Source organism: Natronocalculus amylovorans (assembly GCF_023638035.1).
Classification (GTDB): Archaea; Halobacteriota; Halobacteria; order Halobacteriales; family Haloferacaceae; genus Natronocalculus; species Natronocalculus amylovorans.
The window spans coordinates 167,474-221,790 of the sequence record NZ_JAKRVX010000003.1; the positions used below are offsets into that span (position 1 = coordinate 167,474).

Here is a 54,317-nt window from a genome sequence, read left to right on the forward strand (position 1 = left end):
AGCCCCACCGCTCGGCAGAGGTTCGGATTTTGGTACGCTGTAAAGATCAGTCGAAGCAAAAGAACGAAAATCTTGTTTGCTTGGCGCTCACGATTGAGTGCTCGTTGTGCAAGGTCTGGGTTGTTATGAGCGATTGCTTTCACTGCTTCACCACGCATTGTGCTGCCGGTGTTCTCCAGCCGCTCAAGTAGATTATCGAGTGTAAAATCTTCAGGATCAACTGAACACCGAATTGCAATATCTTCCGGTGTCTCTTCGATCACACCAAGTCCCATTAGCTGTGTTTCTGCACGGTAGACGGCATTGATGTGTTCACTCTCGAGCGCGCCTTCGAGTTTTTGAACATGGATCACGCGACGACCAAGCACGTATTGTGCAACGATCGCTCGCTCAAGCGCCCCTGCATCAAGATTATCTGCATGAATGATCGCCTCTGACTCCTCTGTGTGCGCTGATTTTGGAAGGACAGTCAGTGTCCCTTTCCCACCGAGTCGGATCGACACCTCGTCACCCTTGTTTACACCATGATCCCGTGCCCACTCAGCTGGAAGTGTCATCGCAAGCGTTGACGGACCGAGCCGTTGGACCTTCCGTGTTTCCATGTGATCCAGTATCGCACCAATATCCTTAATCTTGTCTATACACATGGTTATGTAGACATAGATCTACAAGGAACAATTATGATCTAGCTGCTCAGACAACCTGTATCATCCGCTTTTCAAACCGTCCAACACGAACTTTTGTCCACCCCGAGAGCGTTTCATCCAACTCTGGATCATCTGTATCAACACGGAGGGTTCGAAGACCGTCGAGTTTCGATCGTGATCCAATAATTTCGATCTCACAACGCCGAATAACCGCCGGTGAGAGCTGTGGATTCCCACGACCGAACACAAATCCTTGTCCACCAATCGGAGACACAATAATCACATTTCGATCACCAAGATTTTCGAGAATCTCCGCTTCCGTTGCATCCTTGCAGAGCACCTTTCCGGTCCACCCACGATCGGCGTTTGCATCCGGAACTGCTCGCCAAATATCAACGCCGATCGGCGATCCCTCAAATCCCAATTCAGTTTTCACCGTTCCAACTGTCGAACCAGGGGCGAGAATGTACGTCGTCCCTGGTTTGATATCATCAACAACGCCTGCGGCAAGCGCTTCGACAGTTCCTCCACCAAGCTGTTTTGATGATTGTAGGTCATCGGCAACAGGGACCGTTGCAACCGCTCGAAGTTCAGGATGAACCTCTCCTTGCCTGTACTCATCCTCATTAATATCAAGCACTTCTCGCCGCTCCGTTCGATCGAACGTCGACGCAATTATGCCAGCATCTTCCGGTGACACTGCAAACACTGAAGAGTACACTTTCACACCAGCTGGAACGCCAAGCATCGGTGTCGTCGTATCCCCGATCGATTCAAGCAGCTCTGCGACGTCGGTCGCGGTGCCGTCGCCACCAACAAAAAGGATCAACGCGACATCCTCATCGGAAAATATCTTGACTGCATTCTGCGTGTCTTTTGCGGTTGTGTCTCCCTTTGGTGTGTAGACAACAGTTGGCTCAAACCCGGCGTCACGGATGATCGACGCACCCATTGGATCATCAATAGCGAGAATCTCGGCATCTGGTCGACGTTGCTGGAGGATGTCCAGCGCTCGCGCTGCGCGCTGTGGTGCCCGTGGCTCTGCACCCAACTGCTTTGCCTCTTCGACTTTTCCGTCAGTTCCTTTTAATCCTACTCGGCCACCCATCCCCGCGATCGGATTAACAAGGACCCCAACTTTCATACTGTAACACAATTTTGCAGTAATAAAAACCGTCGTGGGTTGCGTGACCGACACGTTCGCCGGAACTCGAATGATTTTAACAGGTGGTTGTGTAACAGACTTTTATGATTCCACTTACCGCGGATGCGCCAATGGGGCCACTTCCTGTTGAGGCAACCGGCATTGCTGTACTGTTGATCAGCGTACTCTTTGCTGTTGCGTGGCTTGCATACCTATACCGATAGAACCCTCTCATTCAGTCTGTTCGTCAGGTACAACGTTTGACTGTGCTTCGAGCCACGCTTTTGCGTCACGAACAACTGCAGGATCTTCACCGGTGAGTTTCACTCGCACGTAGTGTCCAGGGTAGCTTCCAACAGACACGTCGAACTTCGATTGGACGTCATTTAGTCGATCGACTAGCGTGCTTTCGGGTTCATCAATCGTGACGGTCTCTGTTACCGTCTCCGTTCCAACAAACGCATCGGAAATCTGCTCAAACATCGCTTTCATTTCGGTAGGAACACCCGGAAGGACGTAGATTCGATCGACGATTGCACCAGGGGCTACGCCAACCTCATTTTTGAGCAGCTGGGCGCCTGCAGGCAACTGTGCTGCTTGCTCATTCCGCTTAGACGCTTTGTATCCACCTGATTTTTCAAGCCATGCTAGCGCGTCTGTGTGTGGCTCGATCGACCGACCAACGGCTGCACCAACGCCTTCCATCGTGACATCATCGTGGGTGGGGCCTAATCCACCAGTGACAATCACTGCATCGTACGCTGCTTGGTATTCGTTGACAACACGGGCGATATCTGCGATGCGATCGGGGACGGTCGTAATTCGCGCAACCTGTACACCGTTATCGTGAAGCTGCTCACAAATCCACGATGCATTCGTATTCACTGTCGAACCTGCCAAGATCTCATCACCAACGGTAACAATTGCAGCCTGCATGTCTGTGTAAACCCTCGCCATAAAATAAGCCCTTCCGCCCCACGATGCTCAATAAATACCATACGGAAGCGATCGCTCCTGCTCTGTTATAACATATACCATGGTGTACATAGTAATAAATTTCCTAAAATATCCTTCAAATATTGTATCTGGCTGCGCCTACACGACACATGTTTGCACAAAAATACAGAATAATTCGTATTCGTCCAGTAATATTTGCCAGTGATTGATGAGTAGCAACATTTAAATCGGCAATTCCATTGTAGACACATGGTATGGAAAGACGTACCTTTCTGAAAACGACTGGCGCAATGAGCACAGTGGGTATTGCTGGGCTTGCAGGATGTACCGGAGACGACGACAACGGTGAGTTCCCAAGCGAAAATCTAACGTGGATGATTCCATGGTCAGAAGGTGGAGGAACTGACGCATACGCTCGACAGCTTGCTCCGCTTATGGAGGACCCGCTTGGACAATCTGTCCAAATCGACAATCGCCCTGGTGCAGGCAGTTTGCAGGGATCTGAGTGGCTACACGGTCAAGACCCAGATGGCTACACGTTTGGGACTGTAAACACACCAGGATGGGACTTCACGTGGCGTGCACAAGAGGTTGAGGGCTGGGACGTTGAAGACTTCGAGCCAGTCAGCTATGCTGGTATCTTCGGATACACACTGATTGTCAACAATCAGCACGACATCTCGGACTTCGGTGAACTTCGAGATGCGTACGCAGATGACGAAATCAGCGGTTTCGGATTCCAGGGCGTCGGTAGTGACAGCCACTTGGGTACGCTTCTGCTTCGCGAGAACTACGACCTTGCATACGATACCGCCGTCGCGTATGATGGTGGTGGCCCAACTCAAGAAGCAGTTATTTCGAACGAGGTCGCTGCAGGATTCGCAACAAACACCTCTGCAGTCGCTGCCGAAGAGTCAGGAGAAGCAACAGCCATCGTTAATTTGATGGACGTTGACATCACTGATACGTTCCCAGAGATTGACTCCATTACGAACTACGGAGATAGCCTCGCATGGATTACTGAGTTCTTGCAGGCACAGATTGCACCTCCTGGAACACCTGAAGAAGAACGACAGATCATCTCTGAAGCCGTCAGAGAGGCCTGTGAGTCTGAAGACTCCCAACAGTGGGTGGAAGAAACAGGAAACATTATTGAGTACGGTACGATGGAAGAAACTGCAGAACGACTGGACGGAGTTGTTGACACGATCGAATCGGAAGTCGATGCTGCAATCGGTGGCTTCGACGAGTTCCTCCGCATCGTCGAAGAGGAATCATAAGACGCGCAAAACCGTTTTTTGTACATACACTAATACCAGAGACCTACGACGAATATCACTATGGACCAAATAAAAGGGGCAGCGGTTTCCGTCCAGCAGTCTGTTGCTGACGTCGGAGAAATTGTCCTGCGAGAGCGGCCAACGATGGAACACGTGTTACTCGTGCTCTTTCTTGCTGCAGCGACGTATATGTACCTTGGTGCATCAGAGTTCGCTGCGGCTGCAGCAGTCTTCCCGCGAGTAACTGCAGGGGTAACGATCGTTCTCTCAATCCTTCTTCTCTTCAGAAACTACCTTCCAGGGCCGATCCGATCGTTTGTTGCTGAACCGATGCAGCTTGGCAGCAAAGAGGCGATTATGGGTGAAGATGAAGACGACGATGGAGATGACGAACCAGCTGAAGAGTCGACACAACAAGCAGGAGCATATACATATGATATTGACGATCCACGTGGACCAGCAGTAACTGGTTTCCTCTGTGTGTTGTATATGGTTCTCACATTTACGATCGGAATGTTGTATGCAACACCAATCTTTGTCGCGTTGTACGCATACTGGGCAAAGATGGAAAAATTCCGCGCGATTTCGCTCACAATATTGAGTTTTGTCATCGCATATGCGTTTTATTCACTCATTACGAGCGATATCGCAATCGGCTTCTACACTGAATGGAGGCTCCCAGTTCCATGAGCTTTGCAGTCTTCCTTGGTGCGGTTGAAGCCTTATTAAATCCAGTTACACTGGGTTGGATATTTGTCGGTATCATGATTGGCATCATTGTTGGTGCCCTTCCTGGTTTGGGGCCACCACTCGGCATGGCGATCATCCTTCCACTTACACTCCCACTGCAGCCTGCTGATGCAATTATCTTGTTAATTGGTGTCTACAGCGGGTCGATGTACGGCGGGTCGATCGCTGCGGTATTAATCAATACACCCGGGGTATCCTCATCAGCAGCGACAATGTTTGATGGCTATCCCATGTCCAAACAGGGGAAAGCGGCGGAGGCACTCTCAATCTCTGCAACTGCCTCCGCGATTTCAGGATTATTCACAATAACGGCGCTTATTCTCTTCTCACCACTGCTTATTACGATGGTACTTGCAGTTGGAACGCCTGAGCGATTCCTTATTGCAGTGCTCGGGCTTGCAATGATTACCGTCGTAACGCGTGGGTCGGTTGCAAAAGGAATCCTTGCGGGTGTGACTGGCCTGTTAGTCACAACTGTTGGGTCTGCACCGATGACGCTCGATCGACGCTACGCTGACTCACTGCTCCTGTTTGATGGCATTGATTTCGTTGCGGTGTTGATCGGCCTGTTTGCGATCGCAGAGATGATGAAACTCGCAGGACAGGAAGGTGGCATTGCAGAGGGCGATGTCGTGATCGGTGGAAGCGTGTTAGAGGGTGTAAAAACAACAGTCAGACATCCCGTTACGATCGTCAAATCCGGGATGATCGGAATGATTGTTGGTGCAATTCCAGGTGCGGGTGCAACGGTCTCGAACTTCGTTGCATACTCGGAAGCGGTCCGCAGCTCCGATGACCCTGATTCATTCGGAACCGGAAATGAAATGGGTGTGCTTGCATCTGAAGCATCCAACAACGGAACTGTCGCTGGATCGCTTGTCCCAGCACTCTCGTTCGGTATTCCGGGGAGTTCCTCAACGGCAGTCCTCATTGGTGGATTGCTAATGCATAACCTTCGTCCAGGCCCAAGCATGTTCCAAGCGGATGGAAACCTGCTTTTGACCTACACCATGTTGCTTGCACTCCTTGCAGGAAACGTGTTGATCCTCGCATTTGGATTGACGATGGTGACAAAACTCGGATATCTTACAAAGATCGACACCGACTACATCATACCGATGGTTGTGGTGCTGTCGTTCCTTGGAACGTATGCACTTCGTGTGAACCCGATCGACATTGTTACGATCATCTTCTTCGGTGTCATCGGCTTCTACATGGTGCGGTACAACTACTCGGTGATCGCATTCGTGTTAGGGGTGGTGTTAGGTGATATTGCAGAAGACAACCTGTATCGATCGCTTCAGCTTTCGGACGGATCGTGGATGATCTTCATCAACCCATTCGAGTACGGCCGGTGGATCTCACCATTCATCGTGCTTGCGATCGTTGCACTGCTCTTTGGGCCGTTCATCAAGCGAGCTATTAGCCGCTAACCTCGCGTTCGGCTCAATTCCGATACGATTTTGAACTGTTGTGCATCAAAACTACATATACATATGAACGATAACATACTCTGGGGCGGAATCGGCGTCCTCCTCGCAGTCGGTGGCGCAGCAGTAATCGGTCTTGAAATGACACAGGCAGATCCACTAACACAGATTTACGGCGTCGGTGTCATACTCGCTGCACTCCTCACCGTGCTTATTGTCGCTCCGTCGTTCAGAGCAAACTAAGTTGCCGCTTATCGGGGTGTTTTTTATCCCCTCTACCTTAGGGTAAATCGTGTTAACTGTCGAGCTACATACCCATTCGGAGCTTTCACATGACGGGAGAGATCCTGTTGAACTGTTGCTTGAACAGGCAGCAGCGGTTGGGCTCGACGCAATTGCGATCACGGACCACGACGAAATTGACGCGAGTTTACATGCCACCTCAATTGCACCAGAGTACGGTCTTGTAGGGATACCGGGCATTGAAATCACTTCTGCGGCCGGACATATTCTTGGGTTAGGTGTTACAGAAAAAATTCCTGCAGGGCTTTCGTATGATGAAACGCTTGACCAGATTAGAGAACAGGGAGGGATTGCAATCATACCGCATCCGTTCCAGAAATCTAGACATGGCGTCGCACCACACATTTCAACCGACCAGCTTGCAAGTGCAGATGCGATCGAAGTGTATAATTCACGCCTTCTTACTGGCCTCGCCAACCGAAAAGCAGAGCAGTTTGCAATCGAGCATGGACTTCCAATGACCGCAGGGAGTGATGCACATATCTCGGAGATGGTTGGACAAGCCATAACAGAGGTTGGAGCCGAAGAGCAGTCCGCGGCTGCAATCCTTGATGCAATTCGAACTGGGCGAACAAGCGTCATTGGGCAACGGACACCATGGCACATTAGCTTTCGGCAGGCAGCGGGCGGGGCAAGACGACGGGTTGCACGAGGTATTTCGGAGCTATTTAGATGACTGAACACACTGCAGTTGACGGTGCAGAGCCGGGATTTATTCATGATGCGATCGACCGTAGCGACCCGCTTCCCGGATCCGGTGGCTTTGCAGGCCGGATTGAACATGGCAAACGAGGCCCAGTTCTGGCACGTGATGTGTTGGGTCGTCGCCCATTATTTTCTGAACGTGACTCAATTGACCCGACAGCAAAAACAGCGTATGCATTCTCTCCGACAGAACTTGATGAGCCGATTGCAGTCCCTGCGGGAGTGCTCAGATCGATCGATGGAGATATCCAACATTGGACGCTCCCGCAACTTCCAGCGCACTCCGAACCGGTAGCCATGGATCGAATCACAGATGCGGTGGGTGAATCAATCAGCGCAGTTGCTGAGCGCGACCTTGCAGTTGCATTCTCCGGTGGTGTTGACTCAGCACTCGTCGCTTCAGCCGTCCAAGACGCCCCATGTTATGTGGTCGGATTTGAAGGCTCACACGATGTTGAAAAAGCCAAGCAGGCTGCAGATTCGATGGGACGGTCGCTTACTGTTGTCGAAATCACCCATGATGATCTGATCCGTGCAATTCCACGCATTGCGACCGCAATAAACCGGACGAACCCGATGGATATCGCCATTGCACTGCCACTGTATCTCGTTGCAAAAAAAGCACACAGTGATGGCTACAATCGGCTTGCACTCGGACAAGGAGCTGATGAATTATTTGGTGGCTATTCAAAACACGTTTCTCCGGCAGATGACCACCGTGTCAACGCAGATACGGTCCGAGGTGCAATCAGAGAGAGTATTGGCACGCTTCCTGCGCAACTTGAACGGGATGTGTTGACACTCCGGTCGGTTGGTGTTGAACCGGTGACACCATACCTACACGACAGAGTCATTGTCGCAGCACTTGGCCTTCCCGCGTCACTGCTTGCGACACCGAGCGAGCGAAAAATCGCGCTTCGACGGATTGCTGCTGACCATCTTCCAGAACCAGTATATACTGCAGACAAGAAGGCGGTTCAGTACGGAACATACGTGAGTCGAGAACTCGATCGGCTTGCCCGCCAAGCCGGATTCAAACGCCGAATGGACGACCATGTTGGGCAGTACATTCGATCGTTATTGTAACCCGATGTATTAGTTCGAGGACAGTGCCTCATCAACGACACTAATTGCCTCACAGCCGATTGTAGCTGTATCTGTGTCAATGTCACGTTCTCGTAGCTCTGTTGGCGTATACCACTCCCACACGTCTGCGGCTGCTTCGCCTGCAGGTGGGTCAATATCTCGACTTTCAACCACCGCAAAATAGATGTGATCGATATGTTGATGACCGACAGTACCATTCGAGTGCACATTAATATCGTATAGCATCATATGCCGTGGTTCAGGAAGCGTCTCTCCTGCCGGTGCAGGGATCGTTGTGGTATCGTCGATTAGTGTCGGATTGAGGCCCGTTTCTTCACGGACTTCTCGAAGCGCAGCTTCGTGTGGGAGCTCGTCGCGGTCGACATGGCCCCCAGGTGGAATTGTTATTCCAAGCCGGTCATGAAGGTGCAGTGCAGTCGCACCATCGTTTACAATGTATGTTGTTGCAGTAAAATGGCGTGTTGTTTCCATACCTAACGCTACTGGAGTAGTGATTTACCGGTTTCGAGATAATATAGGGAGGACCGATCGGGCGACAAGGCTGCTCCGATCAGCATCGATAGTATGGGATGAGCAGGCGCAAAAACTCGCCCTTCAGGGCGGGGAAGATGTCAAACGCGTACGTTTTCTTCGGCTTCGAGCAACTCGTGGTACCGGTTTCTGATTGTTACTTCGCTAATGTTTGCAACATCGCTCACTTCGCTCTGTGTTACCTTCTCGTTTGTCAGAAGGGATGCCGCATACACTGCTGCAGCCGCGAGACCAACAGGGGATTTACCACTGTGAATCCCCTCTTGTTTGGCCGTCTCAAGAAGGTCGCGTGCTCGTCGTTCGGACTCATCCGAGAGCCCGAGATCGGACGCAAACCGAGGGACATATTGCCCAGGATCTGCTGGTTTAATCTCAAGTTTTAGCTCACGAGCAACGTATCGGTATGTCCGCGCAATCTCGTCTTTTTCAACTCGAGAGACGCCGGCAATCTCATCTAAACTCCGTGGTGTTCCTGCTTGTCGGGCCGCGGCATAGAGTGCGGCTGTTGCGACACCCTCAATCGATCGGCCAGGCAGCAGATCGTCGTTGAGTGCTCGTCGGTAGATTACCGATGCAGTCTCCCTTACGTTGTCTGGAAGGCCAAGCGCAGATGCCATCCGATCGACCTCACCAAGGGCCTGTTTGAGATTGCGCTCTTTGGAATCACGAGTCCGGAAGCGCTCGTTCCATGTTCGGAGTCGTTGCATCTTTTGTCGCTGTCGTGATGAGAGCGACTTTCCGTAGGCGTCTTTGTTCTGCCAGCCGATGTTGGTTGACAGTCCTTTATCGTGCATCATTTGGGTTGTGGGGGCACCAACCCGGCTTTTTTGATCTTTTTCGCTCGAATCAAACGCACGCCACTCTGGACCGTGGTCAATCTCGTCCTCCTGAACAACTAAGCCACAGTCTCGACAGACTGTTTCGCCATGTTCTGTATCTGTCGCAAGCTGTCCGCTACATTCAGGACATCGAACGTCCTCTTTCTTTGACCGTTCGGTTGTGTCTTTCTTACGAGTTGCAGTGCGCTGATCGGTGAAACGTCGAACGTTCTCACTCATATATTGGGTGGGGTGGAACCTTCAGGTAGATATATCTCGTACCTTGTTCCATGTACTTCTATTAAGGGGCTGAAACCACTTAATAGTATGTTATATATTCACTGGAATAAGTGCTGAAAATTGCAAGACGGGAGCGGGGTGAAAATCATGATAAACAAGGTCGTCGCCTGCTTGCACTTTTTGACGCTCAACATCCGCCAATAAATTAGTATCTTTGGATTACCTCATATACTGATAACAATCGATCCGAAACCCTTACTCGCCATGCACGGTTGAGTGAATAATATGAGCGATTCGCCTGTCGATGCTGATGCAGTTCGACACGTCGCCGATCTTGCTCGCGTGAATCTCGATGAAGAGGATGTCGAAACATTCACAGAGCAGTTCGGTGACATTCTATCGTACTTTGATGCACTTGACGAGGTTCCTTCCATCGATCGTGAAGCGGAACTTGTCAACGTAATGCGCCCCGATGAAGTAACGGATGGCCTCTCACAAGACGAGGCACTCCAAAACGCAACCGAGACTGAAGATGGATTCTTCAAGGGGCCAAACGTCTCATGAGCTACAATATCTTTCTCAACGAGGAACAGATCGACGGTGCAGCTGATGGCCCCCTCTCGGAGATGACAATCGCGATCAAAGATAACATCTCAACAGAAGGCGTTGCAACCACCTGTGGGTCAAACATGCTTGCGTCATACGTCCCTCCCTATGACGCCACCGTCGTCTCAAAAATCAAAGACGCCGGTGCAACGATCGTCGGCAAAGTAAATATGGATGAGTTCGGTATGGGTGGCACCACCGAAACCTCGGCGTTCGGTCCAACAAAGAACCCTGTCGATCCAGAGCGCGTCCCTGGCGGGTCCTCCGGTGGATCGGCCGCTGCAGTCGCTGCTGGAAAAGCAGACCTCGCAATTGGGTCTGACACTGGTGGCTCTGTTCGAAACCCTGCCGCATTCTGTGGCGTTGTAGGCATTAAGCCAACGTACGGGCTTGTCTCCAGATATGGCCTAATCGCCTATGCGAATAGCCTTGAACAGATTGGCCCGCTCGCAAACTCCGTCGAAGACGCCGCACGCTTACTCGACGTCATTAGCGGGCAAGACCCACACGATGGAACCACACGATCACAGGGTGACAACTCCGCGTATGCTGATGCAGCAGATGGAGACGTTTCAGGGATGACGATCGGTGTCATTCGCGAGCTGTTTGATGGTGCTGATAAACGTGTCGTTGAGACGGTTGAGCAATCAATCGAAGCGCTTGAGTCACAAGGTGCAGAGACGATCGATGTCTCGCTTGCGTCGCTTGAGCACGCCGTCCAAGCGTACTACGTCATTGCAATGTCGGAAGCATCCTCGAACCTCGCTCGATTTGATGGCGTTCGCTATGGACTCTCTGGTGGCTATGATGGCAATTGGAACGAAACGTTTGCGGACGCCCGAGAGGAAGGATTTGGTGACGAGGTAAAGCGTCGGATCCTGCTTGGAACATATGCGCTTTCAGCTGGCTATCACGACAAATACTACAAGAAGGCCCAGGATGCCCGTGCATGGGTCAGACAGGACTTTGACAACGCATTTTCGGATGTCGATGTCCTTGCATCCCCAACGATGCCCGTTCTCCCACCGAAACTCGGTGAAAGCCTCTCGGATCCGCTCCAGTTGTATCTGATGGATGCAAACACCGTACCTGTTAATCTCGCAAATCTACCGGCAATTTCAGTCCCTGCAGGTGAGGCAGATGGGCTTCCAGTTGGACTTCAGCTCATTGGCCCACAGTTCGGTGAAGAGTCGATTATTCGCGCAGCCAGTGCCGTAGAGAACTAACTTCTCGTCCAGTCAGCGTTTGAGATGGTCGGAGTTCGTCGTCACATCAAGTGAGACCGATCGGCGCTCGCCCTCGATATCTTCGACTGCGCTGGTGAACACACGCTCTGCCTCTTTTCTGATAAGCGGAACTGCTTTTTTAATTACCCAGCCGATCGACACCAGCCGCGGAAGATTCAACGCATCTGACTCCGCAGAGTGCGGATCAAACGTTACGTCAAGAATCACTGTACAAGCATGCTCTGCACCTGCTGGTGCATCTGCAGGGAGTTCATCAAGCGGTTCAATTCGCCAACAACCATGTGCATCAATATCCTTGATTATTTTCCAGTCAATCACCGTTGGCGGTGTTACATTGGTCACTTCAGAGTGGGCAGTGTACGTCAGCTTCCACCATGAGAATCGGAGCGCATAGCGCGTTCCTGGACCGCCATCACCTTGGAGTGTCCGGACCGCTTGGAGATGCTCGGAGTACTGTGCATAGCCGGGGAAATCTCGAAGAAACTCATAGATCGTCTCCGGTGACTCGTACACAACGGTACTAACAGTGAGTTCGTCCACGCCTCACGTTTGGACGAGACTGTCTTAATTGTTCACTGCCCGTCCTGCCGACTCCGTCGCTTACTACTATCCTGAGTGTGGAACACAGACAATGAGTAGTGACCGTCGCGACGACAACGTTTTTGACGCCTATCGTGAACGGGTCGATCGGCCACTGTTACGGCTCTTTCAGGAATACGGCCTCAAAGAGATTGAGTGGTTTACCGTCGGAATGGTTGCAAACGTGATCGCTCGGGTCGCCAGTCTGCTCCCACCGCTTGTTCTTGGTGTCGCGATCGATGCCATATTCAATGAGACAAGTCCGTTCACACTCCCATTTGTTCCACAGGCATGGATTCCTGCGACCCAAGCAGGCCAGTTTCAGTTTGCTGTTGCGTTAATTGTTGGCTCATTTGTTGTGACTGGCATCTTCACTTGGATCTACGGCGTGGCAGCAAACAACTTCGCCCACCGTGTGATGCATGACGTTCGTACCGATAGCTTCGAGAAGATGCAACAGCTCGATATGACATTTTTTGACGACAAGCAGACGGGTGAAGTGCTCTCGGTGCTCAACAACGACGCATCAAATCTTGAGGTGTTTTTGGATAACGCACTGCAGAACTCCGCACGTCTTGGTGTGATGGTACTCGGGATTGCTGGAATCTTGTTCTATCTCAACTGGCAACTTGCACTTATTACGCTGGTGTTTATCCCTGCGATCGTCCTATTCACACTCTGGTTCATGCACGTTGTCGAGCCACGGTACGTCGAACAACGTGCCAGTGTTGGTGATCTAAACACTCGACTTGAGAATGCCCTTTCGGGGGTGGAGCTTGTAAAAACCTCAAATACGGCGCAGTATGAGGCTGAGCGTGTTGAATCCGCATCGATGTCATATTTTGAAAAGACGATGACCATTCTCAAACTCAACTACATCTATCGCCCAGGGATGGAACTCCTTGCAGGATTATCGTTCGCCGTGACGTTCATCGTCGGCGGTGTCTGGATATTCCAAGGGCCACCCGGACCGCTCACCGGTGAGCTCACTGTTGGTGTCTTTGTAACGTTTATCCTCATGACACAGCGGTTTGTCACGCCGTTAGCTGAGGTGTCAAATATCATCGACCAGTACGAGAATGCAAAAGCATCGAGCGAACGGGTATTTGGGCTCATGGATATTCCGGTTCGGATCACTGACGATGAAGATGCGATCGACCTACCAAACCCTCGTGGCGAGGTAACGTATCAAAACGTCTCATTTCGGTATGCATCTGCAGCCGAAGCGTTCGATCTCAACACGAATGGATCGACCCAGCAGAACGGCGAGTACGTCATCCAAAACGCATCATTCACTGTTGACCCTGGCTCAACAACGGCATTTGTTGGGCCGACAGGTGCAGGCAAGTCTACACTTTTGAAACTCCTGCTGCGGTTGTATGATGTCACAGATGGAGAGATACGTGTTGATGGCCACGATATCCGATCGCTGACTGTACAGAGCCTTCGAGAGTCGATCGGCTATGTGAGCCAAGAGACGTATCTCTTTGATGGAACGATCCGAGAAAATATTGAGTACGGCCGATTCGACAGCGAGTTTGCTGACGTGGTGGCTGCTGCAACGGCCGCGGAGGCCCACGAATTTATTGAACGGCTTCCAAAAGGGTATGACACTCGGATTGGAGAGCGCGGTGTCAAACTCTCCGGCGGCCAGAAACAACGGCTCTCGATTGCCCGCACCGTACTCCAAGATCCGGAGATACTCATCTTGGATGAGGCGACCTCCGCAGTCGACACCGAAACGGAGATGCTCATCCAACGAAGCCTCGATCGACTCGCAACCGATCGGACGACCTTCATCATTGCACATCGGCTGTCGACGATTAAGAATGCGGAGACGATCTGTGTGCTGGATAACGGTGAAATCGTTGAGCGCGGCGGCCATGATGAACTGCTTGCACACGATGGCATCTATGCGAAATTATGGCGCGTCCAGGCAGGCGAAATTGATTCGCTCCCAGAGTCGTTTCTTGCCAATCTCAAAGAGCGGCAAAATGAATATACACAATTCTGACTGCTTGATTAATAAGATATTTCCACAACTCCTTACGTCTTGAATCCGACCCTGACATATGGTTGATACCGAAACATACACCGTCGAAGGACCGAACGGAGACAGCGACACAGTTGACCTTCCAGCAGGACTTGTTGACACCCTCGCAGAGCAGGGTGAGGAACCATCGAAAGTCATCAGTGACATCGTGCTCCAAGCGCTTGCACAGCACGCCCATGCACTCGCCCATCACTCCCAAGGAGACACACCAGAAGACCTCGTTGAGATGAATGAAAAAGCTGAGGAGCTCTTTGAAGCACGTTTCGGTGTGTCGCTCGCCGAAGCGACCGGTCACCACCACTAACGATCGGTCTGACGCGAACGCTTTTCTTTTCCCGCAGTGAGTTCCGCAGTAGTAGCGATGACCACTGACACACTAACTGTCGAGACCACCGAGGCTGGCGTGACAACCATCACAATCGATCGTCCGGACAAACTCAATGCGTTAAACGTTGAGACGCTTGAGGCGCTTGCCGAGACACTTGCGTCCGTACAAGAAGATACTCGGGCACTGGTTCTTACTGGTGCTGGTGAGAAGGCATTTATCGCTGGTGCGGACATCAGCTACATGCAATCGCTTTCGGTTGCGGAGGCTCAATCATACGCAGCGCTTGGTCACCGAGTAGCCGATGCACTTGAGACCTTTCCTGCCCCTACGATCGCCGCCGTAAACGGCTATGCATTCGGCGGTGGTTGTGAACTTGCACTCGCTTGCGGCATGCGTGTTGCGAGCGAACGTGCCGTTTTGGGGCAGACCGAAATTGATCTCGGAATTATTCCTGGCTGGGGCGGCAGCCAGCGACTCCCACGGCTTGTTGGTGATGAGACTGCCCGTCGACTCATCTTCTTTGGCGATCGGATTGACGCAACGGACGCATACGAACATGGTATTGTCGGTGAGGTTGTTGCACATGATGAACTCGATTCGCATGTGACGGAGATGGCGGAGACGCTCGCAGCAAAACCACGGTTTGCGCTTGCTGCAGCCAAAGAGACGTTAAATATGGCACACGAGGCAACATTGGATGCCGGACTCACCTACGAGAAACGAGTATGGAGCGGCTTGTTTGGAACGCATGATCAGCGCGAAGGGATGGAGGCGTTCGTTGAGAAACGTGATCCGGAGTTCGAGTAAGCGGTGCTACAGCTGCTCGGCAAACCGATCGAGACTGAACAGGCCAATGTCGTGTGTTGTCTCGCCACTGGTTGAGAGATCCGCCAGAATCTCGCCAATGACGCTTGCAAACTTGAATCCATGACCCGAGAATCCAGCGCCAATCGTGATCTGTGGGAACTCAGGGTGGCGATCGAGAATGAAATGCTGATCAGGTGTATTGGTAAACATACAGGTTGCTAACTGCATTGTGGGGCCTGCACCTGATGGGAAATACGTCTTAGCGTACGATCGGAGCAGTTCTTCATCCGTCGTTGTTGGCTCAGTAAGTGACTGTGTTGGATCAACGACTTCGTTTCGATGGTTGAATTTTCCGAATTTGAATCCTGGGACATCATACACAGGGAAGCCATAGAAGTGTTCACCCTCGACCTCATGGACGAATATTGGGAACGATGACTGATCGAACAGCGCAGGCTCGTTCGGCTGCAGCCATGCAAGCACCTGTCGCTCAGGTACAGCAACCGATGCGATTTCAGGAATCAGTTTAGGAACCCAGGCACCTGCGGTCACAACCAACCGATCGGCTTCATACGTTTCTTTTGTTGTTTCTACCCTCACGCTCTCATCCTCAGTCGCTTCGAATGCAGTCACCGGTTCGCGAGCGCTGATCGTTGCACCGTGTTCGATCGCAGATTCAACATGTGCAATGATACACTGCTCAGGAACGACAAATCCACCCTCGGGCTGGTAGATTGCATATTGGTCTTCGGGAACAGCATACCCAGGGAAGCGAGTATTGACCGTATCCGCATCCAACACGTCGTATGCAATGTCATGCTCCTCACAGGATCGGCGGGCTTCGGAGAACACCTTGCTTTCTTTGGTTCCAATATCAAGCCCGCCTGTAATGTGAAGCAGGTCACGGCCGGAATCCGACTCCAGCGATCGCCACAGTTCATATGCACGCTCGACGAGCGGCACGTATGCTGGGTCTTCATACTGTGGCTTTCGAATAATTCGGGTGACCCCATGTGAGGAGCCGTGAGTATGTGGGATGTCATACTGTTCAAGCCCTAAGACGTTTTGGCCCCTGGCTGCAAGGTGTGCGACTGTTGCACTCCCCATACCACCAATGCCAATCACAATAACGTCATACCGATCGGTCATATGCCATCTTCGAGAATGTGCTTCAAATAGCTACGTGCTAGCAATTAGTCTTGTGTCGCTGTGGCTCTTCGTTCCTTTGCAGCCTCTACATCTAAGGTCTCCTCCACCTGTGTGTACACCGCAATAAATCCTAACAGGGCCAAAAACGCCCCGACCGCAAATGGTGCAATGAGTCCAAAGGTCACAAGGAAGCCGGATGCAAGCGGGCCGATCGCAATGCCAAGACCAAAGCCCATTGTCAGGATCGAAAGCGTGGAACCAGACTGACCTGCTTTTGCAAGATCACCGGCAAGCGCGAGCGATGGGGCGAACACAAGGGCCACAGCAACACCCTGTGCTAGCCGAACGAGGACCATCACTCCGGAAGAGGTTACAATTCCTTGCAGCAGCGTTGCTGGAATCAGGATTATAAACCCGACAACAAGGAATGGTCGGCGACCATACCGGTCACATGCTCTGCCGATCGGAACCTGCAGTAGAACGTTCGCAATTGTAACTGCACCAAACTGTGCTGCGAACAGGACGGGACCCTGATTAAGAAGTTCATTTATCTCGTTTTGGAGCGTTGCAAACAGCGCAATACAGATTCCCATTGAGATTGTGGCCAGCCCAAGCGTAAACACCGGATCAAGGAGCCGATCTTCACCACGGATCCGAATAGAGATATCATCGGATGCTGGTTCTTCGACATCATCCGCGTCGTTGACAAATATATAAACAAGAATAAAACTCGTGAATGCACCCACGAATGCCCCAACAAAGGCCGCGTTGAACCCCGACAGTACGAAATCCGTCCCCGGAATTGCGTATGGGCCTAACTCGATGATGATCCCGGCTAAAATTGGTCCAAACCCAAATCCAATTAGCCGAAACGTATTGTAGACGCCGAAGTTTCCTCCACGATCGGACGCTGACGCTGCGTACTCGTTAACAAGCGCAACCGTTGCAGGAACGATGAATGCAGCACCAAGCCCCTGCATCGCGCGCAACAATACGATCGAAATATAATCCGAGGCAAACGCGAACCCCAAACTTCCGGTTCCTAACAGCGCAATCCCAAAGAGAATGAAGGGTTTCCGTTGTGCTCTCCGATCGGACCATCTGCCGGTAAACGGCTGTGAGAAACTGTTTAAAAAGCCGAACAGCGAGAGCACAACCCCGATGAGGATTGGCTCAGTCATGGTCACAGTTGTGTTTCCGACCGTTACCGACGTATTAAGGAGTGTGCCAATATCAACCGCATCACTTACAATAAAAAGCGGGAGGACAACAATAAGAAACGAATTCCCGATCGCACCGACCATTCGAGCCAGTGCGAGAATAACGACCCGACGATCGGTGCCAAACAAAAGCGCACCAGCCACTAAACGACCACCATTATTAGCTAGTTAGAAATGAATCAGTATGGGTGTTGTGAATCCGGGGATGTGCGCCGACAAAAAAGCGGTGAGTAATCGGCCGCTTAGTTGATTAGCTTGGACGCAGATGTAACATACATGGAAGATAATGTTAAATTGAGCAGGCTACAAAACGTATTGACAGAGATTTCCTACCCAGTGAGCCATCAGACGGCTGTTGAAGCGTTTGATGATGTAACTGTACTTCTCGCAGATGGTGAACAGAATCTTGGAGACCTCGTTGAACAGATTCCTGCCGACCAGTTTAGAAGCCCTGGTGATCTATACACAGAACTTAATAATGTGATGCCGATCGAGGCACTCGGCGAGCCAGGACAGTCTGACGGTGACGCATAACCCAGTCGAAATCCCCGCTCTTAAGTATCGTTGCGGACGTGAAACCTGCTATGGAATTCTGCGACGAATGCGGTTCGATGATGCAGACAGATGGTGATGTTTGGGTTTGCGGGAGCTGTAGCTTCGAGAAGCCACGAGATAGTGCAAAAGAGAAAGCATTCCAAGAGGCGACAACCGAGAGTCAGTCTGATGAGGAGGGTGTTGTTGACATGTCGGATGTTGATAAATCCGAGATTGGCCCAACAACCAAAACAATCTGCCCATCATGTGGTCACGATCGCGCCCGCTACGAAATGAAACAGATTCGATCGGCTGATGAGTCCGAAACTCGATTCTTCACGTGTGTCGAGTGCGACCACAAGTGGCGCGAAGACGATCACTAACGTATCCAGCACTGCCAATGCGCACCGATCCACCTGCACCTGATGTGCCGATTGATCGATTTTCCGGGTGGGAGTGCGTCGAAGAGGGAGTCGAATATCCGTTCAAGACCCCAGTTGTGACTGTTGCGGCATACACTACGGTCTTTGAAGATCGAGCGGGTGCTGCAACGTTTCAAGATGCAACCGGAATCGATACCGTTTGGCGATTCTGTTTTGTGAGCCGAATACAGATGACACCGCACACTCGTCCATCGGCACTTCTCGATCGGATTGTCCGGCGTGGTGCGGCAGATGGGTTTACCGATCGGCTTCAAGAGCGTGGACTTGACGCAGTCACTAAACGACGGACAGAATCAGTTCAAGTTGGATCCCACGATGGGACCTGCATTCGATACGGTGCGCGCTGTCGAGTTGATGGAACGACGATCCCGCTTGAGGGACTTGTTGTCGTGTGGACAATGGATTCGACATACTACATTGGTGGCGGTGTCTACCCGGTTGCGATTCCGACTGACGTATCACACAGTACGGGAGACTCACTCACCGATCCTGAGCGTGACAGAGAGATGCTGTTTGCACTGTTCAGTGCTGTCGGTGAGACGAGCACAGACGAATAGGTGGACGCTGTTACTCGTTGCGTGCAAATGTTAGATAGCCAGTGTGACCCACACCCCGTGTCGACGGTCGTGAACCACGGTCATCGAACTGCATCTTCCGTTGGAGTGTCTCCAACGTCTGGATATCAGATAACCCAGCGTCTCGTGCCGCAGTTACGACCTCTCTGGTATTTTCAACAAATGGTGAATACACCGCGAGATAGCCACCGGCGGACAGTAGCTCCGACGCATGTGCAACAACGTCGGGTGCATCACCCGTATCGAGCGTCAGTACGTCGAATGGTCCCTCTGTAATTAGTGCGTCAACATTCTCAACAATGTTCCCCGATCGAACCGTCACGTTCTCTTCGACGCCGGCGATACGCATGTTTTCGCGAGCAGTCTCCGCGAACTCGGCATTCTGTTCGTACGTGGTGACTGTTGCACCAAGCCGGCCAAGATAGGACGAGAGAATACCGGTACCGGTTCCTGCATCAAGTACGCGATCGGTCGATTCAACACCAGTATGCCCAATTACAAGTCCGATATCTCTCGGCATCATTGGTGCGCCCGTCCGTTCTAAGTGATTGAACAGGTCCGGGCCGCGGAGCCGCCGAACGGTAAACTCTGTGCCGAGATGTGTCTCAAGTGTGTCTCCCGGCTCGACATTTTCGGGGACAGTGAGTACGCCGAGGTCGGTTTGGAGTTCCTCACCAGGTGCTCGGACGTACTCTCTGTCGCCGTGAACGAGGACGATCACTCGAAGCTAGCGATCGCCACTGCGAGGTCGCCGTCCGCTTCTTCGAGTGCCGCGCGCGCATCGTCTTCGGAGACGCCTGCCCGCGTCGCAACAATCTGGATATCGTCTGCAGGGATTGCAGCGGGTGCACTCTCTTCTGCAGGCTCATCGTCGGATGCCTCGCGAGTTGTTGGATCGCCAACGATTTGGTAGGTTTGCGTTCCTTGTGCGTTCATTTGTGTGACTTGGGGTGCGTCGAAGACGATCTCTTCGCCATCGGTTGTCGTAATAACAACCTGCTCGGCGTCGATCTCGTCGACGTCGATTCCCATCTGTTTCATCATCTGTTGCATCTTCCGCGGGTTCATTCCGCCTCCTCCAAACATATCGCTACGTCGGGCGTCCGGCAGGAAAAGTATGGCGAACTACGGGCACACTGACTACGGCAAGGAGTAGCTTCATCTATGTGGTTTTCTTCTACTGCGTATGTATATTGCAGACAAAACATGGCCAGAACTCGGCTCCTACTTTGCAACCGAGTCGATCGCAATCGTCCCGCTTGGCTCTACCGAACAACATGGGCCGCACCTCCCACTTGCAACCGACCACCTCATTGCTGAAGCACTCGCGCGTGAAGCTGCCGATCGAACTGGCTATCTCTGCACACCAACAATCAATATCGGTGTCAGTCCACACCACCGACAGTTCCACGGGACGATGTGGGTTGATGGCCCCGCGTTTCGATCGTATATGGAAAGCCTCGTTCGGAATCTAACATACCATGGGATCGATCGGGTGGTGTTTGTCAATGCACACGGTGGAAACATACCGCACCTCCGTGAGGTTGGACGAACGCTTCGAGATGATGAGGTTGCATATGCAATTGAGTGGATGTGGGATGAGTCAATTCCGGACCTTGTCAACGACGTATTTGAACATAACGGACCACATGGTGGACCAAAAGAGACGGCAATGATCATGCATATCGCGAATGAACTTGTGCGCGAAAATAAGTTGGAATCCGCACGTGATGGTGGCCTTGTTAGTTTTTCCCCACAAACTGGACGTAAACACGGTGCGAGAGTGTATTATGATGCAATTGATAATGTAACAAACGGTGTGTTCGGAGATCAGACAGATGCAACTCCAGAGATTGGTGAAACACTCTTTGAAGCGGCAACGGAACAACTCGTTAAACTGCTTGAATGGCTTGCTGCACAGCGGTTTGCAGAACTGCTACCAAAACCAAAAGTCGATCAGAACAGAGAGTTATTCACTGCCGACTAATCTACAAACACGAGTATCTTCCTTTTTTGATAGTCAGCAAATATGAAAAAAAGTTAACATATCTTCGGAGCAACTGTTAGTCTGTAGCGACATGAATAATCCACGACGTAGAGCGGTACTCAAGACGGCTGGTGGCTTGGTTGTTATCGGAGCCCTTGCAGGGTGTAACGGAAACGGCAACGGCAACGGTGTCGATCCGACCGAAGAAGAAGAAGATCCAACTGAGGAAGAAGAGGAAGACCCTACAGAAGAAGAGGAAGAGACTGAAGAAGAAGAGGAAGAGGAAGAGGAAGAGACTGAAGAAGAAGAGGAGGAAGATGGCGACGCGGGACTCCGTGTTGCGCACGCATCCCCTGACGCACCTGCTGTCGATGTAAGCGTTGATGGTGAGCCAGTAATCGAGCAGCTTGCATTCAGGGAGGTCTCTGAATATGCAGGGTTACCTGGTGGTTCATACCAGGTCACCGTTGCTGCATCTGACGATCCAGATACAATCGTCTTCGACTCCGAAGTCGAAGTTGAAGACGGTATGGACTACACTGTTGTCGCACTCGGCGAACTAGCTGATGATGCAACCCAACCGTTTGAGGTAGCAGTGTACGAAGATGATAACAGCGATCCAGGTGCGGATAATTCCCGTGCCCGTGTCCTGCACGCATCACCTGATGCACCCGCAGTTGACATTGTTGCTGAAGGTGTTGGCCCACTCGTTGAAGGACTTGACTTCGCTGAAGCAGAGTATGCAGAAGCTCCGGCAGGCGACTACACCCTTGGTGTGGTACCAGCAGCAAACGGTGCTGAAGAAGAAGAAGAAGAGCAAGAAGAACAAGAAGAAGAGCAAGACCAAGAAGAGGAGGATGAGCAAGAACAAGAAGAGGAAGACGCACCAGAAGATGAGAATGGAAATGGTGATCTCGAAGACGCTGTTGCAACCGTTGACGTAACACTTGAGGGTGGCACAGTGTACACGGCGATCGCAGTCGGCTATCTCGATCCTGAGGCAAGCGATTCGGATGAAGAGTTTGGAATCGCTCTTGTTGAAGATGCGGTCGATGGTCAACGAGTTGGTGCGGAGGAGGAAGAAGAAGCACCTGAAGAGGAGGAAGAGGAGGAAGAGGAGGAAGAAGAGGAAGAAGAAGAAGCACCTGAAGAGGAGGAAGAAGAGGAAGAAGAAGAGAACTAATCGGTTCACCCTCTCTTCGACACGAATTGGGTTCCGCTCAGTTCACACACATACTGATCGAAATCCCGGATCCAATCGGGAGGACGATCGTCTCGAACGCAGCATCAGTTCGAACTGTTTTCAAATACCGACCGATACCTTCGGTTTCTTTGTCAGTTGCTGGATCCGGGAGCCCCTGCTCTCCAGCCATGTAACCACGTAACCGATCGAAATCGATCGGTCCAGACATAATATTATCCGCGATCACAATACCACCTGGAGAGAGTTTTGGCTTCACACGTTCAAACGCCTCTGCGTATCGGTGTTTTTGATGATCAATCAAGACGATATCAAACGGCCCATCATAGCGTTCGATCGTCTCCATTGCATCCCCATGCTCAAAACTGACATGCGCAGTCAGTTCAGCACGAGCAAAGAACTCACGGCCCATTTCTAGTTCATCTTCGTCAAATTCAGTAAGGACAATACGACCGTCATCCATCCCTTGAAGGAACCAGTATGCCGAGTAACCGTAGCCGGAGCCAAACTCAAATACACGTGTTGCATTCGTGAGTCGGGCAAGCAGTCTGAGTACACCGCCGGATTCAGGGCCGATAATTGGAAAGCCCTCTTTTTCAGCGTACGAAACCATCTCCTGTTGAATATTATCGTGTTCTGGCCCCGTTGCGCGGAGGAACTGAAGAATGTCTGTAGAGAGTATCGTCATATTCTACCGGTCTTGACGGACCAACTTGAAGATTCACCTCGCAAATAATCATAGCGTCCGTGATTCAATATTTAAGTCACCGGAAACCCTCATGGTCGACAATGTTTGATCCCGAAGAACTCGATCGAATCCAGTCAGCGAAGGATGACTGGGAGACGGAGACGCTTTCGCCGACGCTCGATCGATTTGGGGAACGAAATGAACAGTTTACGACAGACACTGGCGGCAATGAGGTCAAACGGCTCTATACGCCTGCTGATGTGTCAGACAACAGCTATCGACAGGACCTCGGATTTCCGGGTGAAGAACCCTACACACGTGGTGTCTATCCAACAATGCATCGTGGGCGGCTTTGGACAATGCGGCAGTATGCGGGTATGGGAACCGCAACAGAAACGAATGAACGATTTCTCTACCTGATCGAGAACGGATCATCCGGGCTGTCGATGGCGTTCGACCTTCCAACACAGATGGGATATGACTCCGATGCGGCTATGTCCGCTGGTGAAGTCGGGAAATCAGGAGTCGCGATCGATTCGCTCGCAGATTTTGAAACCGTGTTTGATGGAATTCCGCTAGGCGAGGTGTCTACGAGTATGACGATCAACGCTCCGGCCTCAGTATTGCTTGCGATGTATGTTGCCCTTGGCGACAAGCAGGGTGTCGATCGAGACGAGCTTCGTGGAACGATCCAGAACGACATCATGAAAGAGTACATCGCCCGGAATCTCTATATCTACCCGCCAAAGCACTCGATGCGACTGATTACGGATATTTTCGAATTCTGTGCCGAAGAGGTTCCAAAGTTCAACACGATCTCAATCTCCGGCTATCATATCCGTGAAGCCGGTTCCACTGCGGCCCAAGAGATTGCATTCACGCTTGGCAACGGAATCGAATACGTGCAGGCTGCCGTCGATGCAGGACAGGACGTCGACTCATTTGCGCCACAGCTCTCGTTCTTTTTCAACGCACACAACAACATTTTAGAAGAGGTTGCAAAATTCCGCGCCGCACGCCGAATGTGGGGCAAAATCATGGACGAACGGTTTGACGCAACAAATCCGAAATCAAAACAGTTGAAATTCCACACGCAGACTGGTGGCTCAACACTCACCGCACAGCAGGTCGAAAACAACGTTGTTCGGGTTGCATATCAGGCATTAGCCGCCGTCCTCGGAGGCACACAGTCTCTCCATACGAACGGAAAAGACGAGGCGCTTGCGCTTCCGACTGAGCAGTCAGTCAGAACCGCGCTTCGGACCCAACAAATTCTTGCGCATGAATCAGGTGCCGCAGATACGATCGATCCGCTTGCTGGCAGCTACTATATCGAAGCACTCACTGACGAGATTGAAGCACAAGCATTCGACCTGATCGAATCGGTCGACGAGCGTGGCGGCATGCTCGAAGCCGTTGAAGACCAGTGGGTCCAGCGACAGATTCAGGATGTCGCCTATGATCGCCAACAGGAGATCGAAAACGGCGATCGGGTCATTGTCGGCGTAAACAAGTTCGCCGTTGAAGATGAAGGGCCGCAGATGGATCTCGAAGAGGTTGACGAAGAGAACGAACGTGAACAGATCGAGCGACTTGAAGCGCTCCGAGCAGACAGGGACTCGGGGGCTGTAGACGATGCACTCGATCGGGTACGGGCTGCTGCACAATCCGAACAGAATCTGATGGAGCCGATCGTTGAAGCGGTCAAAGTGTACGCAACGGTTGGTGAGATTTGTAATGTGCTCCGCGATGAGTTTGGCGAGTACAAACCGATCTAAGGACGAATAGTAGCAATCGATCGATCTTTTTGATACGCCCCTCGAACAGTAGTTGTATCTATGCACTTTGATCATGCAGGAATTGCAACCAACGATATGGATGGCCTCAAAACGCTTTTCAGCGATCTCTTTGCTGCGCCGGTCGTTCACGAAGAGACGTTTGACGGAATGCGTGTAGTGTTTCTCGAACTAGAGAACGGCTATTTTGAGTTGCTTGAGCCACACGAAGGAGGTCCAATTGCGACGTATCTCAATCGGTCCGGGCCAGGTATTCATCATCTGGCGATCGAAACAGATGATATTACGGCTGCGATAGAGCATGCAATCGAGTGTGGGGTTGAGCCGATCGATTCGGAACCGCGCCAAGGTGCGTGGGGTCACGACGTGGCATTTATGCATCCAAAAACAACAGGTGGGGTACTCGTTGAGTTTGTTTCGCACTGAGCCTGAGCGTCAGTAGTCGTAGAACCCGCGACCAGTCTTTTTTCCAAGGTCTCCTGCTTCGACTTTTCGTTTGAGAAGGTATGCCGGCTTGTATCGATCGCCAAGTTCGTCGTAGAGCGTTTCGGAGGCATTTAGACAGATATCCAAGCCGATATGATCTGCGAGCGTAAGCGGGCCCATCGGGACGTTTGTGCCGAGTGTCATCCCACGATCGATGTCGTCTTTCGATGCAACCCCTTCATCGTATGCACGGATGCCCTCGTTGATCCATGGCATCAGAATCCGGTTTGTCACAAACCCAGGTTTGTCATCTGACTCCCATGTCTCTTTGCCCATCTCTACTGCTAACTCGTGTGCAAGGTCGACAACCGCGTCGTCTGTTCGCTCTCCGACAACGACTTCGACACCTTTCATAATCGGTACTGGATTCATAAAGTGAAGTCCGATAACAAGCTCTTGGCGCTCCGTTGCGGCCGCAATTGTTGTGATCGAAAGCGTACTGGTGTTCGTCGCGAGGACCACATCTGAATCAACAACTGCGTCCAATTCCTCAAAGATGGACTGTTTAATTTCCATGTTTTCGACAGCCGCTTCGATAACCAAGTCACACGCAGAGAGGTCTGCCATCGCGGTCGTGCCAGTAATCCGATCGATGGTGGCTGCTTTTTCGGCTGCTGTAAGCCGCTCTTTTGAAACCAATCGTGAGAGACTCTCCTCAATACTATCGAGGCCGCGATCGACATACTCCTGCTCGATATCTCGCATCACGACATCGTAGCCAGTTGTCGCAGCGACTTGTGCAATGCCGTGCCCCATTGTTCCAGCACCAATAACGCCGATTGTTTCTATCTCGGTGTGCGATCGCATACGGTGATATCCAGATGGAAGTATGGTAAACATAGCGAAAAACGATGCAAAATATCAACCGTGGTAGTTCGACGGAAACGTTGAAGTTACAGGCTGCGAACAACAGAGCAACTGGGAGCGCGTTTGTGTCAGAGAATAATGGAAGTAACCGGGCATCTGAGTTAATCACACTCAAATACATAGGAGCAAAAACAGCAGCAGTTCTACAATCTGCATCGATCGCTGCTGCCGATATTACGACCAAGGCCGTCTCGTTTCGGATGCTTGTCGACGCAGGTGTCAACCCGGGTGTGGCAGCAAAAATTCGGCGCGAGTATTCGCTTTCATGGTCGTTTAGCTCTGGGGACGACCTCACACGCCGATCAACACAAGTGCGTGGGCTCGGAGCTGATGAGGCTGCATGGGTTGCTGCAAGCGCTGGGGATTGGGCGAAAGAGACCGATGCAAACGCAACCACACCCAAATCTACGACCGGACAGGCTGATGCACCACAAACCCCGTGGGCTAGCACTGTAGATCGTTCGGTGGATGCAGAGACAGATGGGAGCGGTGATTCGTTTGCTGCAGAGGCGGCATGGCGAAACCGGAGCAGGCCAACACCACTAACAACGCTTGAGTCGATCTCACAATCTGATGCAGATATTCTTGCAGAAGCAGGGATCATTTCCGTGCGTAGCCTTGCAACGGCGAATGCAGAGCGTGTTGCAGATGTCTTGGAACTCGATCGAGAAACCGTCCAACTGTGGCATACCGAAGCCAGAGAATCACACAACGTTTAATCCACATCCCTATTTTAACTCAAATTGTAGTAACTTTATTCTCCGTCCTAAATAGTCATAAATTGCTGTATTATGTGTTCTCGTTACTATTCAGGCGAAATTTGTATCAGCAAATTTGACCAAACGCTTTTTATATCTTGTTACCGCAGTTCGTATTGATGATCCCGCTGGTAGATTCGCCAATCACACGCGATGGGAAAGCACTTATTCTGGCATACGATCACGGTCTCGAACACGGCCCAGTTGATTTTAAGCCGGTCCCAGAGACAATGGACCCCGCACAGATTTTTGAGCTTGGTACACATAGCGCAGTGACCGCGCTTGCCGTTCAAAAGGGTATTGCAGAAGGCTACTACCCATCATATGAGGATGATGTTAATCTGCTACTGAAAATCAACGGTACATCAAACATGTGGATGGGCGAGCCGGATAGTGCTGTCAACTGTTCGGTTGACTATGCCAACGAACTTGGTGCTGACGCCATTGGATTCACCGTTTATGGTGGCTCAAACAACGAAGTTGAGATGGTCGAAGAGTTCCGAAACGCCCAAGAAGATGCGAGAAAGCATGATATGGCTGTTGTGATGTGGTCATATCCACGTGGACAGGGACTCAAAAATGACACCAGTGCAGATACGATCGCCTATGCCTCTCGCTTAGGACTTGAACTCGGTGCAGACCTCACAAAAGTCAAATATCCTGGTTCGGCAGATGCGATGCAGCATGTGTGTGATGTTGCCGGAGATATGGGCGTCGTGATGAGCGGTGGCTCAAAAATTGGTGACCGAGCGTTCCTTGAACTTGTTGAGAACGCTATGAATGCCGGTGCAGAAGGGCTTGCAGTGGGGAGGAATGTCTTCCAACGCGAGAATCCGACCGGAATCCTTGATGCGCTTGAAGCAGTAATCTTCGAGGAAGCAACAGCGGAAGAAGCACTCACCGAACTGGAGGAATCAGACAGAGACGCTGCAAAAGCAGACGCAACAAGTGATTAAGTAATATGGCCGACCAGAGCGTCAGTCAGATATTTTCGGCGATCGCCGACACCGCGCCAGCGGTGCGTGCTGCCCTCCCTGGACGACGGGTTGAGTACGGCGGCGAGAACCCGAGCGGTGAATCACAGCTTGCGGCGGACGTATATGCGGATTCGCTTTTTAAAGATCGGCTCGAACAGGTCGACGCTGTTGGCACCTACTTCAGCGAAGAGGAGGAGAGTGCAGTTGCAGTTGGTGATGGATCACTTACTGTGGCGATCGATCCGCTCGATGGCTCCTCAAATCTCAAATCAAACAACGCACTCGGCACGATCGTCTCAGTCTATGATGAGCCGCTGCCCGCAAGCGGCGACTCGCTGATTGCGGCTGGCTACGTTTTGTATGGCCCAATCACCACCATGGTAGTTGCTCATGATGGCGTTGTGACAGAGTCGGTGCTTACCGATGGCAACCAAGAGGTTGTCAAAGATGATCTTACACTTCCATCAGAGCCGACTATCTACGGGTTCGGCGGACGCATTCCCGATTGGACACCGGAGTTCACCGAATACGCCCGTGAGATAGAATCCGAATTTAAACTTCGATACGGTGGTTCAATGGTTGGGGATGTAAACCAAGTGTTGACCTATGGTGGTATCTTTTCGTATCCCGCTGTAAAGAGTGCGCCAGACGGGAAACTTCGGACACAGTTTGAAGCACATCCGATGGCGTATATTGTTGAAGCCGCTGGTGGAAAATCCTCGGATGGAACGCAATCGATTCTCGATCGAACGCCAACTGAGGTTCACGAGCGAACACCAGTCCATCTTGGCAACGACGAACTTATTGATCGGCTCGAATCGTCACTGTAGTAGCTACTGTGGTGGTTCGGTCCATGCATGCCCATTCTCTTTTGGATCGTATCCGATCGTCTCTCGTGCATGTGAGAGGTCAAACCATGTATGCTCGTTGCCGCTCACCCCGTAGAAAGTCTCGTACTCAACCGTCGTGTCATCCAGACAACAGGCCACAAGGTGAGCAAGATCGCTTTGGGAGAGCCAGGTACATTTCATCCGTGCAGCCAGCCGCGCATACTCCTCGCTTCCTCGTGTCGTCTCACCGCGCGACACAGCCCGCTCTGCGTCGCCGTACGGATGGTCATACGGGTCCGATCGAACACTACCAATCCGGAGCGAGTAACACTGCATACTATGACGCTCAGCGTAGAGCCGCATCCAGGCTTCGCCTGCAACTTTTGACGCACCATAGTCAGAGTCAGGCCGCACTGGGGAGGTATGATCGACTGTTAGCTCGTACGATGAATCATACAGCTGTGGTGCATGTTCGGTCTCATAGCGGCCAACAGCGTGGTTCGAGGAGGCGAACACAACCGATCTAACCCCGTTCTCTGCTGCGGCATCGAGGGTGACTTTTGTCCCTCTAACATTGTTTCGCTCAACACTATCGTAGCTTGCAGTGACCCTCGGATCACCTGCAAGATGGACGATCGCATCCATCCCGCTCACAGCGGTATCCATTGCATCCCGATCGGTGACATCTGCAACAAGTGTCTCCCGATCAGCGTGTGGATGGTCTGTGGGCGGTTCGACGCGATCGAGAAGTGTAAGTGAGTACTGTTTTGGGAGGTGTTTGACAAGTGAAGTGCCGACGGTTCCATGTGCACCGGTGATGAGGACGTTCATACTACTGAACTGTGTTTCACCGACAAGTAGCTACGTTTCAGTGTTTTGCATCGACAAATACCTGCGGTAAGAGCCCACCGAGTCCACGCCGGAGGCGCTCAAGGAATGCGGTCTTACTGATTCCGATCGCATCTGCAACCATACGAGCAGTTACATCTCTTGGCACGGAAAAATATCCCAGTCGAAGTGCGGTACGAATTGCCTCCTCCTGTGCCGGTGTGATATCCCACCGTGTTGCGATTGTACCCTCATCTGCCTCACCTAATGGATACAGCCGTTCGAGCGTCACACCACCGGTCTCTGTGGCTCGGTCGAGCACACCGCGCAGTACATCATGGCCAACAACGGCACCAACATACTGTTCGTTGCCGTTTCGGTACTGAATTGACTCCACCATGAAGCCAACATCAGTCAACTGATGGACTACACACGGCTGTTTTGAGAGACATCGGTAGTTCGTCCGATCGTCACCTGCAGTTGCTGCGTGGAGGTAGCGGATCCGATTGTCCGAATCAAGCGTAGAGGACAACTGCTCGTCAGTCGGGGCTGAAAACCGAAGCAGTGCATTTCCATCTCGTCGTGCTTGTGGTGGTGTGGCATCGATCGTTCCTGAAACCGACCGGCTGGCCGCCGCAAGCGGACAGTCATCCCCTGTGACTGTGAACTCAATAATCAGGCACTCCTCGATCATTTATAAATCCAGTCTATACGCTGGTTAAAACGTATATCTACAAAACGTTAATGGTTTTTCATGGAGTTAGACGAAGTCATTGAGCGTGCAGGGCCACGTCAGTTCAGCCCAAAGGATGATCTTCCGATCGAGTATCGAAAAGCTGCAACGCGGATGATTCAGTTCCACGCGAACAGCGAAGTGATGGGTGGCTATTTGGACAAACAGTTTACCCGTCATGCGCCGAGCCTAGACCGGAAGCTTGCCTGCACCGCAAAAGTCCAAGATGAGATTGGGCACGCACAACTGCTCTACCGTGCTGCAGAGACATTAGGTGTCAAAACCCGTGACGAGATGCTTGATGAGTTGCAAAACGGTGACGGAAAGTTCCTCAACTGTTTCCACTACCCGGTAGATTCGTGGTATGAAGCGCCGATGATCGATTTCTTTGTTGACGGTGGCGCAATGCGTCGACAGGCAACACTCAAATCGACAAGCTGGGAGCCGTACGCACACGCGATGGACAAGGTCTGTTTCGAGGAAGGGTTCCACGTCAAACACGGCGAGTCCATTCTAAAAGAGCTGATGACCGGCTCGAAAGCAACTCAAGAGCGCGTCCAAGAGACATTTGACGTCTGGTGGCCACGAATTATTCAGTTCTTCGGCCCACCAAACAAAGACAGCAAACACAATGACTTTGCACAGTCTGTCGGACTCAAAACGGCATCAAACGACTATCTCAGACAGTCGTTCCTCAATATGTACATTCCAAAGGCCGAAAAGTACGGCCTTGAGATTCCTGAGACACCACACATCGAGTATGATGAGGAAACGGGTCGTTACGAACTCGAATACGATGATCTCGACTGGGATGAGTTCTGGACGATCGCCAAGAACGACTACGAGGGAAGCCACATCCAAATAGACGCTCGTGCGAACCGACAAACCGCGGTTGAGTGGGTCCGATCGGCAATGGATTCGCTTGAACAATCGACCTCACCAACCCCACAGGCGGCTGATTAATCATGATTTGGGAAGTATTCAGACAGGAAAAGAAAGGCGACTATCACAAACACTGTGGAAACGTCCACGCACCTGATCGAGAGATGGCACTCATGTTCGCCGAAATCCAGCATGCCAGACGGATGCATGCAAACAGTCTGTGGGTTGTGCCACAGGCGGAAATTGCAGAGGTCGATGCTGAGGAAGCGAGCTTTGGGGGGACCACGGACAAAGCGTTCCGCTGGGCGATGACATACAACGACATTGATGCGAGTTTTGCTCAGGAGGTTGCAGACTCGGAAAAAGAGCAGGAAAAAGCTGCTAAAACGCGGGAGGCACAGATATGACGGGACCGATATCTGGGCCTGATGAGCTCTCAAAACGCGAACAGAAGGCGCTTGAATCGCTCCTCTTCCGCCTCGCGGATGATGAGTTTGTGCTTGCGGAACGCTACACCGAGTGGCAGATTTATGCGCCAACGCTTGAATCCGATCTTGCGCTTGCGAACATTGCACAGGACGAGTTTGGACACGCTCGGCTCTGGTATGATCTCCTCGGAGAGCTTGGCTACACGGAGCCGGATCTGATCTGGGAACGACCACCCGAGCAGTGGCAGCACTCGACGCTTGTTGAGCTTTCATTCCCGGATGGTGGCTGGGCGGATACGATCGTTCGAGGCTATCTCTACGATACTGCAGAGCAGCTCCGACTCGAAGCGCTCGCTGACTCCTCGTATCTCCCGCTAGCCGATCGAATCGAGAAAGTGTTACTCGAAGAGCGCTACCACCGACAGCATGCTGGCAACTGGCTCGAACGACTGGCAAGCGGTGAGGGACACGATCGAGTAGTCGCTGCCGTTGAACGGCTCTTTCCACATGCAATGAGTTTGTTTGCACCCGGACCGCACGAAGACAACATCACGGAATTTGGGTTCCGGAGCGAATCACTGCAGGAGCTTCGGCGCGCATGGCTTGACACCGTTATTCCAACGCTTGATTCGCTTTCGGTCCCGGCCCCAGAGCCAGCCGAGGTTGTTCGTCCCGATGCGACCGGTCGTGATGGAAGTCACACCGATGACTGGTTCGAACTGTATGATGCGTTTACACACACGTACACTGAACTTGAGAACCCAACGCCAGTGAGACTGCGTGGAGAGGGTGCATAACTGATGAGTAGCGATCGACAGAAACCACCAGCCGGCTCACCGGCCTGTGGCTATACCGACTATACTGAGGGAGCGACACCAGAAGCGTTCCCAAAAACCGGCGAGGGGGCGACAGGTATTGAACGAGCGGTGTGGGATGCGCTGTATGCCGTTGATGATCCGGAGATGCCCGTAAGTGTGGTCGATCTTGGCTTAATCTACAACGTGTTTGTCGAGCCGATCGACACCACAGATCGATCACAAAATGCGCCATCGAATCGTGCAGTGATCGAGATGACACTCACCTATTCGGGCTGTCCGGCTCGAGAGCTGCTGACGAACGATGTAAAATGCGCTGCAGAAACGGTTCCGGAGATTGCAGACGCGGAGATCCGGCTCCGATACTCACCGCCGTGGAACGTGAACATGGTCACTGACGATGGGCGGACCGCGCTCAGAAAGTTTGGGTTGAGTGTGTGATCTGATGCGATTTGATCCAAGCGCAAACGTCGACCCGGATGCAGAGATCGAATGTCCGTACTGTGGCTCCACAGAAACAGTCCAAGATCATCCGAAAGGAACTGGTCTCTGTCGATCGCAACACTACTGTGAGTCCTGCCAGCAGCCGTTTGAACGATTTGGCTAGCTGCTCGTCTGTTCTAGTGGCCCATCCCACGCAGCAAGACTGCCCTCATATATTCTCACGTTTTCGAACCCAATCGATCGTAACAGCAAATATGTATGGCTGAGCCGTCGTGCCGTGTTACAGTAGAGAACAATTGGTGTTGATCTCTCTGTCGGAATAGCGTGTTTGATGAGGACCGATTCGATCTCTTGCTCGGATTTTCCACCGCGGGTGTCCGGATCAACGAGCTCCATCCAATCGAGCCGAATGGCACCTGGGAGATGTCCGTCTGCGTACTCATCCTGTTCTCGCGTGTCAATAAATGTCGTGTCGGTCTCTGCTAGCAATGACTGAACGGTGTCAGTGGAGACGATCGGAGACGCTGGTGGCGGCGTTGGAAGAGAACCCTCCGTCTTGTTTTTTGTTGGTGTGTCTCGATCGATCGGATGGCTGCGTTTCCAAGCGGTAAAATCCCCATCAAGGATGCCGACCGAATCGTATCCGTAGACGATCGCTGTGAGCACAAACCGCGACGCAAACACGCCGTGCATGTCATCATATGCTACGATCGGTTTCTCCGGAAAAATACCAGCCTCCGAAAGGAGCGACCGAAACACTGCTGCGCCAGGGAGCGTTCCCGGCTCATCGCTTTGTGCATCTCTGAACCGATCAAATGGGATGTTGACCGCACCGGGGAGATGGCCGATCGCATCGTACTCCCATGGCTCTCTAACATCAACCAGCTGTATTTCGGCTGCTTCAGCTCGATCGGCAACCGCATCCACAGACAGGCGAAGCGGGAACGACATACTCTCACTTGTGCTTCAGGGGCCCAGTAGCTCACGACAGTGTCGAAATCCTCCGTAGAAATCAAATACCAGATATTGGTGCCGCTATTGGTTACACTGCCAGTCTCATTATACAAAGATGTTTGGACCGCATGTACAAGCCTCGCTGTTTCGGTCATAGCTTGCTGCAAGCATCTCCGGTGTTTCGATTGAACGGCCGAATTCACCGTCGAGAGCGCACCTAAGTGATAATCGGTCGAAGACTGCACTGTATGAAAAACACAGAATACGCGAATGATGTACTCGTTTCCGCTGGGTGGGTTGACGCCAATCTTGATGCATTCCAAGCCGAAGATCCCGACTATCGACTCGTTGAAGTCGATGTTGATACCGAAGCATATGACGAGTCACACGCACCGGGTGCGATCGGGTTCAACTGGGAAACCCAACTCCAAGATCAAACGACCCGTGATATCCTCACAAAAGAGGATTTTGAAGAACTGCTCGGATCACACGGGATCACCGAAGATTCGACAGTTGTCCTCTACGGTGACAACGCAAACTGGTTTGCAGCCTACACCTACTGGCAGTTCAAATACTACGGCCATGAGGATGTGAAACTGCTCGATGGTGGTCGAGAGTACTGGCTCGAAAACGACTATCCAATAACTGACGAGACGCCATCGTATCCAGCGCAAGAATACACCGCTGCAGGTCCGCGTGAGTCGATTCGTGCATACCGAGACGATGTTGAGAATGCGATCGATCGTGGACTGCCACTCGTTGATGTTCGGAGCCCAGAGGAGTTCTCCGGTGAGATTCTTGCACCACCTGGACTGCAAGAAACCGCACAGCGAGGCGGCCACATCCCGGGTGCACAGAATATCTCGTGGGCTGCCGTCACGAATGATGATGGAACGTTTAAAACGGCCGACGAAATCAAAGCGCTGTATGCGGAGAAAGGGATCGACGGAGACGAAACCACTGTTGCATACTGCCGAATCGGCGAGCGATCGTCCGTCGCATGGTTTGCACTGCATGAACTGCTTGGCTACGAAGATACCATCAACTACGATGGCTCATGGACTGAGTGGGGTAATCTCGTCGGTGCACCGATCGAGAAAGGCAGTGCAGAATAACGCTTGAAGTCCATACAGATCTAATTATCCACTCATGACTGCTGCTGACATCCTCAAAACCATTCGAACAGATAACGCAACCGCACTCTCACGGCTCGGGTCATCGAAAGCACTGTACGCCGAAACTGCTGGCCAACTCGATGCAGAGACGGTGTGCAACGCAGCAGCAGCTGCGGAGTATGCCGCCTACAAAACACTCTCCGAATGGGCAGCAGATGAGTCGAACGATGATGCAGTCGCTGTGTTTGAATCGATCGCAGAGATCGAGTATGAACACTTCGAGACGGTCAAAACACACCGCGACAGCGTGGCAGTCGAGGATGCAGCGGTTCCCAAACTGCAGACCGTTCTTCGATCCTACACCGACACGATCGATCGAACAGGCGGACTGCTCGGACGATGTCTCGTTGCCAAGAAATCAAAAGAACAGTACACTGGCTACTTTGTCGGAGATGCGGACCCACAAACAGCACAGCTGTTTCGTGAGCTTGGATCAGATGTCACAAAACAACAAGAACAGACACTGTCACTGATCGATTCGGTTTGTGAGGCACGTGTGGACTACGATCGCGCAGTGGAAGCCGCGACGGCAGTCATTCAAGCGGCATACGAGGAGTATACCGACTCCCTAGAGTCGCTTGGCGTGAACCCAAAACCGGTGTGTTGAGGCCAACTGCTCTCCGAAGCCTACTAACCACCGGGGGCGGTATCGAAAGCCATGACACAACAGGGCTGGTTCGAAGGGGTTTCACCCGACGACAGCGATAGCACGATTGATCGGATACGCGATGGCGATTCGGATGCCCCCGATCACTGGCCGAAACGTGCCGTCGAAGCCGGCTTTTCAGCCGACGAAGAGACGTATTACGAACAACTCCGCTCGGTGACGATCGAGGCAACTCGGCAAGCAGTCAAAACACGCGAACAGGCAGACGATAGCCAACTTGTCCATGCGGTTCGAGCGATGGACGACTGCGATCGGACTGCGAACGAACTTGCAGAGCGAACCGCAGAGTGGGCTGGTACGCTTTTTGATGACGTTGATCCGCGATTAGAGGCAGTCCGATCGCTTGCAGAGAAGACACCACAAACGCCAGCAGAAGAGCAGGTACTCTCGCTTGCAAGCCAAGTTGATTCGCTTGCAACCGAGGCTGAGTCGCTCCGATCGTTCATTGAACAACGAGCCCCCGCAACTGCACCAAATCTCGATGCAATGGCGGGGCCAGTCCTTGCCGCGCGGCTCATTGCGCTTGCTGGTGGACTTGAGCAACTGGCAAAAAAGCCGAGTGGGACTGTGCAGGTACTTGGTGCTGAGGACGCTTTGTTCGCACATCTCGCAGGCCGTGCAAGCTCCCCAAAGCATGGCATCATATTTACCCACGAGTACGTTCGAGGGACGCCTCGTGAGAACCGCGGATCAGCTGCCCGAGCGCTTGCAGGAAAGCTTTCGATCGCGGCTCGAATCGACCACTACAGCGGCGAACTCAAACCGGAGATTCACGAGGAGTTGGATGAACGTATCGAGACAATTCGAGCGCGGACAGCTGGGGGTGACAAATGAGCGACCTTCCACGCGGTGTTGAGCGCCGATCGTTCGACGGCAAAGAACGGCTTGCGACCCGAGGGATGCCAGTGTACGGTGAACCAACTGACGGCGAGTGGCGACTGTGGGATGCTGGGCGATCGAAACTCGGTGCGATGATTGAACATGCAATGCCCGTTGGGCTTGCTGGCGGCGAGTCCGTGCTGTACCTTGGTGCTGCAAGCGGCACAACAGTGAGTCACGTTGCAGACTTTTCGGGCCCAACGTACGCGGTCGAGTTCGCCCCACGACCAACCCGTGATCTGCTCTCCGTTGCTGAGGATCGACCGAACCTGTTTCCGCTGCTCAAAGACGCAAGAAAACCACAGACGTACGCACATGTTGTCGAATCCGAACTCGACGTCATTGTACAGGATGTCGCGACCCGCGGGCAGGCAACGGTTGCGAACCGGAACGCACAGTTCCTCTCTGCTGATGGGCGGCTGGTAGCGGCGATCAAAGCCCGGAGTGAGGACGTTACGGCCGAACCGCAAGATGTCTTTGACCGGGTTGTTGACGAGCTTACAGCCGAGTATGAGATCGTTGAAACGCGATCGCTTGCACCATTCCACGATGATCATCTTGGAGTTGTTGCTGTTAAACGATAATATTCACAAGTAGTAACACAAAGTGGTAACACTTTACCCGTTGGGTAAAATTCGGTTAGGTATGAGTACATCAGGACAGTCCGGTGGTGTCGCCCACTATTTTTCGAGGTTGGGGCCAACGTGGCTAGCAGGTGCGATCGCTGCGGGTCCAGCAACGATGGCGAGCGTTCTTGTCGCCGGAGCAAGCTTTGGGTACGCACTGCTGTGGGTGGTTATTATTTCCGCCCTGTTTGGTGCGTTAGCACAGTATCTTTCGACGCGGCTTGCGCTCGCAACAGGTGAAGGAATCGTCCAGACCGTTGAGAATCGCTATGGATCGATCTGGGCGTGGATTTTGGTTATTGATGTTGTGCTTGCAGCAGGGCTTGCACAGCTTGTAATTATGAAAACGCTCGCGGATGTGAGCGCACTGATGAGCGGCTTTGATGCCCGGTTGTGGGGTGTCTTTTGGGCGATCGTTCTTGCAGTTGGATTGGCAGGTGGCGGCTACCGTGTTGCTGAGTTGGGTGCAAAGGTGATCGTTTCAGCTGTCGTGCTTGCATTTGTTGCATCATTGTTTGTTGTTCCAATCGATCTCTCAACCGCAGCAACCGGACTGGTTCCATCGATCCCTGCCGGCGTGAGCGGTGCACTCATCGCTGCAGGTGTCCTCGGTGGTGCGGTTCATATTACGATTATTACAATGCAGACGTACACCGTTCGTGCTCGGGGGTGGGACGACAGCGATCGATCGCTTGCACGGTTCGATATCTTTGCCTCAATGATTGTCGCATTTGGCCTGTTTAGTCTAGCAACATTTCTCGTTGCAGCGGGTGCCCTCCATGGCACGGTTGATGCAGCAGGCTTGGATGCAATCGCGGCCGCAGCTGCACTTGAGCCGATCGCCGGAACCTATGCACAGTGGCTCTTTCTTATCGGACTGCTTGGTGCGGCTGTGTCAACGCTCGGTGGAAATACAATTGTCCCACCGTTCCTCGTTGCTGATAAACTCGGCTGGGATACGGATGTAAGCGATCGTCGATACCGAACGCTCCTTGCAGCCACTGCCTTGCTTAGTGCAGGTGGTGCGTTCATCGAAGGTTCCTTTTTCCAACTGCTTGTGTTGGTCCTTGCGTTCGGACTGGTCGGCACACCATTTGCGATCGCAATCGTGGTGCTACTGGTTAACGATCGATCTGTTGTTGATGAGACACCCGGATTTGCATTAAACGTCGGTGCAGTTGCGCTGTTTTCCGTAACCACCGTACTTGCAGGCTCATTTGTGCAAGATGAGATTGCAAGCGGTCTTGATCCCCTCACACTGTTTGTTGTGGCCTTCGCAGTCGCGATGTCGATCGCAACCGTCGCACTGCTCGGAAGCCAATTCGTTTCGAAGCTCTCACAAAAAGAGACACCGGCGGAAAGTCAGCTGTAAAAACGTAGGTCGGTACAGTTGGCTACCGGCTTCAAGAGGTATTTATTAGTCGCCCACAAATGACCTCAGTAATGGAGACTGGCTCGGCTGCGGCGTTTACCCGGATGGGGACGCTTGGAATCGAAGAGGAATTTTATATTGTTGATTCAGCTGGACGGCCAACGTCCGGTATTGACGACCTTGTATACGGGCCTAAACCACCCGAGGCATTGGGTGAAGGCGTTGATCATGAACTGTTTCAGTGTACGATCGAGACACAAACACCCCTTATTGAGAAGCTTTCTGATGCGGAAACAAAACTACAAACGGTTCGTGAGGGGTTGATTGAACACGCAGCAACCCACGGATACAGAATTGCTGCAGCTGGATTACATCCTGCAGCGAAGTGGCGCGAACTCGATCATGCACAAAAGCCACGATACAGGGCACAGCTCGATCGAATCCAATACCCACAACACCGGAATACAACTGCGGGCCTACACGTCCATGTTGGTGTTGATGACGCTGATAAAGCAGTCTGGATTGCAAACGAGCTTCGATGGTATCTGCCACCCCTGCTTGCACTGTCTGCGAACTCTCCATTCTGGGATGGCTTCGATACTGGCCTCTCTTCAGCTAGGGCAAAAATATTCGAGAACCTTCCAAACACCGGTATGCCGACATATTTCGACGATTATGCAGCATTTGATCGGTTTGAGCGGCAGATGGTCGAACTTGGCTCAATCAACGATCGTGGTGAGCTATGGTACGACGTCCGCCCACATACCGGTCATGGAACTGTTGAAGTTCGGGCACCGGATGGACAGAAAGACCCGGCCGTTGTGCTTGCTTTTGTCGAATATGTCCATGCATTAGTTCTTGATTTGGCAGCCCGATATGAGGACAACGAATCAGCAACACAGCTCCGTCGAGAACTGCTTGATGAAAACAAATGGCGAGCGATTCGGTACGGCCATGAGGCATCCTTTATTGACCAGGATGGAGATACCGTAATCTCGCTCGCAGAGTTCGTCGATCGTGAAACCGATCGACTTGATGTCTCCGGCCTCAAGTTCGTATTTGAGGCGGAATCTAGTGCGGAGAGACAACGGCGAATCCATGCAGAAGATGGAATTGACGCGCTCTGTGAAGACCTCTGTCTGACATAATACAGTATTCGTCCTCGACCGAACAACAGAAACGCTTTTTGCACTCTCGCTCTGACAGTAACCTATTATGAAACCTGATCTACCTGATGACGAGTCCACCGCAGGTGACGAAGAGAGTGCTGACACAGATGAAACTGCATCTCGTGTTGGCCGCGAAGAGTTTGAGAAAACCAAAGCGCGACTTGAAGATAGTGCTGACAAAGCCGTTGCAGAGTTTGATGAAGGGATCGTTGATCTGCTCGCATGGGTACTTGACACTGAAACGCGAGCGAGAATCTTTGTGTATCTTCGACAGCACCCAAATCAGACGAGTGATGAGATTGCAGAAGGGACTGGACTCTATCCGAGTACTGTTCGTGAGGCACTCGCAGAACTGCATGATGAGGGCAAAGTCCTTCGTGACAAACGCGAGAGCGAGGGTGCTGGAAACAACCCGTTCGAGTACGAAGCGATCGCACCAAGCGAACTCGTTCGTGGTGTTGTTGGGCAGGTCCAAACAGAGTTGAATACAGTATTCAATCTGGACCGTCGTCTCGGTGGAAAAGACGAACAAGAAGATACCGAGCCAGTGACAATTACCGTTGAACAGCCGGGTGACAGCGATGCTGTTGGCGAAGAAAGTCAGAATGGTACGACCAACAAACCTGACGACGAGTAACGGCTTTTAAGAGTGCAGCGAACAACCCGGTGATATGAACGTCGCACTGGGCGGGACATTTGACCCCGTGCACGATGGTCACATCGCGTTATTTGAACGGGCAGTTGAGTTGGGCGATGTGACAATAGGACTCACATCTGACGAATTGGCACCGCAAACCCGTCATGTAGAGCGATACGTCCGTCCATTTGCAGAGCGAAAAGAGCGGCTTTACGACACGGTGGAACCGATCGCTGCAGCGCACAACCGATCATTCGAGATTCGCGAACTCACAACACCAACTGGGATTGCAACCGAGCCTGGGTTTGATATCCTCATTGTCTCACCGGAAACACAGTCCGGTGGTGAGCGTGTTAATGAAATTCGCGCTGAAAAAGGGCTTCCACCGCTACAGATTGAGATCGTCGATCACGTTCCCGCAGAAGATGGAAGACGGATTTCATCGACCCGGATCGTGAACGGAGAGATCGATCGACACGGAAATCTCACACCCGACAGGAATGGTCGAGAGGCAACCCAACCGGAATAACAATATAGTGGTCAGTTCACCACGTCGGCGGACGAAAGCCGGCGTCCGATAACAGATCTTTCCACTTTGATTGGATACTTAATCGAGTGACATCCATTGCAGCGGCAACTGCCCGCTGTGAACGCTCTTCTCCCGAAATAAGTGCCGCAGCATACAGTGCTGCTGCCGCAACGGCTGGTTTCGATCGGTCCTGTGGTGGTGTATGTGTTAGAAAGAGATCTGTTGCGTTCGATCGAACAGTATCGCTAAGTTCTAATTCCGTCACTGCGGCTGCAATTTGGTCAACCCACTCTTGATTTTCGACACGATCGCGGGCGCTGTACATTCGATTGTATACTCGTGTTCCTGTTTCTTAATATCTTGTACGCCGCCGGAATCAGACGCGATAATTATGGCGAGTGATTTATTCAGTTGCTCGCGCGTCTCCAAATATGAAACGGCGACAGCTCCTTTCTCTTTCCGTCGTTGGAGTGGCGATGAGCACCGCCGGCTGTATCACTGCTCGCCGAACCGCCCCGTTGATGTTTGATCCACAGCCGCCCGATAGACCTGATGAATGTCCATTTTCACACAATTTTGACGTTGCGTTTCCGGTCCCGCTCGAAGATGAGTCGGTCGAAACGCTCACAGCGGCATACGAACGTGAACTACGCGCGAGCGATGGTGTCGATCCTGACACACTATCGATCGAGGTGACGCTTACGTCATGGGGACAAAGCTACATCGCAGATCTTCGCGTCACTGTTGATGATGTCGATACGGGCGAGACCTACAGTGCCGCATACTATGTTGACGAGCGACAGCTGATGCGATCGACGGCAGACGGAACTGAACTCCCTGTTGACCCACGAGAGGGCCACTCACTTGAATGTCGACAACGGATTGACTGATCGCTCAGGTTAGAGGTAGCCGTCTGTTACGGCCGTCACTACGCTTGAATCTGCAGCTCTCCATGCGTCTTCTGCCCGATCGAATACCGCTGTTGCTCGATCGATCGCATCTGCAATAACCTTCTCAGAGTCAATGGTGACGAACTCATGGTCACGCAGTAACGCGGTCCCGTTGACAAAGACATCACGAACGTCCATGCCGCTTGCGCCGTAGACGAGGTTTGGAATCGCAGTGTGAAATGGCCTCGAAACGGTTGGTGCAATGCCTACTGATTCTAGATCGACCGTTATGATATCTGCCTGTTTTCCAACCGTGAGCGATCCAACATGGTCATCAAGGCCAAGCACTCGTGCTGCATCAATCGTGACAAGTTTGAGCGCATCCCATGCAGGGAGTGCAGTTGGGTCGGTATTCGCCGCTTTTGAACAGAGCGCTGCAGTACGAAGCTCTCGAAGCATGTTATGTCCACCTGGGCCCGGTGCTTGATCGGTTCCGATCGCTGCAATACCACCATGCGAGCGATACTCGACGAGCGGTGGGACAATACCATCAATGGCAACGATTGAGGATGGACACCCGATCATACGAACCGACTGCTCAGCTAGTACTGCTCTTTCATCGGGTGTTGCGCCATGTAGATGTGTTGCGATCAACCGATCGGAAAGCAATCCATGCGATTCTAACACGGAGACAGTTGTCTCATTGGTACCATATCGCGCAGCAATCTGTCGTGCTTCCCGTTGGCCTTGTGCAACATGCATGTGAATCCGTCGTCCCGTTTCGCTGCTTCGCTGTTCGATCTCGGTGAGGAGATCAATAGAGACCATATCCAACGCTTGTGGACCGTACATGGGCGTTACGAGTGGGTTTTCCTCGTATGTCTCGAACACCGATTCCGCCTGTGCAAGCTCTTTGTGTCCCTGTGCTCGATCGAATGGGTACGGTGTGTCCGGGTCGTTGGTAGCCCTGTCAGCCGAAATTTCGTTTATCATCTCCGTTGCAACAGTTCGGACGCCAAGTGGGAGATACACCGATTCAACATACTGCCCGACATCTTTTGTGTACTCACAGATTGTTGTCGCACCAGTTCTGATCGCTTCGATCGCACCGAGACGCGCGCCTGCAATCCGATCGGATTCGGTCATTGCGTTTGCGATCGGCCCCAACGCTGCGTTCATCCACTCGATCTCTGGAACATCCTGTGCTGCACCACGAATCAGTGTCTGACTCATGTGCGTATGCGCGTTGAGTAGCCCCGGTAGTACCATACAGCCAGCCGCATCGATCGTCTCCGAAGCAGCCGGACAGTCTGCTGTTGGGCCAACATATGCAATCTTCCCATCCTTAATGCCAACTGCACCATCATCGACGATCCCGACACCACCGGATGTTCCAACCGCGTCATCCATCGTCACAACGAGGGCATTTGTGATTCGCGTATCCATGGCGACAGTTCACAAACAACAAATAAACACGTGTCGGGTGTCGTATATTGAGATATACTCACAAACAACCTATTTTTATTCATTGTTCACTAAGTATATAGCAAACAATACACGAGATGTAGTGTTTCTAGCCCCTAGAACTAAATATTCTACGGCTATAGCATGCTGTATGGAAACAAACGCTACGTTCCGTGTCCTCGCAGAGCAAAATAATCATGGCGCACTTACCGTAGAACATCCGAATGACAATGCAACATTTCACGTTGTCTCATATGCCAATGAAGGTGTCAAACGAGCCGCACAATCGCTGCAACCAGGCTCGACAGTTGAGATGACGCTCTCTCGTGCTGGCGTTCGAAGCAACGTCTGGCAGGCCGAGTCAGTGACGCGAACCGAAACGGACACGACGTTTTAATTGGGTTTTTTATCTACCTGGACGTTTTCTTCAACAATCATTCGTGGACCGGCACCAACTTGGATGAACTCCGCTGCATCGGTCATTGTTTCTTCACCTACTTGTGAGTCGAATGCGGCAGACAGTGCCTCCATATCTTCAAAATAGAGCTCTAATACGCCATCATATGCGGCGTGTTCTGGAGACGTTGGCAATGATGTTGTATATTTGTGGACGCCCGGAAGCGCAGACGCAATCGGAGTGTGGGTTTCTAACCAGTAGGTTTTGAACTCTTCATGCGTGAGCGCTGGGTCTCGGATTAGAAACTCAACAAGCTTGATCATACCTCATAATTATTTGTGCGGTATTTTGTCGTGTCGATTTTGCCAGTCGAGCTCCCTGCCGAGTGAGACACGCTTAACTCGATCGCTGCCCCGTATATGGGTATGAGTGGAACACTTCGCACGCCAACAAAACGGGTTTGTGAACTGTGCGATCGGGCAGAAAAATGGGATACAGACGGTGGATCGTGGGTTGTTGACACAACTCCCGGGAATGTCTACTGTATCCACGAGTGGGATATCAACGGTACATTTGTGCCGTTTGAAGAGTAACCTCTCGACCGGCATGCCAACCCTATATATGACCGCGCCGTCCGAGAGTGCCGCTGAGATCGCACAGACGGTCGTGGATGAACGGCTTGCAGCATGTGTCAACCAGTTCCCATGCCGATCGACATACCGATGGGATGGGGATGTTCACACAGGCGATGAGACTATTTTGCTTATTAAAACAACAGCGGAGGGATATCGCCAGCTCGTCGATCGGCTTCTTGAACTGCATCCGTATGACGTGCCATGTATTGAGCGATTTGACGAATCCCATATCCATGATCCATTCGCTTCGTGGATTACTGACTCAGTTTCACCGCACGTAGGCGGCGATCGCCAATAATCCACTGGCAAGGACGGCGACCACACCGATCGGTCCGATCATTGTGTATCCGATCGCGGGTCCAATAAGAAGGCCAAGAATACCACCGCCTTGCTGGAGCGCTCGCCCAAATTCGGTGAGTTCGATCGATCGGATCTGCAGGAAGTTCTCATAACGGAACGCACGCGCTGGATCAACGATACTGAGACCGGAGAACGCTCCAGCTAGTCCAAGAATCAACAGGAGCAGGATGTCGAACATGTGGATGGTACGATGTACAGGATCCAGTTAATTGTACGGTGGTCACTGATTGCGTATCTGCGACACGATCTGAACCGTTTTAATGGGAGTTTGAGTGGTGAGTAATCGATGTGATCTGTGGCGGTCATTCTGAATGTACACACACTCATGGAACGGTGTATGTGTGCGGCTCTTACCCAAGCGGGACACCCTCTACTTGATTGAGTGTGTTTGTTTATCATGGTGTCTGAAAGTAAATCACACTGCCCGTACTGTGATGCAAACGTTAGTCTCTCGCTTCCTCGTGGGGCGAACTTCGGCGGTGCAACAAAGACAAAAAAGGATGCAGAGTATGAGCACGAAGAGACGTGTGCGATGTGTGGCGACCATTTTTACGTACATTACACACTAAACTAATGTCTCGAATGGCTTGCATCTCAGTCGCGTCTCGTATTCGGTAACGCGGCGATCGCGTTCACTGAACCGTCGAACATGGTGACTGTTGGTGGGTCGTGCTTCACAACTCCCGCAGCCGCACCGATAGAGACGAAAACAACGGTTGCAAATCTTTCCCATCAAGCCCGATAATCCTCGGAATGAATCGTTTACGCGGATCGCTAGCAATTGCTATCAAAAATAGGACCGGGTTGATTTCATAGACCGTTCAAAAAAGTTCTTGCCAAACCACAACCGCTGCAGCACCGAGGAGTGGCGCAGCCATTCCAAACGTCCCTGCGGCTAAATAGCCGACTATTGGAGAAAACAAAAATAACAAGATGCCGCCCGCTTGTTGTTTCATGATACCGTATTCAGATAGCTCGACAGAGTCAACCTCGCCAAGGTTTTCGACACGAAATGCGATTTCTGGATACTGAATCATCAGAACTGAAATCGCGCCAACGCACCCCGCAGCGACTAGCAGTACAAACGTGATTAGCAGCTGCCACATATAGTACAGGCAGCTATGGGTATTTATTATTTATATTGACTGGGTCCGGAGGCGATCGAGAATTGATAGTGTTCCATCAAAGTATGACTCATCGACAACCGTTTCTGCAGCCGCTTTTGCCTTCTCATCGGCGTTTGCAACTGCATATGAATCCCCTGCAGTGTTGAACAGTGACACATCGTTTTCGCTGTCGCCGATCGCCACAAACTCACTCGGATTTAGATCAAGAATGTCACAGATCGCTTCAAGCCCTGCGCCTTTCTCCACACCGGGTGTTTTGACGTGGAATGCGTAGCCGGTATCAACTACTTCAAGACCGAACTCCGCTGCAACGTCTCGAAGCAGTGACTCATCACCGTCGATCGATACGGCAATCTCGGTCTCTCGCCAGCGGTTCGTTGTATCGACATCGCCGTAGCCAAGATCACCGCCACGATCAAGAAACTCTCTCACTGCGTTTGCAGCACGATCGGGATCACCGGTAAACCGAATCGTGTCACCTGCATACACAACCCCGCCATTCTCTGCAATCACGTGTTCTGGAATACCAAGGAAATGACAGAGCGCAACCGGATACGGAAACGACTTTCCAGTCGCAATAACGATCGGCGCATCCCAACGTTGGAGCGCTCCAAAAAGCCGTGGATCGATCGTGTGCTCCGGTGTTGTTAGTGTACCATCAATATCCAGCGCGAGCGGTGGAACCATGTTCGATCATCGGCGGCGATCGGGAAAAACAGCGTTGATTCACGAGGTATATCAAATAATTGTTCTCTACAACAGTAAGAATAAAAAATAGAACTATCTGGTATCGGGTCCCATAGTACTGTGGATCATGAAGAAGTTAATTAACGATCCGGAAGATATCGTCGATGAGATGCTCGAAGGGATGGTTTTGGCGTACCCAGATCGGCTTCGCCGCCTCGACGGGACAGAAGTGCTCGTCCGGGCAGATGGTCCGGTCGATGGCAAAGTCGGACTCGTTTCCGGTGGCGGTAGTGGTCACGAACCAACCCACGCAGGCTACATTGGTGATGGAATGCTCGATGGAGCCGCTGCAGGACAGGTATTCACCTCTCCAACCGCAGACCAGCTGAGTGAGATGGTCAAAGCCTGCGATGCAGGTGAGGGTGTTCTCAACATCGTGAAAAACTACGAAGGCGATGTGATGAACTTTGATACCGCAGCTGAGATGGCTGCAATGGAGGATATCGAAGTTGAGCAGGTTGTTGTTGATGACGACGTTGCAGTCGAAGATTCGTTGTATACCTCCGGCCGCAGAGGTGTCTGTGGAACGATTCTTGTTCACAAAGCAGCTGGTGCAAAAGCAGCAGCCGGCGGCGATCTTTCGGAAGTTAAAGCCGTTGCAGAGAAAGTAATTGAAAACACGGGGACAATGGGAACTGCACTTACTTCCTGTGTCACGCCAGACAAAGGCGAACCAACATTTGATCTTGGTGAAGACGAGATCGAACTCGGTATCGGTATCCACGGCGAGCCAGGGACCGAGCGCACAGACATGATGAGTGCAGATGAGATCACAACACACCTCACCGAAAAGGTCCTTGAGGATCTTGCTCTCGATGACGGACAAGAAGTGATGACGATCGTCAACGGGATGGGTGGCACGCCACTAATGGAACTCTTTGTTGTCAACCGGAAACTCCAAGAAATTCTTGGTGAACACGGTCTCGAAACATGGGATAGCTGGGTTGGCGACTACATGACCTCGCTCGATATGATGGGCTGTTCGGTCACCGTCTGTGCGGTTGATGATGAGCTCAAAGAACTTCTTGGCGCACCAGTTGACACACCAGCGCTAAAACAGTAACCCAGCATCGAATGCCACAACTACATTATTTATGAGGACGAAGACACAGCTATGAGCGACGAGGAACAGCGGGAGGCCGTTTTGATGGCGATCGATCGTGTCGCAACGCGAATGCAAGATGAGAAGTCACATCTCACTGATCTCGACTCCGCAATTGGTGATGCTGACCACGGTGCAAACCTTGCCCGTGGGTTTACTGCCGCAGCAGAGGCAGTCGAGGGGAGCGAGGATGACGTTGATGAGATTGTAAAAAAGATTGGCGTAACACTGATTTCAAAAGTCGGTGGTGCATCCGGGCCGCTGTATGGCGGTTCGATTATGAGTGCAAGCCAAACCCTCTCAGAGGAGGGTCTCACCGCTGAGACCTCGATCGCGTTCGCAGAGGCATATTTAGAAAAGGTCCTTGACCGTGGTGGGGCCCGTGTGGGCTCAAAAACGATGGTTGATGCACTCACACCTGCAGTGCACACCTACAAGAAATCGATCGAGGTTGATGAACTTCCACCAGTAACTGCACTTGCGAAGGCAGTTGCAGCAGCAGAGCGAGGTGTCGCATTTACCGTTCCGATTCGTGCGGAGAAGGGACGCGCATCGTTCCTTGGTTGGCGCTCAGTTGGTCATCAAGACCCCGGTGCAACGTCAACGCTCTTTATTATGCAAGAGCTGCTCGCAACCGCAGAAAAATTCACCGAGGGCGAGACCGATGTCGATGCGCTTGCGCCAAGTGAGCCTGACGTTGATCCAGATGACGACGGGGGAGACGAATGATCGGTCTTGTTGTTGTCTCCCATAGCAGTAAAGCCGCCGAGGGAATCTGTGAGATTGCAGCACAGATGGCTGGTGGTGCAACGATCGAACCAGCTGGTGGGGATGGTGAGGGTGGTATCGGGACTTCTGCGCCGCGGATTCAAGATGCGATCGAGACTGTTGATGATGGCGATGGCGTTGTCATCCTTGTTGACCTCGGCAGTGCGGTGATGAACGCAGAGCTTGCGATCGAGATGGCAGAGACTGAGTCGGATGTTGTGATCGCTGATGCACCAGTGTTAGAGGGTGCACTTAACGGCGCAGTTGAAGCCTCAAATACAAAAGCGACTGTCGAATCAGTGGTTGAAAAAGCCGAAGACGCACGAGAGTATCACAAAGTCAACTAAACGGCAATCACGTCTTCTGTTATTTTTCTATTTCAAGCGCGGCCCGGACTTCCGTGTGCGTTTCACACGCGAGCACCGTCTCTGCAAGCTCTCTTGCAGCCGCTGTGTCTGTGTCTTTCACTGCTTGTTTTACCTCCGGAATCGTGACCGCACTCATACTCAGCTCAGAAAGGCCCAAGCCAATCAATAGCTCCGTAAGAGTTGGATCACCGGCCATTTCACCGCACATTCCGACCCATGCATCATTGTTTTCTGCGGCCGTCGTTGTATGATCGATCGCTCGCAGTACTGCCGGTGCGAGTGGGTCTTGATACGAGTCCATCCGGTCGAGATCACGCTGCGCGGCAAGCACGTATTGAACCAGATCGTTCGTTCCGATGCTTAAGAAATCGACACGCTTTGCAAATGCGTTCGCGAGAAAAACAGAGCCAGGTGTTTCGATCATCACACCAAGTTCTGGAACACGCGCAGTGACTCCCTCAGCATCGAGGGCAGTCTGCACGCGTTCAACACGATCGATCGCAGCCGCAAGCTCTTCGACGGTTGAAACGAGCGGAAACATCACCGCAATCGAGTCACCGACATCAGTCGCGGCGACACGGAGGAGTGCACGAAGCTGTGTTTCGAATAGGTCTGTGTGTTCCTCAAGTGAGAGCCGGATTCCACGTGCCCCTAAAAATCCATTCTCTTCGGGGTCGAGCGAGAGATACGGAATCGGTTTATCCCCACCGATATCTGCGGTTCGAATAATCACATGGCCATCGTTGTTTGCACATCGATCGGCAAACTGTGAACAGACCTCGTAGTATGCCTCGAACTGTTCATCCTCCGTTGGTGGTGCATCCCGATCGAGAAACAGAAACTCCGTTCGAAAGAGCCCAACACCGTCGGCTCCTGCTTTGACGGCGGGGGGTGCTTCGGCTGGCGTTCCAAGATTACCTGCGACCTCAATTGGGACCGAATTAGCGGTCGTTACTGATGAGTTGGTTACCGCTGCGGTTGTCTCCGCTTCGTACTGTTTGATCGCTTCCCTGTCAGGCCCAACGATGATTGTCCCTCCGTTTCCATCAACGACAACGGTCTCTCCCTCTGTAACTGTCCGAAGATCGTCACCAACACCAACAACGGCAGGAATCCCAAGCGATCGAGCGATGATCGCTGCATGCGATGTTCGGCCGCCTTTTACGGTCGCCACACCTGCAATTGATTCCGGCGAAAGCTGTGCGGTATCACTTGGGGTGAGCAAATCGGCAAACACAACACTTCCATCGGGAAGTGCCGAGAGATCAGTGCGCTCTGCACCCCTGAGAATCCGAATCAGTCGATCGCGAACATCTCGCAGATCGTCTGCTCGCTCGGCCATCATCCCATCCATCGCCGAAAACTGTTTGATCGGCCCAGCGAATGCCTCCCGAACCGCGTTCTCTGCGACCACTCCGGATTCTACAGCCGTTTTGACTGCGGATTCGATCTGTGGATCTTTGAGGAACTGTTTGTGTGCCTCAAACACGTTCGCTTCTTCATCACCGACGCGTTCACGTGTCCGATCGCGCTCAGTTTCTACCTCTTCGATCGCAGTATTCCGAGCAGTTTCAAATCGCTCAAACTCAACAGCAGGATCATCCGAAGGCTCCTGTGCAGTGTCCGCAGAGACGGTGCTCTCACGCTCATACCAAATAACTGTCCCAACACCTGATCGCGGGGTTGCTCCAACCCCTGTGAGCTGTTTTGCCATCCTACTGTGATTCGTCTACGGTTTCTGTCAGTACGGCCTCAAGCGCATCCAAGACCGCCTCTGCATCGTCACCGTCAGCCACCAACTTCACACTATTGCCGCCTTTTATACCGAGTCCAGTGACTGCAAGCATGCTATCTGCGGCAACTGCGGGCCGCGACTCATCAACTGGCTCAACAGTAACGCGCGCCTCATACTCGCCCGCAGTTTCAACAAACTTTGCTGCTGGCCGTGCATGCAACCCATCTTCGGGAACAACAGTAACAACTCGTTCCATGTATGAGCCATGGTGCTACCACCAATTATACTTAGCCTGAATTCTCACCGCGCTATTCGGCCTGCTGTTGTTTATACAGTGACAACTGCTGTTCAATCTGCGCATTGAGCCGATCAAGACCTTCTTCAACACCTCGTGTCTGAATGTCATCATATGCGTTTGCGACGATCGTTCGAACCGTATCAAATGGGCCAATCCGAGCACCTTGTGTACCTGTTGTCCGATCGCTCGCCAGCAGCTGCTCGATTGCAACCTCATAACCTGGATTTGTCTCAAACCAGCCATCTGTTTCGAGCATGTTGACTGTGTTCTTATTCACTGGTAGATAGCCTGTTTCGCGGTGCCATCGAGCCTGTTGCTCCGGCTCTGCCAACCATGAAAGGAATTCACCAGCTGCCGCTTGTTCCTCGGTTGGTGCCTCATTCGATACCCAAAGTGAGCCACCACCAACGACCACACCAGTCCGGTCACCTGCCGCAGGAAGTGCGCTGACGCCAAGAGAGAACGGAACGGAATTCCGTATCGATCCGAGCGATGAGGCTGACGCAATTAGCATCGCAGCCTGTCCGTTTATGAACGCATCCCGCGCTGCGCCACGAGCTTCAATACCGGGATTATCGTATAAGCCATCCGCCTCAAGCGACTGCCACCATTCATACAGTTTGTAGGCTGGCTCGCTGTTGAAATACGCCGTCCTGGCAGTGCCAGCATGCCCGTTTTCTTTGTCTACAAGCGGTTGGTCTGCAGCGGCCATCCACTGTTCAACGAACCACGAGTAGTTTGCGAACGTGATCCCGCTGTCTGCGTTGGTGTTTGAGACGATCGATTCAGCGGCCGATCGTACCGCAGCAAACGTCTCTGGAGGATGTTCTGGATCTAACCCTGCGTCTGCAAATAGCGTTTCATTGTAACAAAGGACTGGCACTGAGGAATTAAATGGCAGCGAGTGCAGTTGTCCATCAGTCCGGTAATAATCAACAATTGGATCCAGATACTCTTTCGTTGCACCTGATGGCAAAAGCGCCTCAACTGGCGTGAACCGCCCGCTGTCGACTGCTTGGGCGGTTCCAATTTCGTAAAACTGTGCAAGCGTTGGCCCCGACCCGTTTTCAACCGCAGTCAACGTCATATCAAACGTATCACGATAACTGCCCTGTGAAACGGGAGTGATATCTATCTCTTCTGCCTGTGCGGAGAACTCACGGGCGAGCGATTCAAGCAATACGCCCTTTTCGCCACCCATTGCATGCCAGAACTCAACGTTCGTCTCACTGTCCGTGGTTTGTTTTTCAGTGAGGGTAAACTCGGAGAGGCGTCGATCAAGAGCAGTTGTTCGCTCGATGAGTGTTGTAACGCTTGTTGAGACTTCAGAGACTGCGGTTGCATGGCTACCCATCGTTACCGAAACCTCTGCTGCTCGATCGGTCGTTTCTGCGGCAAGTTCATCTACATCTTCAACCATCGCGGCCGCCTCCTGTAGCGAGCTGGCTTGATCATCTGTGGCTTCGCTTATTTCTTGGACACCAACGTTCGTCTCTTCGATCTCATCTGCAATCTCTTTGAACGTTTCTGCAGCGGTATCAACTGTCTCGACGCCTTTTTCTACTTGGTCTGCAGTCGTTTGCATCTCCGTAAGCGTCTCAGCGGCTTCTGTTTTGACAGCGTCGACTGCTTGTGTGATTTCTGTTGCGGCTTCCTCTGCGTCCTCCGCTAATGATTTGACCTCTTCTGCAACGACCGCAAACCCGGACCCTGCGTCTCCGGCGCGTGCGGCTTCGATCGACGCATTGAGCGCGAGAATGTTTGTCTGTCCTGCAACGTCGGTAATAAACGATGCGCTCTCTTCGATCGCTTCAACTCGTTCATCAAGCGTTTCGATCGATTCAAGCACTCGATCAGTTCGACTTGAGATCTCTGCCAGCTCTGTGCTTGCTTGGATTGCAGCATCTCTCCCTGCAGACCCTTTCTCAGCGACGGCTGACGATGTTGTGGCAACCTCCTCTGCGGATGAGGCAACCTCTTCGGTTGCTGCAGAGAGCTGTCTAATCTCTCCACCCAATTCCGCGATCATCTCACTTTGGTCGGTCATGTCCGTGGCGATCGAATCGACTGCAGCCGTTGCATCATGACTCGCTTGCTTGATTGAGCCGATCCGATCGCTGACACGCCCTGTCGCACCGTTAACTTGATTCCCAAATCCAGCCACGTTCGTAACTGTCTCTTGATATGATTCAAGCAGTACATTGAGTGCCTCTACTGCGTCCGAAGCATCCTCAGTTGTATATGTTTCCTCAGCACGCGCAGTGAGGTTCCCCTCGGCTGCAGCTTCCATCACCGCGGTTACTGCCTCAAGCGCATCCGAGGCGTCCGAATCTACTGACTGCTCCGTTAATGTACCTTCACTTGTGGACGCATCGGCTCCAGCGATATCTTGGCCTACAGTTAACCCATCAGCCGCTTGAGTACGGTCGCCCCCCTGTCCATTTCTATCCACGTCTGGCACGTCTCTTCTTTCTACTTCAGAGCTGTTCTCTTTCTGTCCATCGTTTGTGGATGTTCGAAAAAGACCACCAAAGAATCCCGCAGCAAGGCTGGCTGTGTTGGCTACGTCGGTTCCGTAGATCAATCCGTACCCAACAGAAACAACTGCGATCGCACCAACGAAAACGATCATCGCCCGGTAGCGCTTTCCTCGCCCAACATGTCCACGAGTATGAATATACGTCTCTCGTGTCCCGGAGATATACATATGTTGTGGTCACACGAATTAACGAATAAAATTATGTCTCCAGTTATTGACACTGATAATCATTTTTTCACGTCAGTATTTGAATATTCAGTCAATTTGTTGAAGACAATCGTGGGGAATTGAAACTCAATTTTAGATGGTGGGCGACCGATGTCCGATTCTCGCTCTGCTTGGATGCGTTTGATAATTCCCACTTCAGCTAGCTCGTACAGGAACCGCTCAACCGTTGTCGGCGATAAATCAATACTGCGTTTCGAAATTGCACCTGTTGCTGTCCCAACGCTTGATCGGTCATCTTCCCTGAGCGCAATAAGCTCCCGGAGCACAGCACGCCGGCTCTCTGATACAGAGAGAACTTGTCCAAGTGCAACACATGGTTGTGGAACTGAGTCCATTCCTGTTTGTAAATGCTCGTCCAAAATCCGTTCTGAGCCTTCCGTTTCTGCAACTACTGCGGCACTGAATACCGCAGCTAATGCATCATGGGCGTCTCCCGTAGCCCATGTTGCAACTGTTCGGAGCTGTTCGTGTGAGAGCG

67 protein-coding genes (2 of these 67 running past the window's edge) are annotated in these 54,317 nt (G+C 52.0%); 42 read left to right on the plus strand and 25 right to left on the minus strand.

Annotation, left to right across the window (positions count from 1 at the left end; all coding sequences use genetic code 11):
- The 3 genes from AArcSt2_RS08950 to AArcSt2_RS08960 all read right to left on the minus strand — a co-directional run.
- Positions 1-602 carry the 5' portion of a phosphate signaling complex PhoU family protein gene (locus AArcSt2_RS08950; protein ID WP_250584051.1) on the minus strand. The gene continues 430 nt to the left of window position 1, outside the view, so 602 of the gene's 1,032 nt are visible here — the first part of the coding sequence; its start codon is at positions 600-602; the stop codon falls past the left edge of the window.
- A gap of 91 nt (positions 603-693) precedes the next feature.
- Positions 694-1,791 (minus strand): ATP-NAD kinase family protein, encoded by a 1,098-nt coding sequence (locus tag AArcSt2_RS08955; protein WP_250584052.1) that lies wholly within the window; start codon positions 1,789-1,791, stop codon positions 694-696.
- 231 nt (positions 1,792-2,022) lie between these two features.
- Positions 2,023-2,727, minus strand: coding sequence for a competence/damage-inducible protein A (locus AArcSt2_RS08960; protein ID WP_250584054.1), 705 nt, complete (start codon positions 2,725-2,727; stop codon positions 2,023-2,025).
- A 275-nt stretch (positions 2,728-3,002) separates the two neighbouring features.
- Between AArcSt2_RS08960 and AArcSt2_RS08965 the strand changes: the two genes are divergently transcribed.
- The 6 genes from AArcSt2_RS08965 (at position 3,003) to AArcSt2_RS08990 (ending at position 8,302) form a co-directional block, all read left to right on the plus strand.
- Positions 3,003-4,028, plus strand: a complete 1,026-nt coding sequence (locus tag AArcSt2_RS08965) for a Bug family tripartite tricarboxylate transporter substrate binding protein (protein WP_250584057.1) — start codon at positions 3,003-3,005, stop codon at positions 4,026-4,028.
- Positions 4,029-4,088: 60 nt separating this feature from the next.
- Complete coding sequence (locus tag AArcSt2_RS08970) at positions 4,089-4,718, plus strand: tripartite tricarboxylate transporter TctB family protein (protein ID WP_250584059.1); 630 nt, start codon at positions 4,089-4,091, stop codon at positions 4,716-4,718.
- Complete coding sequence (locus AArcSt2_RS08975; protein ID WP_250584061.1) at positions 4,715-6,211, plus strand: tripartite tricarboxylate transporter permease; 1,497 nt, start codon at positions 4,715-4,717, stop codon at positions 6,209-6,211. Before AArcSt2_RS08970 ends, AArcSt2_RS08975 begins: the two co-directional genes overlap by 4 nt.
- Before the next feature lie 63 nt (positions 6,212-6,274).
- Entirely contained in the window at positions 6,275-6,451 is a 177-nt protein-coding gene (locus AArcSt2_RS08980; RefSeq protein ID WP_174653814.1) for a hypothetical protein, read from the plus strand.
- Positions 6,452-6,500: 49 nt separating this feature from the next.
- Complete coding sequence (locus AArcSt2_RS08985) at positions 6,501-7,187, plus strand: PHP domain-containing protein (protein ID WP_174653813.1); 687 nt, start codon at positions 6,501-6,503, stop codon at positions 7,185-7,187.
- Entirely contained in the window at positions 7,184-8,302 is a 1,119-nt protein-coding gene (locus AArcSt2_RS08990; protein WP_250584064.1) for an asparagine synthase C-terminal domain-containing protein, read from the plus strand. Before AArcSt2_RS08985 ends, AArcSt2_RS08990 begins: the two co-directional genes overlap by 4 nt.
- Before the next feature lie 9 nt (positions 8,303-8,311).
- Here the strand turns inward: AArcSt2_RS08990 and AArcSt2_RS08995 are convergent, their stop codons facing one another.
- Positions 8,312-8,794, minus strand: coding sequence for an NUDIX hydrolase (locus tag AArcSt2_RS08995; protein ID WP_250584065.1), 483 nt, complete (start codon positions 8,792-8,794; stop codon positions 8,312-8,314).
- A 140-nt stretch (positions 8,795-8,934) separates the two neighbouring features.
- Positions 8,935-9,912, minus strand: coding sequence for a transcription initiation factor IIB (locus tag AArcSt2_RS09000; protein WP_250584067.1), 978 nt, complete (start codon positions 9,910-9,912; stop codon positions 8,935-8,937).
- 285 nt (positions 9,913-10,197) lie between these two features.
- On the opposite strand from AArcSt2_RS09000, the gene gatC reads away from it, so the two are divergent.
- Together gatC and gatA are read left to right on the plus strand one after the other, a co-directional pair.
- Entirely contained in the window at positions 10,198-10,476 is a 279-nt protein-coding gene (gatC, locus tag AArcSt2_RS09005) for an Asp-tRNA(Asn)/Glu-tRNA(Gln) amidotransferase subunit GatC (protein WP_250584069.1), read from the plus strand.
- Entirely contained in the window at positions 10,473-11,744 is a 1,272-nt protein-coding gene (gene gatA / locus AArcSt2_RS09010; RefSeq protein WP_250584071.1) for an Asp-tRNA(Asn)/Glu-tRNA(Gln) amidotransferase subunit GatA, read from the plus strand. The genes gatC and gatA overlap by 4 nt, the downstream gene beginning before the upstream one ends.
- A 12-nt stretch (positions 11,745-11,756) precedes the next feature.
- On the opposite strand, the gene AArcSt2_RS09015 is transcribed toward gatA, so the two are convergent.
- Positions 11,757-12,305, minus strand: coding sequence for a type II toxin-antitoxin system RatA family toxin (locus tag AArcSt2_RS09015; protein WP_174653807.1), 549 nt, complete (start codon positions 12,303-12,305; stop codon positions 11,757-11,759).
- 91 nt (positions 12,306-12,396) lie between these two features.
- Here AArcSt2_RS09015 and AArcSt2_RS09020 point away from each other — a divergent pair, with 91 nt between their 5' ends.
- The 3 genes from AArcSt2_RS09020 to AArcSt2_RS09030 are packed head-to-tail and all read left to right on the plus strand — an operon-like array spanning position 12,397 to position 15,532.
- Positions 12,397-14,358, plus strand: coding sequence for an ABC transporter ATP-binding protein (locus tag AArcSt2_RS09020; RefSeq protein WP_250584073.1), 1,962 nt, complete (start codon positions 12,397-12,399; stop codon positions 14,356-14,358).
- A 58-nt stretch (positions 14,359-14,416) separates the two neighbouring features.
- Positions 14,417-14,701, plus strand: coding sequence for a DUF7545 family protein (locus AArcSt2_RS09025; protein WP_250584076.1), 285 nt, complete (start codon positions 14,417-14,419; stop codon positions 14,699-14,701).
- Between the two features lie 57 nt (positions 14,702-14,758).
- Entirely contained in the window at positions 14,759-15,532 is a 774-nt protein-coding gene (locus AArcSt2_RS09030) for an enoyl-CoA hydratase/isomerase family protein (RefSeq protein WP_250584077.1), read from the plus strand.
- A gap of 6 nt (positions 15,533-15,538) precedes the next feature.
- On the opposite strand, the gene solA is transcribed toward AArcSt2_RS09030, so the two are convergent.
- Both solA and AArcSt2_RS09040 read right to left on the minus strand, forming a co-directional pair.
- Entirely contained in the window at positions 15,539-16,681 is a 1,143-nt protein-coding gene (gene solA / locus AArcSt2_RS09035) for an N-methyl-L-tryptophan oxidase (RefSeq protein ID WP_250584079.1), read from the minus strand.
- Positions 16,682-16,725: 44 nt separating this feature from the next.
- The gene (locus AArcSt2_RS09040; protein ID WP_302928688.1) at positions 16,726-18,045 is read right to left on the minus strand and encodes an MFS transporter; all 1,320 of its coding nucleotides are present in this window, start codon (positions 18,043-18,045) and stop codon (positions 16,726-16,728) included.
- Positions 18,046-18,177: 132 nt separating this feature from the next.
- On the opposite strand from AArcSt2_RS09040, the gene AArcSt2_RS09045 reads away from it, so the two are divergent.
- The 3 genes from AArcSt2_RS09045 to AArcSt2_RS09055 are packed head-to-tail and all read left to right on the plus strand — an operon-like array spanning position 18,178 to position 19,435.
- Complete coding sequence (locus AArcSt2_RS09045) at positions 18,178-18,435, plus strand: DUF5789 family protein (protein WP_174653802.1); 258 nt, start codon at positions 18,178-18,180, stop codon at positions 18,433-18,435.
- 50 nt (positions 18,436-18,485) lie between these two features.
- Positions 18,486-18,818, plus strand: coding sequence for a transcription factor S (locus tag AArcSt2_RS09050; RefSeq protein WP_174653801.1), 333 nt, complete (start codon positions 18,486-18,488; stop codon positions 18,816-18,818).
- A 17-nt stretch (positions 18,819-18,835) separates the two neighbouring features.
- On the plus strand, positions 18,836-19,435 hold the full coding sequence (locus tag AArcSt2_RS09055) for a DUF6517 family protein (protein ID WP_174653800.1): 600 nt from the start codon (positions 18,836-18,838) through the stop codon (positions 19,433-19,435).
- 10 nt (positions 19,436-19,445) lie between these two features.
- On the opposite strand, the gene AArcSt2_RS09060 is transcribed toward AArcSt2_RS09055, so the two are convergent.
- Both AArcSt2_RS09060 and AArcSt2_RS09065 read right to left on the minus strand, forming a co-directional pair.
- Positions 19,446-20,174: a tRNA (adenine-N1)-methyltransferase gene (locus tag AArcSt2_RS09060; RefSeq protein WP_174653799.1), complete on the minus strand. Its 729-nt coding sequence runs from the start codon at positions 20,172-20,174 to the stop codon at positions 19,446-19,448.
- A complete protein-coding gene (locus tag AArcSt2_RS09065) occupies positions 20,171-20,539 on the minus strand; it encodes a nascent polypeptide-associated complex protein (protein ID WP_250584081.1) in 369 nt (122 codons plus the stop codon). The genes AArcSt2_RS09060 and AArcSt2_RS09065 overlap by 4 nt, the downstream gene beginning before the upstream one ends.
- 100 nt (positions 20,540-20,639) lie before the next feature.
- On the opposite strand from AArcSt2_RS09065, the gene AArcSt2_RS09070 reads away from it, so the two are divergent.
- The gene (locus AArcSt2_RS09070) at positions 20,640-21,440 is read left to right on the plus strand and encodes a creatininase family protein (protein WP_174653797.1); all 801 of its coding nucleotides are present in this window, start codon (positions 20,640-20,642) and stop codon (positions 21,438-21,440) included.
- Positions 21,441-21,531: 91 nt separating this feature from the next.
- On the plus strand, positions 21,532-22,623 hold the full coding sequence (locus AArcSt2_RS09075; protein ID WP_250584083.1) for a DUF4397 domain-containing protein: 1,092 nt from the start codon (positions 21,532-21,534) through the stop codon (positions 22,621-22,623).
- 37 nt (positions 22,624-22,660) lie between these two features.
- Here AArcSt2_RS09075 and AArcSt2_RS09080 read toward each other — a convergent pair whose 3' ends face one another.
- A complete protein-coding gene (locus tag AArcSt2_RS09080; protein ID WP_250584085.1) occupies positions 22,661-23,329 on the minus strand; it encodes an O-methyltransferase in 669 nt (222 codons plus the stop codon).
- A 101-nt stretch (positions 23,330-23,430) separates the two neighbouring features.
- Between AArcSt2_RS09080 and AArcSt2_RS09085 the strand changes: the two genes are divergently transcribed.
- The gene (locus AArcSt2_RS09085) at positions 23,431-25,107 is read left to right on the plus strand and encodes an acyl-CoA mutase large subunit family protein (RefSeq protein WP_250584087.1); all 1,677 of its coding nucleotides are present in this window, start codon (positions 23,431-23,433) and stop codon (positions 25,105-25,107) included.
- A gap of 60 nt (positions 25,108-25,167) precedes the next feature.
- Positions 25,168-25,551 carry a methylmalonyl-CoA epimerase gene (gene mce / locus AArcSt2_RS09090; RefSeq protein ID WP_174653794.1) on the plus strand — a complete coding sequence of 128 codons (384 nt, stop codon included), beginning with the start codon at positions 25,168-25,170 and terminating at the stop codon, positions 25,549-25,551.
- 9 nt (positions 25,552-25,560) lie between these two features.
- Here the strand turns inward: mce and AArcSt2_RS09095 are convergent, their stop codons facing one another.
- Positions 25,561-26,418: a 3-hydroxyacyl-CoA dehydrogenase NAD-binding domain-containing protein gene (locus AArcSt2_RS09095; protein ID WP_174653793.1), complete on the minus strand. Its 858-nt coding sequence runs from the start codon at positions 26,416-26,418 to the stop codon at positions 25,561-25,563.
- A gap of 125 nt (positions 26,419-26,543) precedes the next feature.
- Between AArcSt2_RS09095 and AArcSt2_RS09100 the strand changes: the two genes are divergently transcribed.
- The 3 genes from AArcSt2_RS09100 (at position 26,544) to AArcSt2_RS09110 (ending at position 29,043) form a co-directional block, all read left to right on the plus strand.
- Positions 26,544-27,197, plus strand: a complete 654-nt coding sequence (locus tag AArcSt2_RS09100) for a helix-hairpin-helix domain-containing protein (protein WP_250584089.1) — start codon at positions 26,544-26,546, stop codon at positions 27,195-27,197.
- Between the two features lie 158 nt (positions 27,198-27,355).
- Positions 27,356-28,192 carry a class I fructose-bisphosphate aldolase gene (locus tag AArcSt2_RS09105; protein ID WP_174653791.1) on the plus strand — a complete coding sequence of 279 codons (837 nt, stop codon included), beginning with the start codon at positions 27,356-27,358 and terminating at the stop codon, positions 28,190-28,192.
- A gap of 5 nt (positions 28,193-28,197) precedes the next feature.
- Complete coding sequence (locus AArcSt2_RS09110; protein WP_250584091.1) at positions 28,198-29,043, plus strand: class 1 fructose-bisphosphatase; 846 nt, start codon at positions 28,198-28,200, stop codon at positions 29,041-29,043.
- Between the two features lie 3 nt (positions 29,044-29,046).
- Here the strand turns inward: AArcSt2_RS09110 and AArcSt2_RS09115 are convergent, their stop codons facing one another.
- Both AArcSt2_RS09115 and AArcSt2_RS09120 read right to left on the minus strand, forming a co-directional pair.
- A complete protein-coding gene (locus AArcSt2_RS09115; RefSeq protein ID WP_250584092.1) occupies positions 29,047-29,874 on the minus strand; it encodes an NAD-dependent epimerase/dehydratase family protein in 828 nt (275 codons plus the stop codon).
- A gap of 37 nt (positions 29,875-29,911) precedes the next feature.
- On the minus strand, positions 29,912-30,565 hold the full coding sequence (locus AArcSt2_RS09120) for a helix-turn-helix domain-containing protein (RefSeq protein WP_250584095.1): 654 nt from the start codon (positions 30,563-30,565) through the stop codon (positions 29,912-29,914).
- A gap of 60 nt (positions 30,566-30,625) precedes the next feature.
- Between AArcSt2_RS09120 and AArcSt2_RS09125 the strand changes: the two genes are divergently transcribed.
- The 5 genes from AArcSt2_RS09125 to AArcSt2_RS09145 are packed head-to-tail and all read left to right on the plus strand — an operon-like array spanning position 30,626 to position 33,336.
- Positions 30,626-31,567: a Phenylacetic acid catabolic protein gene (locus AArcSt2_RS09125; RefSeq protein ID WP_250584097.1), complete on the plus strand. Its 942-nt coding sequence runs from the start codon at positions 30,626-30,628 to the stop codon at positions 31,565-31,567.
- 2 nt (positions 31,568-31,569) lie between these two features.
- Positions 31,570-31,893 carry a 1,2-phenylacetyl-CoA epoxidase subunit PaaB gene (paaB, locus tag AArcSt2_RS09130; protein WP_174653786.1) on the plus strand — a complete coding sequence of 108 codons (324 nt, stop codon included), beginning with the start codon at positions 31,570-31,572 and terminating at the stop codon, positions 31,891-31,893.
- Entirely contained in the window at positions 31,890-32,711 is an 822-nt protein-coding gene (paaC, locus tag AArcSt2_RS09135) for a 1,2-phenylacetyl-CoA epoxidase subunit PaaC (RefSeq protein WP_250584098.1), read from the plus strand. The genes paaB and paaC overlap by 4 nt, the downstream gene beginning before the upstream one ends.
- 3 nt (positions 32,712-32,714) lie before the next feature.
- Positions 32,715-33,170, plus strand: coding sequence for a 1,2-phenylacetyl-CoA epoxidase subunit PaaD (gene paaD, locus AArcSt2_RS09140; protein ID WP_250584100.1), 456 nt, complete (start codon positions 32,715-32,717; stop codon positions 33,168-33,170).
- Between the two features lie 4 nt (positions 33,171-33,174).
- Complete coding sequence (locus tag AArcSt2_RS09145) at positions 33,175-33,336, plus strand: PaaD-like zinc ribbon domain-containing protein (protein WP_174653783.1); 162 nt, start codon at positions 33,175-33,177, stop codon at positions 33,334-33,336.
- Here the strand turns inward: AArcSt2_RS09145 and AArcSt2_RS09150 are convergent.
- Positions 33,333-34,124, minus strand: coding sequence for a sulfurtransferase (locus tag AArcSt2_RS09150; RefSeq protein WP_174653782.1), 792 nt, complete (start codon positions 34,122-34,124; stop codon positions 33,333-33,335). The two genes, AArcSt2_RS09145 and AArcSt2_RS09150, sit on opposite strands and share 4 nt — an antisense overlap.
- Before the next feature lie 251 nt (positions 34,125-34,375).
- On the opposite strand from AArcSt2_RS09150, the gene AArcSt2_RS09155 reads away from it, so the two are divergent.
- From AArcSt2_RS09155 to AArcSt2_RS09190, 8 genes are all read left to right on the plus strand, one after another.
- A complete protein-coding gene (locus tag AArcSt2_RS09155; protein ID WP_174653781.1) occupies positions 34,376-35,242 on the plus strand; it encodes a sulfurtransferase in 867 nt (288 codons plus the stop codon).
- A gap of 34 nt (positions 35,243-35,276) precedes the next feature.
- A complete protein-coding gene (locus AArcSt2_RS09160; RefSeq protein ID WP_174653780.1) occupies positions 35,277-35,909 on the plus strand; it encodes a rubrerythrin family protein in 633 nt (210 codons plus the stop codon).
- 51 nt (positions 35,910-35,960) lie between these two features.
- The gene (locus AArcSt2_RS09165) at positions 35,961-36,803 is read left to right on the plus strand and encodes an NOP5/NOP56 family protein (protein ID WP_250584103.1); all 843 of its coding nucleotides are present in this window, start codon (positions 35,961-35,963) and stop codon (positions 36,801-36,803) included.
- Entirely contained in the window at positions 36,800-37,432 is a 633-nt protein-coding gene (locus AArcSt2_RS09170; protein ID WP_250584105.1) for a fibrillarin-like rRNA/tRNA 2'-O-methyltransferase, read from the plus strand. The genes AArcSt2_RS09165 and AArcSt2_RS09170 overlap by 4 nt, the downstream gene beginning before the upstream one ends.
- A gap of 61 nt (positions 37,433-37,493) precedes the next feature.
- Entirely contained in the window at positions 37,494-38,846 is a 1,353-nt protein-coding gene (locus tag AArcSt2_RS09175) for an NRAMP family divalent metal transporter (RefSeq protein WP_174653777.1), read from the plus strand.
- Positions 38,847-38,917: 71 nt separating this feature from the next.
- On the plus strand, positions 38,918-39,994 hold the full coding sequence (locus tag AArcSt2_RS09180; RefSeq protein WP_250584107.1) for a glutamate--cysteine ligase: 1,077 nt from the start codon (positions 38,918-38,920) through the stop codon (positions 39,992-39,994).
- A 67-nt stretch (positions 39,995-40,061) separates the two neighbouring features.
- Complete coding sequence (locus AArcSt2_RS09185; protein ID WP_174653775.1) at positions 40,062-40,652, plus strand: winged helix-turn-helix domain-containing protein; 591 nt, start codon at positions 40,062-40,064, stop codon at positions 40,650-40,652.
- A 34-nt stretch (positions 40,653-40,686) separates the two neighbouring features.
- Positions 40,687-41,181, plus strand: a complete 495-nt coding sequence (locus AArcSt2_RS09190) for a phosphopantetheine adenylyltransferase (protein ID WP_250584109.1) — start codon at positions 40,687-40,689, stop codon at positions 41,179-41,181.
- A 16-nt stretch (positions 41,182-41,197) separates the two neighbouring features.
- On the opposite strand, the gene AArcSt2_RS09195 is transcribed toward AArcSt2_RS09190, so the two are convergent.
- Positions 41,198-41,506, minus strand: a complete 309-nt coding sequence (locus AArcSt2_RS09195; RefSeq protein WP_174653773.1) for a transcription initiation factor IIB family protein — start codon at positions 41,504-41,506, stop codon at positions 41,198-41,200.
- Between the two features lie 106 nt (positions 41,507-41,612).
- Between AArcSt2_RS09195 and AArcSt2_RS09200 the strand changes: the two genes are divergently transcribed.
- The gene (locus tag AArcSt2_RS09200) at positions 41,613-42,071 is read left to right on the plus strand and encodes a hypothetical protein (RefSeq protein ID WP_250584111.1); all 459 of its coding nucleotides are present in this window, start codon (positions 41,613-41,615) and stop codon (positions 42,069-42,071) included.
- A gap of 9 nt (positions 42,072-42,080) precedes the next feature.
- On the opposite strand, the gene AArcSt2_RS09205 is transcribed toward AArcSt2_RS09200, so the two are convergent.
- The gene (locus tag AArcSt2_RS09205; RefSeq protein ID WP_250584113.1) at positions 42,081-43,517 is read right to left on the minus strand and encodes an amidohydrolase family protein; all 1,437 of its coding nucleotides are present in this window, start codon (positions 43,515-43,517) and stop codon (positions 42,081-42,083) included.
- A gap of 169 nt (positions 43,518-43,686) precedes the next feature.
- Here AArcSt2_RS09205 and AArcSt2_RS09210 point away from each other — a divergent pair, with 169 nt between their 5' ends.
- Positions 43,687-43,932, plus strand: a complete 246-nt coding sequence (locus AArcSt2_RS09210; RefSeq protein WP_174653770.1) for a DUF7999 family protein — start codon at positions 43,687-43,689, stop codon at positions 43,930-43,932.
- Here AArcSt2_RS09210 and AArcSt2_RS09215 read toward each other — a convergent pair.
- Complete coding sequence (locus tag AArcSt2_RS09215; protein WP_250584115.1) at positions 43,929-44,255, minus strand: EthD family reductase; 327 nt, start codon at positions 44,253-44,255, stop codon at positions 43,929-43,931. The genes AArcSt2_RS09210 and AArcSt2_RS09215 overlap by 4 nt on opposite strands.
- Before the next feature lie 102 nt (positions 44,256-44,357).
- Between AArcSt2_RS09215 and AArcSt2_RS09220 the strand changes: the two genes are divergently transcribed.
- Together AArcSt2_RS09220 and cutA are read left to right on the plus strand one after the other, a co-directional pair.
- Complete coding sequence (locus AArcSt2_RS09220) at positions 44,358-44,525, plus strand: HEWD family protein (RefSeq protein ID WP_250584117.1); 168 nt, start codon at positions 44,358-44,360, stop codon at positions 44,523-44,525.
- 13 nt (positions 44,526-44,538) lie between these two features.
- Positions 44,539-44,865: a divalent-cation tolerance protein CutA gene (gene cutA, locus AArcSt2_RS09225; protein ID WP_250584118.1), complete on the plus strand. Its 327-nt coding sequence runs from the start codon at positions 44,539-44,541 to the stop codon at positions 44,863-44,865.
- Here the strand turns inward: cutA and AArcSt2_RS09230 are convergent.
- Positions 44,836-45,105, minus strand: a complete 270-nt coding sequence (locus tag AArcSt2_RS09230; RefSeq protein ID WP_250584120.1) for a hypothetical protein — start codon at positions 45,103-45,105, stop codon at positions 44,836-44,838. The two genes, cutA and AArcSt2_RS09230, sit on opposite strands and share 30 nt — an antisense overlap.
- A 219-nt stretch (positions 45,106-45,324) precedes the next feature.
- On the opposite strand from AArcSt2_RS09230, the gene AArcSt2_RS09235 reads away from it, so the two are divergent.
- Entirely contained in the window at positions 45,325-45,501 is a 177-nt protein-coding gene (locus tag AArcSt2_RS09235) for a hypothetical protein (RefSeq protein ID WP_250584122.1), read from the plus strand.
- A 247-nt stretch (positions 45,502-45,748) separates the two neighbouring features.
- On the opposite strand, the gene AArcSt2_RS09240 is transcribed toward AArcSt2_RS09235, so the two are convergent.
- Both AArcSt2_RS09240 and AArcSt2_RS09245 read right to left on the minus strand, forming a co-directional pair.
- The gene (locus AArcSt2_RS09240; protein ID WP_250584124.1) at positions 45,749-46,033 is read right to left on the minus strand and encodes a hypothetical protein; all 285 of its coding nucleotides are present in this window, start codon (positions 46,031-46,033) and stop codon (positions 45,749-45,751) included.
- A gap of 30 nt (positions 46,034-46,063) precedes the next feature.
- Positions 46,064-46,741 carry a phosphoglycolate phosphatase gene (locus AArcSt2_RS09245; protein ID WP_174653763.1) on the minus strand — a complete coding sequence of 226 codons (678 nt, stop codon included), beginning with the start codon at positions 46,739-46,741 and terminating at the stop codon, positions 46,064-46,066.
- Positions 46,742-46,868: 127 nt separating this feature from the next.
- On the opposite strand from AArcSt2_RS09245, the gene dhaK reads away from it, so the two are divergent.
- From dhaK to dhaM, 3 genes are read left to right on the plus strand one after another with little or no spacing between them, the layout of a single operon-like run.
- Entirely contained in the window at positions 46,869-47,864 is a 996-nt protein-coding gene (gene dhaK / locus AArcSt2_RS09250; RefSeq protein WP_174653762.1) for a dihydroxyacetone kinase subunit DhaK, read from the plus strand.
- 51 nt (positions 47,865-47,915) lie between these two features.
- On the plus strand, positions 47,916-48,632 hold the full coding sequence (gene dhaL / locus AArcSt2_RS09255; RefSeq protein WP_174653761.1) for a dihydroxyacetone kinase subunit DhaL: 717 nt from the start codon (positions 47,916-47,918) through the stop codon (positions 48,630-48,632).
- Entirely contained in the window at positions 48,629-49,018 is a 390-nt protein-coding gene (dhaM, locus tag AArcSt2_RS09260; protein WP_174653760.1) for a dihydroxyacetone kinase phosphoryl donor subunit DhaM, read from the plus strand. Before dhaL ends, dhaM begins: the two co-directional genes overlap by 4 nt.
- A gap of 19 nt (positions 49,019-49,037) precedes the next feature.
- Here the strand turns inward: dhaM and ptsP are convergent, their stop codons facing one another.
- The 4 genes in view from ptsP to AArcSt2_RS09280 are tightly spaced (at most 59 nt apart) and all read right to left on the minus strand, a layout consistent with a single transcriptional unit that may run on beyond the window.
- Positions 49,038-50,753, minus strand: a complete 1,716-nt coding sequence (ptsP, locus tag AArcSt2_RS09265) for a phosphoenolpyruvate--protein phosphotransferase (protein ID WP_250584126.1) — start codon at positions 50,751-50,753, stop codon at positions 49,038-49,040.
- A gap of 1 nt (position 50,754) precedes the next feature.
- The gene (locus AArcSt2_RS09270; RefSeq protein WP_250584128.1) at positions 50,755-51,030 is read right to left on the minus strand and encodes an HPr family phosphocarrier protein; all 276 of its coding nucleotides are present in this window, start codon (positions 51,028-51,030) and stop codon (positions 50,755-50,757) included.
- A gap of 52 nt (positions 51,031-51,082) precedes the next feature.
- Positions 51,083-53,779, minus strand: a complete 2,697-nt coding sequence (locus tag AArcSt2_RS09275; protein WP_250584130.1) for a methyl-accepting chemotaxis protein — start codon at positions 53,777-53,779, stop codon at positions 51,083-51,085.
- Positions 53,780-53,838: 59 nt separating this feature from the next.
- Positions 53,839-54,317, minus strand: partial view of a Cdc6/Cdc18 family protein gene (locus AArcSt2_RS09280; RefSeq protein WP_250584132.1) — the final stretch only. It continues 709 nt past the right edge of the window; 479 of the gene's 1,188 nt are visible here — the last part of the coding sequence; the start codon falls outside the window, past its right edge; the stop codon is at positions 53,839-53,841.

Coding starts and splice junctions, on each gene's coding strand:
- AArcSt2_RS08955 (WP_250584052.1), bottom strand. CDS start 1,791: ATGAAAGTTGGGGTCCTTGTTAATCCGATCGCGGGGATGGGTGGCCGA.
- AArcSt2_RS08960 (WP_250584054.1), bottom strand. CDS start 2,727: ATGCAGGCTGCAATTGTTACCGTTGGTGATGAGATCTTGGCAGGTTCG.
- AArcSt2_RS08965 (WP_250584057.1), top strand. CDS start 3,003: ATGGAAAGACGTACCTTTCTGAAAACGACTGGCGCAATGAGCACAGTG.
- AArcSt2_RS08970 (WP_250584059.1), top strand. CDS start 4,089: ATGGACCAAATAAAAGGGGCAGCGGTTTCCGTCCAGCAGTCTGTTGCT.
- AArcSt2_RS08975 (WP_250584061.1), top strand. CDS start 4,715: ATGAGCTTTGCAGTCTTCCTTGGTGCGGTTGAAGCCTTATTAAATCCA.
- AArcSt2_RS08980 (WP_174653814.1), top strand. CDS start 6,275: ATGAACGATAACATACTCTGGGGCGGAATCGGCGTCCTCCTCGCAGTC.
- AArcSt2_RS08990 (WP_250584064.1), top strand. CDS start 7,184: ATGACTGAACACACTGCAGTTGACGGTGCAGAGCCGGGATTTATTCAT.
- AArcSt2_RS08995 (WP_250584065.1), bottom strand. CDS start 8,794: ATGGAAACAACACGCCATTTTACTGCAACAACATACATTGTAAACGAT.
- AArcSt2_RS09000 (WP_250584067.1), bottom strand. CDS start 9,912: ATGAGTGAGAACGTTCGACGTTTCACCGATCAGCGCACTGCAACTCGT.
- gatC (WP_250584069.1), top strand. CDS start 10,198: ATGAGCGATTCGCCTGTCGATGCTGATGCAGTTCGACACGTCGCCGAT.
- gatA (WP_250584071.1), top strand. CDS start 10,473: ATGAGCTACAATATCTTTCTCAACGAGGAACAGATCGACGGTGCAGCT.
- AArcSt2_RS09020 (WP_250584073.1), top strand. CDS start 12,397: ATGAGTAGTGACCGTCGCGACGACAACGTTTTTGACGCCTATCGTGAA.
- AArcSt2_RS09025 (WP_250584076.1), top strand. CDS start 14,417: ATGGTTGATACCGAAACATACACCGTCGAAGGACCGAACGGAGACAGC.
- AArcSt2_RS09030 (WP_250584077.1), top strand. CDS start 14,759: ATGACCACTGACACACTAACTGTCGAGACCACCGAGGCTGGCGTGACA.
- solA (WP_250584079.1), bottom strand. CDS start 16,681: ATGACCGATCGGTATGACGTTATTGTGATTGGCATTGGTGGTATGGGG.
- AArcSt2_RS09045 (WP_174653802.1), top strand. CDS start 18,178: ATGGAAGATAATGTTAAATTGAGCAGGCTACAAAACGTATTGACAGAG.
- AArcSt2_RS09050 (WP_174653801.1), top strand. CDS start 18,486: ATGGAATTCTGCGACGAATGCGGTTCGATGATGCAGACAGATGGTGAT.
- AArcSt2_RS09055 (WP_174653800.1), top strand. CDS start 18,836: ATGCGCACCGATCCACCTGCACCTGATGTGCCGATTGATCGATTTTCC.
- AArcSt2_RS09065 (WP_250584081.1), bottom strand. CDS start 20,539: ATGTTTGGAGGAGGCGGAATGAACCCGCGGAAGATGCAACAGATGATG.
- AArcSt2_RS09070 (WP_174653797.1), top strand. CDS start 20,640: ATGTATATTGCAGACAAAACATGGCCAGAACTCGGCTCCTACTTTGCA.
- AArcSt2_RS09075 (WP_250584083.1), top strand. CDS start 21,532: ATGAATAATCCACGACGTAGAGCGGTACTCAAGACGGCTGGTGGCTTG.
- AArcSt2_RS09080 (WP_250584085.1), bottom strand. CDS start 23,329: ATGACGATACTCTCTACAGACATTCTTCAGTTCCTCCGCGCAACGGGG.
- AArcSt2_RS09085 (WP_250584087.1), top strand. CDS start 23,431: ATGTTTGATCCCGAAGAACTCGATCGAATCCAGTCAGCGAAGGATGAC.
- mce (WP_174653794.1), top strand. CDS start 25,168: ATGCACTTTGATCATGCAGGAATTGCAACCAACGATATGGATGGCCTC.
- AArcSt2_RS09095 (WP_174653793.1), bottom strand. CDS start 26,418: ATGCGATCGCACACCGAGATAGAAACAATCGGCGTTATTGGTGCTGGA.
- AArcSt2_RS09105 (WP_174653791.1), top strand. CDS start 27,356: ATGATCCCGCTGGTAGATTCGCCAATCACACGCGATGGGAAAGCACTT.
- AArcSt2_RS09110 (WP_250584091.1), top strand. CDS start 28,198: ATGGCCGACCAGAGCGTCAGTCAGATATTTTCGGCGATCGCCGACACC.
- AArcSt2_RS09115 (WP_250584092.1), bottom strand. CDS start 29,874: ATGAACGTCCTCATCACCGGTGCACATGGAACCGTCGGCACTTCACTT.
- AArcSt2_RS09120 (WP_250584095.1), bottom strand. CDS start 30,565: ATGATCGAGGAGTGCCTGATTATTGAGTTCACAGTCACAGGGGATGAC.
- AArcSt2_RS09125 (WP_250584097.1), top strand. CDS start 30,626: ATGGAGTTAGACGAAGTCATTGAGCGTGCAGGGCCACGTCAGTTCAGC.
- paaB (WP_174653786.1), top strand. CDS start 31,570: ATGATTTGGGAAGTATTCAGACAGGAAAAGAAAGGCGACTATCACAAA.
- paaC (WP_250584098.1), top strand. CDS start 31,890: ATGACGGGACCGATATCTGGGCCTGATGAGCTCTCAAAACGCGAACAG.
- paaD (WP_250584100.1), top strand. CDS start 32,715: ATGAGTAGCGATCGACAGAAACCACCAGCCGGCTCACCGGCCTGTGGC.
- AArcSt2_RS09145 (WP_174653783.1), top strand. CDS start 33,175: ATGCGATTTGATCCAAGCGCAAACGTCGACCCGGATGCAGAGATCGAA.
- AArcSt2_RS09150 (WP_174653782.1), bottom strand. CDS start 34,124: ATGTCGTTCCCGCTTCGCCTGTCTGTGGATGCGGTTGCCGATCGAGCT.
- AArcSt2_RS09155 (WP_174653781.1), top strand. CDS start 34,376: ATGAAAAACACAGAATACGCGAATGATGTACTCGTTTCCGCTGGGTGG.
- AArcSt2_RS09160 (WP_174653780.1), top strand. CDS start 35,277: ATGACTGCTGCTGACATCCTCAAAACCATTCGAACAGATAACGCAACC.
- AArcSt2_RS09165 (WP_250584103.1), top strand. CDS start 35,961: ATGACACAACAGGGCTGGTTCGAAGGGGTTTCACCCGACGACAGCGAT.
- AArcSt2_RS09170 (WP_250584105.1), top strand. CDS start 36,800: ATGAGCGACCTTCCACGCGGTGTTGAGCGCCGATCGTTCGACGGCAAA.
- AArcSt2_RS09175 (WP_174653777.1), top strand. CDS start 37,494: ATGAGTACATCAGGACAGTCCGGTGGTGTCGCCCACTATTTTTCGAGG.
- AArcSt2_RS09180 (WP_250584107.1), top strand. CDS start 38,918: ATGGAGACTGGCTCGGCTGCGGCGTTTACCCGGATGGGGACGCTTGGA.
- AArcSt2_RS09185 (WP_174653775.1), top strand. CDS start 40,062: ATGAAACCTGATCTACCTGATGACGAGTCCACCGCAGGTGACGAAGAG.
- AArcSt2_RS09190 (WP_250584109.1), top strand. CDS start 40,687: ATGAACGTCGCACTGGGCGGGACATTTGACCCCGTGCACGATGGTCAC.
- AArcSt2_RS09195 (WP_174653773.1), bottom strand. CDS start 41,506: ATGTACAGCGCCCGCGATCGTGTCGAAAATCAAGAGTGGGTTGACCAA.
- AArcSt2_RS09200 (WP_250584111.1), top strand. CDS start 41,613: ATGAAACGGCGACAGCTCCTTTCTCTTTCCGTCGTTGGAGTGGCGATG.
- AArcSt2_RS09205 (WP_250584113.1), bottom strand. CDS start 43,517: ATGGATACGCGAATCACAAATGCCCTCGTTGTGACGATGGATGACGCG.
- AArcSt2_RS09210 (WP_174653770.1), top strand. CDS start 43,687: ATGGAAACAAACGCTACGTTCCGTGTCCTCGCAGAGCAAAATAATCAT.
- AArcSt2_RS09215 (WP_250584115.1), bottom strand. CDS start 44,255: ATGATCAAGCTTGTTGAGTTTCTAATCCGAGACCCAGCGCTCACGCAT.
- AArcSt2_RS09220 (WP_250584117.1), top strand. CDS start 44,358: ATGAGTGGAACACTTCGCACGCCAACAAAACGGGTTTGTGAACTGTGC.
- cutA (WP_250584118.1), top strand. CDS start 44,539: ATGCCAACCCTATATATGACCGCGCCGTCCGAGAGTGCCGCTGAGATC.
- AArcSt2_RS09230 (WP_250584120.1), bottom strand. CDS start 45,105: ATGTTCGACATCCTGCTCCTGTTGATTCTTGGACTAGCTGGAGCGTTC.
- AArcSt2_RS09235 (WP_250584122.1), top strand. CDS start 45,325: ATGGTGTCTGAAAGTAAATCACACTGCCCGTACTGTGATGCAAACGTT.
- AArcSt2_RS09240 (WP_250584124.1), bottom strand. CDS start 46,033: ATGTGGCAGCTGCTAATCACGTTTGTACTGCTAGTCGCTGCGGGGTGC.
- AArcSt2_RS09245 (WP_174653763.1), bottom strand. CDS start 46,741: ATGGTTCCACCGCTCGCGCTGGATATTGATGGTACACTAACAACACCG.
- dhaK (WP_174653762.1), top strand. CDS start 46,869: ATGAAGAAGTTAATTAACGATCCGGAAGATATCGTCGATGAGATGCTC.
- dhaL (WP_174653761.1), top strand. CDS start 47,916: ATGAGCGACGAGGAACAGCGGGAGGCCGTTTTGATGGCGATCGATCGT.
- dhaM (WP_174653760.1), top strand. CDS start 48,629: ATGATCGGTCTTGTTGTTGTCTCCCATAGCAGTAAAGCCGCCGAGGGA.
- ptsP (WP_250584126.1), bottom strand. CDS start 50,753: ATGGCAAAACAGCTCACAGGGGTTGGAGCAACCCCGCGATCAGGTGTT.
- AArcSt2_RS09270 (WP_250584128.1), bottom strand. CDS start 51,030: ATGGAACGAGTTGTTACTGTTGTTCCCGAAGATGGGTTGCATGCACGG.
- AArcSt2_RS09275 (WP_250584130.1), bottom strand. CDS start 53,779: ATGTATATCTCCGGGACACGAGAGACGTATATTCATACTCGTGGACAT.